This window comes from Rheinheimera tilapiae (genome assembly GCF_042432165.1).
Classification (GTDB): domain Bacteria; phylum Pseudomonadota; class Gammaproteobacteria; order Enterobacterales; family Alteromonadaceae; genus Pararheinheimera; species Pararheinheimera tilapiae.
On the sequence record NZ_JBHLXP010000001.1, the window covers coordinates 1,399,377 to 1,457,047 of the forward strand.

The 57,671-nt window shown below is 50.5% G+C and carries 49 protein-coding genes (1 of these 49 only partly in view); 32 read left to right on the forward strand and 17 right to left on the reverse strand.

The annotated features are described in order from the left end of the window. The coding region (locus tag ACFFJP_RS05945) for a hypothetical protein (RefSeq protein WP_377243382.1) at positions 1–203 on the reverse strand (203 nt) is incomplete at its 3' end. Positions 204–297: 94 nt separating this feature from the next. Here ACFFJP_RS05945 and radA point away from each other — a divergent pair. Continuing rightward, positions 298–1,662: a DNA repair protein RadA gene (radA, locus tag ACFFJP_RS05950; protein WP_377241430.1), complete on the forward strand. Its 1,365-nt coding sequence runs from the start codon at positions 298–300 to the stop codon at positions 1,660–1,662. Positions 1,663–1,722: 60 nt separating this feature from the next. Here radA and ACFFJP_RS05955 read toward each other — a convergent pair whose 3' ends face one another. Then, the gene (locus ACFFJP_RS05955; RefSeq protein ID WP_377241432.1) at positions 1,723–2,472 is read right to left on the reverse strand and encodes an outer membrane protein assembly factor BamD; all 750 of its coding nucleotides are present in this window, start codon (positions 2,470–2,472) and stop codon (positions 1,723–1,725) included. A gap of 125 nt (positions 2,473–2,597) precedes the next feature. On the opposite strand from ACFFJP_RS05955, the gene rluD reads away from it, so the two are divergent. From rluD to clpB, 3 genes are all read left to right on the forward strand, one after another. Further along, positions 2,598–3,572 (forward strand): 23S rRNA pseudouridine(1911/1915/1917) synthase RluD, encoded by a 975-nt coding sequence (gene rluD / locus ACFFJP_RS05960; protein ID WP_377241434.1) that lies wholly within the window; start codon positions 2,598–2,600, stop codon positions 3,570–3,572. After that, the gene (gene pgeF, locus ACFFJP_RS05965) at positions 3,572–4,348 is read left to right on the forward strand and encodes a peptidoglycan editing factor PgeF (protein ID WP_377241436.1); all 777 of its coding nucleotides are present in this window, start codon (positions 3,572–3,574) and stop codon (positions 4,346–4,348) included. Before rluD ends, pgeF begins: the two co-directional genes overlap by 1 nt. A 114-nt stretch (positions 4,349–4,462) precedes the next feature. After that, positions 4,463–7,048, forward strand: a complete 2,586-nt coding sequence (gene clpB / locus ACFFJP_RS05970; RefSeq protein ID WP_377241438.1) for an ATP-dependent chaperone ClpB — start codon at positions 4,463–4,465, stop codon at positions 7,046–7,048. A gap of 56 nt (positions 7,049–7,104) precedes the next feature. On the opposite strand, the gene ACFFJP_RS05975 is transcribed toward clpB, so the two are convergent. Beyond that, positions 7,105–7,572 carry a DUF4124 domain-containing protein gene (locus tag ACFFJP_RS05975; RefSeq protein WP_377241440.1) on the reverse strand — a complete coding sequence of 156 codons (468 nt, stop codon included), beginning with the start codon at positions 7,570–7,572 and terminating at the stop codon, positions 7,105–7,107. 156 nt (positions 7,573–7,728) lie between these two features. Between ACFFJP_RS05975 and ACFFJP_RS05980 the strand changes: the two genes are divergently transcribed. Next, positions 7,729–8,172, forward strand: a complete 444-nt coding sequence (locus ACFFJP_RS05980; RefSeq protein ID WP_377241442.1) for a CBS domain-containing protein — start codon at positions 7,729–7,731, stop codon at positions 8,170–8,172. Between the two features lie 114 nt (positions 8,173–8,286). After that, the gene (gshA, locus tag ACFFJP_RS05985; protein WP_377241444.1) at positions 8,287–9,882 is read left to right on the forward strand and encodes a glutamate--cysteine ligase; all 1,596 of its coding nucleotides are present in this window, start codon (positions 8,287–8,289) and stop codon (positions 9,880–9,882) included. 281 nt (positions 9,883–10,163) lie between these two features. On the opposite strand, the gene ACFFJP_RS05990 is transcribed toward gshA, so the two are convergent. Beyond that, the gene (locus ACFFJP_RS05990; protein ID WP_377241446.1) at positions 10,164–11,432 is read right to left on the reverse strand and encodes an HlyC/CorC family transporter; all 1,269 of its coding nucleotides are present in this window, start codon (positions 11,430–11,432) and stop codon (positions 10,164–10,166) included. A 69-nt stretch (positions 11,433–11,501) separates the two neighbouring features. Further along, positions 11,502–12,299: a cytochrome C assembly family protein gene (locus ACFFJP_RS05995; protein ID WP_377241448.1), complete on the reverse strand. Its 798-nt coding sequence runs from the start codon at positions 12,297–12,299 to the stop codon at positions 11,502–11,504. Between the two features lie 135 nt (positions 12,300–12,434). On the opposite strand from ACFFJP_RS05995, the gene ffh reads away from it, so the two are divergent. The 6 genes from ffh to ACFFJP_RS06025 all read left to right on the forward strand — a co-directional run bounded on the left by ffh (position 12,435) and on the right by ACFFJP_RS06025 (position 17,581). Continuing rightward, positions 12,435–13,805 carry a signal recognition particle protein gene (gene ffh, locus ACFFJP_RS06000; protein ID WP_208930707.1) on the forward strand — a complete coding sequence of 457 codons (1,371 nt, stop codon included), beginning with the start codon at positions 12,435–12,437 and terminating at the stop codon, positions 13,803–13,805. Positions 13,806–14,142: 337 nt separating this feature from the next. Then, positions 14,143–14,394, forward strand: a complete 252-nt coding sequence (gene rpsP / locus ACFFJP_RS06005) for a 30S ribosomal protein S16 (protein ID WP_208930708.1) — start codon at positions 14,143–14,145, stop codon at positions 14,392–14,394. Between the two features lie 28 nt (positions 14,395–14,422). Then, the gene (gene rimM, locus ACFFJP_RS06010; RefSeq protein ID WP_208930709.1) at positions 14,423–14,947 is read left to right on the forward strand and encodes a ribosome maturation factor RimM; all 525 of its coding nucleotides are present in this window, start codon (positions 14,423–14,425) and stop codon (positions 14,945–14,947) included. Positions 14,948–14,964: 17 nt separating this feature from the next. Further along, the gene (gene trmD, locus ACFFJP_RS06015; protein ID WP_377241451.1) at positions 14,965–15,717 is read left to right on the forward strand and encodes a tRNA (guanosine(37)-N1)-methyltransferase TrmD; all 753 of its coding nucleotides are present in this window, start codon (positions 14,965–14,967) and stop codon (positions 15,715–15,717) included. A 25-nt stretch (positions 15,718–15,742) separates the two neighbouring features. Continuing rightward, positions 15,743–16,102 carry a 50S ribosomal protein L19 gene (rplS, locus tag ACFFJP_RS06020; RefSeq protein WP_208930711.1) on the forward strand — a complete coding sequence of 120 codons (360 nt, stop codon included), beginning with the start codon at positions 15,743–15,745 and terminating at the stop codon, positions 16,100–16,102. A gap of 252 nt (positions 16,103–16,354) precedes the next feature. Beyond that, positions 16,355–17,581: a threonine/serine exporter family protein gene (locus tag ACFFJP_RS06025; protein ID WP_377241453.1), complete on the forward strand. Its 1,227-nt coding sequence runs from the start codon at positions 16,355–16,357 to the stop codon at positions 17,579–17,581. A 29-nt stretch (positions 17,582–17,610) separates the two neighbouring features. Here the strand turns inward: ACFFJP_RS06025 and ACFFJP_RS06030 are convergent, their stop codons facing one another. Then, complete coding sequence (locus ACFFJP_RS06030; RefSeq protein ID WP_377241455.1) at positions 17,611–18,369, reverse strand: substrate-binding periplasmic protein; 759 nt, start codon at positions 18,367–18,369, stop codon at positions 17,611–17,613. 365 nt (positions 18,370–18,734) lie between these two features. On the opposite strand from ACFFJP_RS06030, the gene ACFFJP_RS06035 reads away from it, so the two are divergent. From ACFFJP_RS06035 to ACFFJP_RS06055, 5 genes are all read left to right on the forward strand, one after another. Beyond that, positions 18,735–19,793, forward strand: coding sequence for a 3-deoxy-7-phosphoheptulonate synthase (locus tag ACFFJP_RS06035; protein WP_377241457.1), 1,059 nt, complete (start codon positions 18,735–18,737; stop codon positions 19,791–19,793). Positions 19,794–19,801: 8 nt separating this feature from the next. Beyond that, entirely contained in the window at positions 19,802–20,950 is a 1,149-nt protein-coding gene (gene tyrA / locus ACFFJP_RS06040; RefSeq protein WP_377241459.1) for a bifunctional chorismate mutase/prephenate dehydrogenase, read from the forward strand. Positions 20,951–21,007: 57 nt separating this feature from the next. Next, on the forward strand, positions 21,008–21,733 hold the full coding sequence (mtgA, locus tag ACFFJP_RS06045) for a monofunctional biosynthetic peptidoglycan transglycosylase (RefSeq protein ID WP_377241462.1): 726 nt from the start codon (positions 21,008–21,010) through the stop codon (positions 21,731–21,733). Between the two features lie 210 nt (positions 21,734–21,943). Next, positions 21,944–23,434, forward strand: coding sequence for an alanine/glycine:cation symporter family protein (locus ACFFJP_RS06050; RefSeq protein ID WP_377241464.1), 1,491 nt, complete (start codon positions 21,944–21,946; stop codon positions 23,432–23,434). Positions 23,435–23,501: 67 nt separating this feature from the next. Continuing rightward, positions 23,502–24,017 (forward strand): GNAT family N-acetyltransferase, encoded by a 516-nt coding sequence (locus ACFFJP_RS06055; protein ID WP_377241467.1) that lies wholly within the window; start codon positions 23,502–23,504, stop codon positions 24,015–24,017. Here ACFFJP_RS06055 and ACFFJP_RS06060 read toward each other — a convergent pair whose 3' ends face one another. After that, entirely contained in the window at positions 24,018–24,254 is a 237-nt protein-coding gene (locus ACFFJP_RS06060) for a hypothetical protein (protein ID WP_377241469.1), read from the reverse strand. It lies immediately after the preceding gene. Positions 24,255–24,410: 156 nt separating this feature from the next. Here ACFFJP_RS06060 and ACFFJP_RS06065 point away from each other — a divergent pair, with 156 nt between their 5' ends. Continuing rightward, on the forward strand, positions 24,411–25,415 hold the full coding sequence (locus tag ACFFJP_RS06065) for a M14 family zinc carboxypeptidase (protein ID WP_377241471.1): 1,005 nt from the start codon (positions 24,411–24,413) through the stop codon (positions 25,413–25,415). Beyond that, positions 25,400–26,137 carry an alpha/beta fold hydrolase gene (locus ACFFJP_RS06070; protein ID WP_377241473.1) on the forward strand — a complete coding sequence of 246 codons (738 nt, stop codon included), beginning with the start codon at positions 25,400–25,402 and terminating at the stop codon, positions 26,135–26,137. The genes ACFFJP_RS06065 and ACFFJP_RS06070 overlap by 16 nt, the downstream gene beginning before the upstream one ends. On the opposite strand, the gene ACFFJP_RS06075 is transcribed toward ACFFJP_RS06070, so the two are convergent. Continuing rightward, entirely contained in the window at positions 26,134–26,820 is a 687-nt protein-coding gene (locus tag ACFFJP_RS06075) for a tRNA-uridine aminocarboxypropyltransferase (protein ID WP_377241475.1), read from the reverse strand. The two genes, ACFFJP_RS06070 and ACFFJP_RS06075, sit on opposite strands and share 4 nt — an antisense overlap. 61 nt (positions 26,821–26,881) lie before the next feature. Continuing rightward, a complete protein-coding gene (gene aceK, locus ACFFJP_RS06080) occupies positions 26,882–28,630 on the reverse strand; it encodes a bifunctional isocitrate dehydrogenase kinase/phosphatase (RefSeq protein ID WP_377241477.1) in 1,749 nt (582 codons plus the stop codon). 198 nt (positions 28,631–28,828) lie between these two features. Between aceK and ACFFJP_RS06085 the strand changes: the two genes are divergently transcribed. Next, positions 28,829–29,122 carry a DUF1840 domain-containing protein gene (locus tag ACFFJP_RS06085; protein WP_377241479.1) on the forward strand — a complete coding sequence of 98 codons (294 nt, stop codon included), beginning with the start codon at positions 28,829–28,831 and terminating at the stop codon, positions 29,120–29,122. A gap of 43 nt (positions 29,123–29,165) precedes the next feature. On the opposite strand, the gene ACFFJP_RS06090 is transcribed toward ACFFJP_RS06085, so the two are convergent. Then, a complete protein-coding gene (locus ACFFJP_RS06090) occupies positions 29,166–30,695 on the reverse strand; it encodes an amidase (RefSeq protein WP_377241481.1) in 1,530 nt (509 codons plus the stop codon). Positions 30,696–31,004: 309 nt separating this feature from the next. Between ACFFJP_RS06090 and ACFFJP_RS06095 the strand changes: the two genes are divergently transcribed. After that, entirely contained in the window at positions 31,005–31,724 is a 720-nt protein-coding gene (locus tag ACFFJP_RS06095; RefSeq protein ID WP_377241483.1) for a hypothetical protein, read from the forward strand. Positions 31,725–31,784: 60 nt separating this feature from the next. On the opposite strand, the gene ACFFJP_RS06100 is transcribed toward ACFFJP_RS06095, so the two are convergent. The 3 genes from ACFFJP_RS06100 to folE2 form a co-directional block, all read right to left on the reverse strand. After that, positions 31,785–33,197, reverse strand: a complete 1,413-nt coding sequence (locus tag ACFFJP_RS06100) for a glutamate synthase small subunit GltD family protein (protein WP_377241485.1) — start codon at positions 33,195–33,197, stop codon at positions 31,785–31,787. A 10-nt stretch (positions 33,198–33,207) separates the two neighbouring features. Beyond that, positions 33,208–37,683 carry a glutamate synthase large subunit gene (gene gltB, locus ACFFJP_RS06105; RefSeq protein WP_377241487.1) on the reverse strand — a complete coding sequence of 1,492 codons (4,476 nt, stop codon included), beginning with the start codon at positions 37,681–37,683 and terminating at the stop codon, positions 33,208–33,210. 414 nt (positions 37,684–38,097) lie between these two features. Then, positions 38,098–39,024, reverse strand: coding sequence for a GTP cyclohydrolase FolE2 (gene folE2, locus ACFFJP_RS06110; RefSeq protein ID WP_377241489.1), 927 nt, complete (start codon positions 39,022–39,024; stop codon positions 38,098–38,100). A gap of 89 nt (positions 39,025–39,113) precedes the next feature. Here folE2 and ACFFJP_RS06115 point away from each other — a divergent pair, with 89 nt between their 5' ends. Together ACFFJP_RS06115 and ACFFJP_RS06120 are read left to right on the forward strand one after the other, a co-directional pair. Further along, positions 39,114–39,449 (forward strand): hypothetical protein, encoded by a 336-nt coding sequence (locus ACFFJP_RS06115; RefSeq protein ID WP_377241491.1) that lies wholly within the window; start codon positions 39,114–39,116, stop codon positions 39,447–39,449. Between the two features lie 93 nt (positions 39,450–39,542). Next, entirely contained in the window at positions 39,543–41,843 is a 2,301-nt protein-coding gene (locus ACFFJP_RS06120) for an ATP-binding protein (RefSeq protein ID WP_377241493.1), read from the forward strand. Between the two features lie 89 nt (positions 41,844–41,932). Here ACFFJP_RS06120 and arcA read toward each other — a convergent pair whose 3' ends face one another. Both arcA and ACFFJP_RS06130 read right to left on the reverse strand, forming a co-directional pair. After that, positions 41,933–42,640 carry a two-component system response regulator ArcA gene (gene arcA, locus ACFFJP_RS06125; RefSeq protein ID WP_208930728.1) on the reverse strand — a complete coding sequence of 236 codons (708 nt, stop codon included), beginning with the start codon at positions 42,638–42,640 and terminating at the stop codon, positions 41,933–41,935. A gap of 196 nt (positions 42,641–42,836) precedes the next feature. Further along, positions 42,837–44,474 (reverse strand): HAMP domain-containing sensor histidine kinase, encoded by a 1,638-nt coding sequence (locus tag ACFFJP_RS06130; protein ID WP_377241495.1) that lies wholly within the window; start codon positions 44,472–44,474, stop codon positions 42,837–42,839. A gap of 195 nt (positions 44,475–44,669) precedes the next feature. Here ACFFJP_RS06130 and ACFFJP_RS06135 point away from each other — a divergent pair, with 195 nt between their 5' ends. After that, positions 44,670–45,068 (forward strand): DUF3293 domain-containing protein, encoded by a 399-nt coding sequence (locus tag ACFFJP_RS06135; RefSeq protein WP_377241497.1) that lies wholly within the window; start codon positions 44,670–44,672, stop codon positions 45,066–45,068. A gap of 59 nt (positions 45,069–45,127) precedes the next feature. Here the strand turns inward: ACFFJP_RS06135 and ACFFJP_RS06140 are convergent, their stop codons facing one another. Beyond that, positions 45,128–46,153 (reverse strand): methyltransferase, encoded by a 1,026-nt coding sequence (locus tag ACFFJP_RS06140; protein ID WP_377241500.1) that lies wholly within the window; start codon positions 46,151–46,153, stop codon positions 45,128–45,130. Further along, positions 46,153–46,911 carry a tRNA (guanosine(46)-N7)-methyltransferase TrmB gene (gene trmB / locus ACFFJP_RS06145; protein WP_377241502.1) on the reverse strand — a complete coding sequence of 253 codons (759 nt, stop codon included), beginning with the start codon at positions 46,909–46,911 and terminating at the stop codon, positions 46,153–46,155. Before trmB ends, ACFFJP_RS06140 begins: the two co-directional genes overlap by 1 nt. A 139-nt stretch (positions 46,912–47,050) precedes the next feature. On the opposite strand from trmB, the gene mutY reads away from it, so the two are divergent. The 8 genes from mutY to ACFFJP_RS06185 form a co-directional block, all read left to right on the forward strand. Then, positions 47,051–48,088 carry an A/G-specific adenine glycosylase gene (mutY, locus tag ACFFJP_RS06150; protein ID WP_377243385.1) on the forward strand — a complete coding sequence of 346 codons (1,038 nt, stop codon included), beginning with the start codon at positions 47,051–47,053 and terminating at the stop codon, positions 48,086–48,088. A gap of 85 nt (positions 48,089–48,173) precedes the next feature. Continuing rightward, positions 48,174–48,449: an oxidative damage protection protein gene (locus ACFFJP_RS06155; RefSeq protein WP_208930733.1), complete on the forward strand. Its 276-nt coding sequence runs from the start codon at positions 48,174–48,176 to the stop codon at positions 48,447–48,449. Positions 48,450–48,463: 14 nt separating this feature from the next. Next, positions 48,464–49,405: a transcriptional regulator GcvA gene (locus ACFFJP_RS06160; RefSeq protein WP_208930734.1), complete on the forward strand. Its 942-nt coding sequence runs from the start codon at positions 48,464–48,466 to the stop codon at positions 49,403–49,405. 3 nt (positions 49,406–49,408) lie between these two features. Beyond that, a complete protein-coding gene (locus ACFFJP_RS06165) occupies positions 49,409–50,146 on the forward strand; it encodes an alpha/beta family hydrolase (RefSeq protein WP_377241504.1) in 738 nt (245 codons plus the stop codon). Positions 50,147–50,174: 28 nt separating this feature from the next. After that, positions 50,175–50,591 (forward strand): hypothetical protein, encoded by a 417-nt coding sequence (locus ACFFJP_RS06170; RefSeq protein WP_377241506.1) that lies wholly within the window; start codon positions 50,175–50,177, stop codon positions 50,589–50,591. Continuing rightward, the gene (rlmM, locus tag ACFFJP_RS06175) at positions 50,591–51,661 is read left to right on the forward strand and encodes a 23S rRNA (cytidine(2498)-2'-O)-methyltransferase RlmM (RefSeq protein WP_208930737.1); all 1,071 of its coding nucleotides are present in this window, start codon (positions 50,591–50,593) and stop codon (positions 51,659–51,661) included. Before ACFFJP_RS06170 ends, rlmM begins: the two co-directional genes overlap by 1 nt. Positions 51,662–52,026: 365 nt before the next feature. Beyond that, complete coding sequence (locus tag ACFFJP_RS06180) at positions 52,027–55,074, forward strand: chitobiase/beta-hexosaminidase C-terminal domain-containing protein (protein ID WP_377241508.1); 3,048 nt, start codon at positions 52,027–52,029, stop codon at positions 55,072–55,074. A gap of 79 nt (positions 55,075–55,153) precedes the next feature. Continuing rightward, positions 55,154–57,671 carry the 5' portion of a peptidoglycan DD-metalloendopeptidase family protein gene (locus ACFFJP_RS06185; protein WP_377241510.1) on the forward strand. It continues 1,562 nt past the right edge of the window, so 2,518 of the gene's 4,080 nt are visible here — the first part of the coding sequence; the start codon lies at positions 55,154–55,156; the stop codon falls past the right edge of the window.

The window sequence follows — 57,671 nt, forward strand, 5'->3', positions numbered from 1 at the left end:
TCGCCGTCGACCCGACCGCGTAAATCGATGTAGTAATTACAGGGCTGACCGAGCCGTTTCAGCTCCATTTTTAACAGGAATTGTTTGGGCTTCGGGATCTCCTGCGTCAAAATGGCGAAAACCTCGCTGAACTCATTGGAGTTCAGCAAGGGTTTTAATCGCTCAATAATGCCCTGATAAGGGAGGAGATCCTGTGTTGTCATTCTGCCCTGTAGTGCCGTCTGACTGCGACGGTCTGTGTTAATATCGATACAATAAAAGCAATTATTATGCCTATCAATCACTTTGAGGCCAAAGATGGCAAAAACTAAGACTGCTTATGTCTGTAACGAATGTGGCGCCGATTTTGTACGCTGGCAAGGCCAGTGTACAGAGTGTGGCGCCTGGAACACCATCAGTGAAGTAAGAATGACGGCGCCAGCCAAAGGCAGTCGCGGTAGCGCTGGTGGTTATGCCGGTGCAACTGTTGCCAAAGTGATTCGGCTCGATCAGGTAGATTTGCAGGAAGTGCCGCGCTTCAGCTCTGGTTTTGCCGAGTTTGATCGGGTGCTTGGCGGCGGTATCGTGCCTGGGTCGGCGATTTTGATCGGCGGTCATCCCGGCGCCGGTAAAAGTACTTTATTGCTACAGATCATGTGTTATCTGGCATCAACCGGGCCGGCGCTCTATGTCACCGGGGAAGAATCACTGCAGCAAGTCGCTATGCGGGCGAACCGGTTGGGACTGCCGACCAATCAGTTAAAAATGCTGGCTGAAACCCAGGTCGAGACCATTTGTGAGCTGGCATTGCAGGAGAAACCACGCATTATCGTCATCGATTCGATTCAGGTGATGCAAATGGCCGATATTCAGTCGGCGCCGGGCAGTGTGTCGCAGGTGCGTGAAAGTGCAGCGTACCTGACGCGCTTTGCCAAACAGCATCAAATTGCCGTCATTATGGTCGGGCATGTCACGAAAGATGGATCTTTAGCCGGGCCTAAAGTGCTGGAACATTGTATCGATTGTTCTGTGATGTTTGATGGGGATAGTGACAGCCGTTACCGCACGCTGCGCGGCAATAAAAATCGGTTTGGTGCAGTCAATGAACTGGGCGTGTTCGCGATGACCGGTCAGGGCATGAAAGAAGTGAAAAACCCGTCAGCAATTTTTTTAAGTCGGGGTAAAGAAGAAGCGCCGGGTTCGCTGGTGATGGTGTTATGGGAAGGCACCAGACCACTGTTGGTCGAAATTCAGGGCTTGGTGGACTATTCCCCGCTGAATAATCCACGCCGGGTGGCGGTGGGGATGGAGCAAAACCGGCTGTCGATGTTGCTGGCGGTGATGCACCGCCATGCCGGTATTCAGATGGCTGATCAGGATGTTTTTGTCAACGTAGTTGGTGGGGTCCGTGTCGGTGAAACTGGTGCGGACCTCGCCACTTTGCTGGCGCTGGTGTCCAGTTTTCGCAATAAACCGCTGCCAATGGATTTGGTGGTGTTCGGCGAAGTGGGGCTATCCGGTGAGATCCGGCCGGTGCCCAGTGGCCAGGAACGACTGCGTGAGGCGGCCAAACATGGTTTTCGCCGCGCCATAGTGCCACATAGCAACGTGCCAAAAGAGCCGTTGGAAGGCATGCAGGTGATTGGCGTGAATAAACTCAGCGATGCACTGGAAGCACTCTGAGGCTTTTTTACTTGCATAGCAAAAAGGCCACATGAGTGGCCTTTTTCAGCAAGAAGGTATTTAGCTTTGTTGGTTCGGGAAGTTCAGCTGCAACACCGCTTTGGCGTCGTCACGCAGTTTGGTCAGACCTAACTCATCATAACTTTTTACCATCAGTGCTAACGCCTGCGGCACCAGCGGAGAATCGCGATAAGTTTCCAGCACAAAACGTGCGCGGTTGGCAGCGGCTAAATGGGCGCCACGGCGGCTGTAATAATCGGCGATCAGCAGTTCGTGGCGAACCAGTTTTTCTTTGATCACAATCATCTGCGTTTTGGCAGCCGCAGCATATTTACTGTTCGGATAAGTACTGGTCAGGATTTTAAAATCGTCAAACGCCTGTTTCGTACTGGCGATGTCACGGTCAGCGCGGTCAATGCCAAAAAATTCCTGAAATGAGTTCTCATCGGACTGCAGATTGCTGACGCCGCGCATGTAATACACATAATCCAGGTCTGGATGGTTTGGATTGAGGCGAATAAAGCGATCAATACTGGCCAGCGACTGTTTTATATCGCCTGACTGGTTGTAGGCGAAAATCAGGTCCAATTGCACTTGGCGGGCCATCGGACCAAATGGATAGCGACTTTCCATCCCTTTGAGTAATTCGATAGCGCGACTGTAAAGTCCTGAATCTAATACAGCTTTTGCTTCATTATAAGATTGTTGGGCGGTTTGATTGGTGTTCACCAGCTCATCAGCTGGCTTGTTGCCGGCACAACCGGTCAGCAGTGCGGCGACTGCAAAAACTGCGAAAAATTTCACTTTCATTAAAAAACCCACTCAGACTGCAGCCTTTGGCTGTCTAGTCCTGCATAAAATCGTTAAAATAGGCAGAATAGTTTCGATTCTACCCCAGAGCGTGCAGTGATGCACAGAGGATAACCGGTTCCGACATGACAAAACAGATAAAACTTACAGAAACAGTACCTGATCATCTTTACGGTAAACGCTTGGATCAGGTTCTGGCCGAAATGTTCCCCGATTATTCGCGTTCGCGGATAAAAGAGTGGATCCTGGCCGGCTGGGTCAACGTCAACAACCGCCTGTGTGACACACCGCGGGAAAAATTACTCGGCGGCGAACATATTGTGATCAATGCCGAGATTGAAGAAGACGAGCGGTTTGAAGCCGAACCGATTGACCTGAATATCGTTTATGAAGATGAACATATTCTGGTGATCAACAAACCGGCGGGACTGGTGGTCCACCCGGGCGCCGGCAATCACGATGGTACGTTGCTAAATGCTTTATTACACCATTGCCCAGGCATCGGCGAAGTGCCACGCGCCGGTATTATTCACCGCCTCGACAAAGACACTACCGGCTTGATGGTGGTGGCGAAAACCATCCCGGCACAGACCCACTTAGTTGAGATGATGCAAAACCGCGAGATCACCCGCGAGTATGAAGCAATCGTGCATGGTTCGATGACTGCGGGCGGCATGGTAGATGAGCCGATTGGCCGTCATCCAACCAAACGCACGCACATGGCGGTTACCTCTAGTGGTAAACCAGCGGTCACCCATTACCGCGTGATGGAAAAGTTCCGTAATCACACCCGGTTGCGTCTGCGTCTGGAAACAGGGCGTACCCACCAAATTCGTGTCCACATGACATACATCAACTATCCGTTAGTTGGTGATCCGGTATACGCCGGCCGGCCGCGTCCGCCACGCAAAGCAGATGAAAGCTTATTAGTGGTGCTACGCGCATTCCGCCGCCAGGCGCTGCATGCCGCGATGTTACGCTTTGCGCATCCAATTACGCTTGAGTTGCTGGAATGGCATGCGCCGGTACCAGACGATATGGTTGAGCTGACGGTCGCTCTGCGGAACGACACCTTACTGCACGGCATGGACAACAGCTGATGCAGCGGTTAGACGCGCCGGATTTTCTGTTACCAGACTGGCCGGCGCCGGCACATGTTCGGGCGCTTTCAACCAATCGTGGATTGGCGGCGCAGTCTCAGTTTGGTAGCTCGGCCGGTATTTATGCCGGGCTGAATCTCGGTACGCATGTTGGTGATCTGGCGGATGCGGTATTAGCAAATCGCCAGTTGCTACAGCAATACTGTGATTTGCCCCAGCAACCAGCCTGGCTCAATCAAGTGCATGGCATCGCGGTGCTGGATTTAGATCTATGGCAAGGTCAGCTGACTGATGCGGATGCCAGTGTTACTTCTATACCTGGGCTTGCAGCCGTTGTGATGACGGCTGATTGTCTGCCGGTGTTGTTTTGTGACCGTCAAGGCAACAAAGTTGCAGCAGCGCATGCCGGCTGGCGTGGCCTGTGTGACGGTGTGCTGGAAGCGACACTTCAGCATTTTCCTAAGCCCGCCGAAGTGCTGGCTTGGCTTGGGCCTGCAATAGGCCCGACCAATTTTGAAGTCGGCAGCGAAGTACGTGCTGCGTTTGTGGCCAAAGATCCGCAAGCCGCAGCTGCTTTTGTGCCCTCAATCAACCCCGGTAAATATCTGGCAGACATTTATCTGCTGGCCAGACAGCGGCTGCAGGCTGCAGGTGTCAGCGCTATTTATGGCGGTGACTATTGTACTGTTGCTGATCCGCAGCGGTTTTACTCGTATCGACGTGACGGTCAGACCGGCCGCCAAGCCAGTTTGATTTGGTTAACCGCCGCTATTTGAGCCCATTCCCTATAGTTTTTTGACATAAGTCAATTTTTTGACGGCCAACGCTTGAAAAAGCAGCAGCCGTTCCCCATCTATGTCATAACAAGGTTTTAAGATGGGAGTATACCAATGCGTTTAGATCGCTTTACCAGCAAGTTTCAGGAGGCCATCGCAACAGCTCAGTCGCTGGCGCTTGGCCGCGACCATCAGTTTATTGAGCCTGTGCATCTGATGCACGCTTTGCTGAATCAGGAAGGCGGCTCAGTGCGTGATCTGCTAAGCAAAATGGGCGTCAATCTGCATGACCTGCGCTCAAAAATATCGCAGGCGATTGAACGGTTACCCAAAGTTGAAGGCACCGAAGGTAATCTGCAGCTTTCGGCTAGCATGATTAACTTATTGAATTTATGCGACAAACTGGCGCAAAAACGCAAAGACCAATTTATTTCCAGCGAATTGTTTGTGCTGGCGGCCTGTGATGACAAAGCTGAACTCGGTGCTTTATTAAAAAGCCTTGGCGTCAGTAAAGACGCGTTGGAAAAAGCTATCGAGCAAATGCGCGCTGGCCAGAAAGTCGATGATCCAAACGCTGAAGATACACGTCAGGCGCTGAATAAATACACCATTGACCTGACCGCCCGCGCCGAAGCCGGCAAACTCGACCCGGTGATTGGCCGGGACGAAGAGATCCGCCGTTGTATTCAAGTGCTGCAACGCCGCACCAAAAATAATCCGGTGCTGATCGGTGAACCCGGGGTAGGTAAGACCGCCATTGTTGAAGGGCTGGCGCTGCGCATTATCAATAAAGAAGTGCCGGAAGGTTTAAAAGACAAACGGGTGCTGTCGCTGGATTTGGGGGCGTTGCTGGCTGGCGCCAAATATCGCGGCGAGTTTGAAGAGCGGCTAAAAGCGGTACTGAGTGAACTGGCCAAAGAAGAAGGCCGTGTCATTCTGTTTATCGATGAAATTCATACCATGGTCGGCGCCGGTAAAGCCGATGGCGCAATGGATGCCGGCAATATGTTAAAACCGGCGTTAGCGCGCGGTGAACTGCACTGTTTAGGCGCAACCACGCTGGATGAATACCGCAAATACATCGAAAAAGACGCGGCGCTGGAGCGGCGTTTTCAAAAAGTACTGGTGGAAGAGCCATCGGTTGAGGACACCATCGCCATTTTACGTGGTCTGAAAGAGCGTTATGAGTTGCACCACGGTGTCGATATCACAGATCCGGCGATAGTTGCTGCGGCCATGTTGTCACATCGTTATGTGGCAGATCGGCAATTGCCCGACAAAGCCATTGATTTAATTGACGAAGCGGCTTCCAGCATCCGGATGCAGATGGATTCCAAACCCGAAGAGCTGGACCGGCTGGAGCGACGTATCATTCAGCTGAAGCTGGAAGACAATGCGCTGTCAAAAGAAACCGACGACGCCAGTAAAAAACGCCGTGATTTTATTCTGGAACAAATCCGTGAGCTGGACGCCAAATACAACGAATTGGACGAGGTCTGGAGCTCAGAAAAAGCTGCATTACAAGGCACGCAAAGTATCAAAGCCGATCTGGAACAGGCGCGGCTTGATATGGAAGTAGCGCGGCGTGCCGGTGATTTAAACCGGATGTCGCAACTGAAATATGAACGGATCCCAGCGTTGGAAAAACGGCTGGATTTGGCCGCGCAGGCTGAAATGCATGAAATGAAACTGCTGCGTAACAAAGTGACGGAGCAGGAAATTGCTGAAGTGCTGTCAAAAGCGACCGGCATCCCGGTCAGCAAAATGCTCGAAGGTGAGCGTGACAAACTTCTCAGAATGGAAGAAGCGCTGGCGCGCCGCGTCATCGGTCAAGTTGAAGCGGTGGCGGCAGTATCGAATGCTATTCGACGCTCTCGCGCCGGGTTGTCTGATCCGAATAAACCAATTGGGTCTTTCTTATTTTTGGGGCCAACCGGTGTGGGGAAAACCGAGCTGACCAAAGCACTGGCTAACTTCCTGTTTGACAGTGAAGATGCGCTGATCCGCATTGATATGTCTGAATTTATGGAGAAACACGCGGTGTCACGTCTGGTCGGTGCACCGCCGGGATATGTCGGTTATGAAGAAGGCGGTTATCTGACCGAAGCCGTTCGGCGCCGGCCTTATTCAGTGGTGTTATTGGATGAAGTGGAAAAAGCCCACCCGGATGTGTTTAACATCTTGTTGCAAGTGCTGGATGATGGCCGGCTGACCGATGGTCAGGGCCGTACCGTCGATTTTAAGAATACGGTCATCATTATGACGTCGAACCTTGGTTCTGATCTTATCCAGGAGCACTATGCCGAGCAAAGTTATGACCAGATGAAGAGCATGTTGATGCAGGTGCTGACACAGCAATTCAGACCCGAGTTTTTAAATCGGGTCGATGAAACCGTCGTGTTCCATCCGCTGGATCATGCACAGATCAAAAACATTGCTGGCATTCAGCTGAACCGGTTACGCCAACGACTGGCTGAACGGCAATATGGTCTGGAAGTGTCAGAAGCGGCGTTGGACCAAATCGCTGCTGTGGGGTTTGACCCGGTGTTTGGTGCAAGGCCGCTAAAACGGGCTGTGCAGCAATATGTCGAAAACGCGTTGGCGCAAAGTCTGTTGCGCGGTGATATCCCGCCAAACAGCTTAATCCGCATCGATGTTGCTGCAGATAAATTCATTATCAGCAGCCAGCCACTGAACTGAGTACTGCTCTGAACAAACACACCGCAGCGCACTAATCAGCGCGGCGGTGTGATGTGCTATTTTTTGCTAGGGGCCGGAGTGTCTGGCTGGCAAAATTCACGAATATGTTGTTCAGTGACCACCAATTGCTCTGCCCGCATTTCCGTTGTTAAAGCAACTTCTGCGCCTTCAGCATTGGTTATGGATACAGGTGCTTCTGCCGTCAGCCGTTGTTTATTCGTTCGTGCCTGCTGACAGTTTTGTTGCTTCAGTTGCTGATTGACCTGCTCAACCTGTTGGTTTAACGCTTTGATTTGTTTGGCATCCAGCGGTTTTGCTGGTGCTGCAACGGCTGTGGCTTTCACTTTTGTCACTGCTGATTTTGCTTGAGTATCGACAATTTCGTAGTCAATACCGGCAGACGGAGGCGTCTGACTGACATGTAGCTGGCCGCTATTGTCGTGCCAGCGATAATACTCTTGCGCGTTGACGGTGAACGTCAGCAGTGCAGCACACAGCAAGCGACAACCCAAAGCAACATTCATCGGGAACTCCTAGCCAAAATCTGTTCTTTCTCCCAGTGTACCTGAATTCCCAGCTGCTGCTAACGGGCAATTGTCGTTGACCTGATGCACTTTGCGATTCGACAGCTGCAAATGGTAGAGTAATGATTCATAAATGAAATTGACCGGAGGCGCGCAATGTCCATAGACGTCATTATGTCGAGAAAAGTGGTTGTGACACATACGGAAGCAACTCTGGCCAGCCTGCGCGGCATATTTACCGAAGCACATTACCAACATGTGCCTGTAGTCGACAGTATGCAACGGGTGGTTGGCATTGTGTCGGTCAAAGATTTTTATAAAGCGATGAGTCCGGTCGTCGATTCCGCCTCCGAACACACTGCAGAACTTTTTGCGCAAGGTCGGAAAGTGCGTTCGATCATGACAAGCCCAGTGGTCTGCATAGGGCCGGATACCTCGGTGATCCAGGCCGCAACTCTATTGATAGAACGCAACATCAGTTGTTTACTGGTGACAAATCAACAACATAAGCTGCTGGGTATTGTGTCCTGGAAAGATATTATGCGGTTAGTTGTTCAACGCCAGCAGTCCAGACGAAGACAACAGGAAGAAGAGGAATAGATAGAACTTCCCTTGTTTTTTGTGCTCGCCTCCCCAATGATAGGGATCCGGACCGCGCCTTGCTGCCGCGTTTTCACACTAAAGGGTGCTTTGATCACCCGATAAGGACTGCAATTGAGTCAGCTGTTTACCTCCCGTATCGCCGCATTGCGCACTGCGCCTTGGCGCAACGACATCACTGGTATTCGCCGCGGTATTGAACGCGAAACTTTACGGATCAAACCAGACGGAACCTTATCACAGCAGGATCACCCGCCGGCGCTGGGCTCGGCATTAACGCATCCGCTGATCACCACTGATTTTTCCGAATCCTTGCTGGAGTTTATTACGCCGGCAACGACCAGCATTGAAACAACACTAGCCCAGCTGACCGATATTCACCGTTTTGCCATGCGTCAATTAGGCGACGAGCGGCTCGGTGCCGGCAGTATGCCTTGTTATATTGCGCATCAGGACGAGATCCGGCTGGCCTATTATGGCGAATCAAATGTTGGCAAAATGAAAACGCTGTACCGCCAAGGCTTGAAGAACCGTTACGGCAGCATGATGCAGGCCATTAGCGGGGTGCATTTTAATTTCTCAATCCCAGAAGCCTTCTGGCAGCACTATCAGCAAATGCTGGGTGATACGCAACCGCTGCAGGAATTTATCTCTGCGCAGTACCTGCATCTGATCCGCAACTATAAGCGCTATGTTTGGCTGATTGTGTATCTGTTTGGTGCGTCACCTGCGATGTGTAAATCATTTCTGCAGGGTCGGCAAAGTAAATACAGTTTCCAGACATTAGGCAGTGGAACTTTGTATCTGCCATACGCCACCTCGCTGCGGATGAGTGATCTGGGTTATACCAACAGCGCACAGTCCAGTCTGGCCATTACCTATAACAATCTGCCGGAATACATCCGTGGGCTGCATCAGGCGATCACGACTCCGTCGGCTGAATATCAGGCAATAGGACAAGGAAATGCGGGCGAACACCAGCAACTAAATAGCAATATCCTGCAAATTGAAAACGAGTTCTATTCGACCATCCGGCCAAAACGGACAATCAAAAGCGGTGAGCGGCCAACTTGTGCTTTGGCCAAACGCGGCGTCGAATACATCGAAGTGCGTGCGCTGGATGTAAACCCGTTCAGTGCTGTCGGGATCACCGCAGAGCAGATGCGCTTTCTCGATTTATTTTTGTTGTACTGTCTGCTTGAAGAAAGCCCGGAACAAGATGCGCAGGCGCAGGCTGTCACGGAGCGGAATCTGAAAAAGGTCGTAACCGATGGCCGCCGACTGAATCTGGAACTAGATCAGGATGGCCAGCCGCGGCTGATGCAGGATTGGGCAGAAGAAATTTTTGCTGAGTTGTCACCAGTGGCGACATGGCTGGATGACGCTTATCAAAGCGCCGACGACCCGGCCCGATCTTACCAAGGTATTTTGAAGCAGTATTATCTGAGCTTATTGGATCCAGCGCGGACACCATCGGGCAAAATGCTGGCCATGTTACAGGCAAATCAACAGGATAACGGTAAGGTCAATCTGCAACTGGCCGATCTGTATCGTCAGCAGTTACTAGCTGGTGATTATCAACATTATCAGCAGGCAGAACTCCTGCAGATGGCAGCAGATTCACTAACAGAACAGCAACAGATTGAAGCTGCTGACACCGTAGGTTTTGATGAGTACCTGCAACAGTATTTCGCTGAGAAACCCTGTTAGCCGGCGTCATGTTTCATTGAAGTGCCCTGAGCCTGCAGAGATGCGGGCTTTTTATCGTCTGGTTGTCCGCATGGGCTTGCTCCGCACGATGCTACAGGCAAAAAAAACGGCCACATCAGTGGCCGTAAAACTAAGGATAGGGAGAATCCAGGGATGAAAACAAAAACTTGGCAGAATCCTTTCAAATAGTCAGACGAAGTCGGTAAAAGAAAGTTCAGAAAAATTTGTGATTTTTTTAATTAATTTACAAGCCTTTGCTTTTTCAGAATTTTTTAACTGGTTTAATCTTGTTTCAGGTGCGGATAAAGTCGAACCAGTTTAATCATATTATCCTGCACTTCGACGATCTCCAACGGATAGCCCAGCAATTTCAAACTGAGGTTTGATTGCGGGATGTCTTCCAGATATTCCAGCACCAGCCCGTTAAAGGTTTTAGGACCGTCAGTGGGAAAGTTCAGATGTAACTCGCGGTTCAGATCGCGCAAGTTGATACTGCCTTCGACCAGAAAAGAGCCATCTGGTTGCGGTCGGATCTCTTCACTGTTTGCTTCTGCGATATCAGTGGTGAATTCGCCAACAACTTCTTCCAGAATATCTTCCAGCGTGACCAGTCCTTGTATATCGCCGAATTCATCGACCACTAAGCCGATGCGCTCTTTCGAGTGCTGGAACTTCACCAACTGGGTGTTCAGACTGGTACCCTCGGGAATGAAGTAGATATCATGCACGGCACGTAGCAAGCTGGCTTTATTCAGCTGCTCTTTCAGCACCAGGCGCATAATGTCTCGCGTGTGTAAAAAACCGAGGGCATCGTCGACACTGTCCCGGTATAGCAAAATACGGCTATGCTGGGTGATGGACAGCTGGTGCAGGATATCTTTCCATTCGTCGTTGATATCGATGCCAACCAGTTCGTTGCGCGGCACCATGATGTCTTCGACAGTGGCTTTCTCAAGGTCTAGTACACCAACCAGCATGCTCTGGTGCTGTCCTGGTAATATGGCACTGGCTTCATGGACTACTGTCCGTAGTTCTTCACTACTCAGACTATGTCCCTTATGTTGTTCCGCACTGACGCCAAACCAGCCTAAAATACCGTTACAGATCCGATTCATTAGCCAGACCACCGGATATAGCACTTTCATCAGTGGTTTCAGAAGCAAACTACTGGGAAAAGCCACGCGTTCCGGGTGCAATGCTCCCAGCGTTTTTGGCGTAACTTCACCGAAAATCAGAATAATGAGAGTCAGTGCCGCGGTGGCGATGGCAATGCCATAGTCGCCGTACAGGCGCATACCGATCACCGTACCTATTGCGGACGCGGCGATATTCACCAGATTATTACCCACCAGAATCAGGCCAATTAGGCGATCTCGCCGTTGCAATAAGGCATGCGTGCGCTGTGCGCCAGGGTGGTTTTCGTTTAATAAATGCTTCAGCCGGTAGGGGTTTACCGACATCATCGCAGTTTCAGTTGCGGAGAAATAAGCAGAGCAGAGCACCAGAAACGCCAGAATTAGAAGCAGCGTGCCGGTAGAGATTGCGTCCAAGTCGGAATATGCCTGTGTTGCCGTTCAGCTTCAATTAATATGCGAAATCAGACACAGCGTCAAGTCAGACTACAGCAGCACTTCGCGCACAAAGCGGCTGCCAAAGTAGGCCAAAGTCAGTAACAAGCTACCGGTCATCGTGAGGCCGTTGGCGATCCGACCGCGCCAACCTGCTAGCCGATGACCTGCTAACAACACGCCAAAGACGATAAATCCAAGTGTACTCAGTACGTTTTTATGAATGTTATGGCGGGCAAACCAATCTTGGCCAAATACCGCACCACTGAACACAGTAATGCCCAGCAGAACAGTGCCTAATAAAATCAGCCGGAACAGAAGTTGTTCGGCCTGCATCAAAGGCGGAAGGACGGTACCACTTGGCAGCGGAGTTCGCTGCTTCAGCCGTTGACTGATCAGACTGACCTGAAATGAATACAAGGTCGCCATAATCAGGATTACGTAGGCAATAAACGCCACCATAATGTGAGTAAGCAACCATGGGCTATGTTCAAAATGCTGTATTTGCACGGCATCGGGCAGCAGAATGACAGCCAGCTGCACCATAGCGGCGAAGCCGTAAACGATAGGTAACAATAATAAAATTGGGGTACGCAACGCGGTGACTGTAAAAGCTGCGGTGATGAGCCAGCACACTAGTGAACTGACATTCAGCAGGCTGAAATTTTGGCCTTCGGCGGTGAACAAACTCTGGCTTAGCCCCAGCATATGCATGACAACACCGGCAATGGCGACTGAAAACAGCAGTTTCAGGCGTGGCCCATCAGCGTGATAAAGCCGCTGCGACACAATCACAGCAGCAACCAGGTAACAAAGCAGGGCGAGTACAGGCAAGAATGCGGCCGACATGCAAATAATTCCAATTTGAATGCATATTTTTCTGCATTGTATGGGAAGAGGCGACAGAATGACAGAGCCTGAGGCTGACGCCTTGCCCCTGCTTTGTTATAATCGCCGTCATTTTTGACAGAACCGGATTTGACCATGTTTGAGAATTTGTCGGATCGCTTGACCCGAACGCTGAAAAACATCAGTGGCCGTGGCCGCCTGACCGAAGACAACATCAAGGAAACCTTGCGTGAAGTACGCATGGCACTGCTGGAAGCAGACGTGGCGTTGCCAGTCGTGCGTGATTTCGTCAATCAGGTGAAAGAGCGCTCGGTAGGCCTTGAAGTCAGTAAAAGTCTGACACCTGGTCAGGAATTTCTCAAAATCGTCAAAAAGGCGCTGGAAGAGGCGATGGGGGAAGCCAATGAAGAGCTGACCCTGAATACGCAACCACCTGCTGTAGTATTGATGGCAGGCCTACAGGGCGCAGGTAAAACCACTTCAGTGGCGAAACTGGCCAAGTTCTTAAAAGAACGTAAAAAGAAAAAAGTTATGGTGGTATCGGCGGACGTATATCGCCCTGCGGCCATCAAACAGCTGGAAACGCTGGCAAAAGATGTTGGGGTTGAATTTTTCCCCAGTGACATTTCGCAAAAACCGGTGGATATCGCCAATGCGGCTATCAGCGCGGCTAAATTAGGTTTCTACGACATCCTTTTGGTCGACACCGCGGGCCGTCTGCACGTCGACAGTGAAATGATGGATGAGATCAAAGCGTTACACGCGGCGATCAAACCAATTGAAACGCTGTTTGTTGTCGATGCGATGACCGGTCAGGATGCTGCGAACACTGCGAAAGCCTTTAACGAAGCGTTGCCTCTGACCGGTGTGATCCTGACCAAAGCTGACGGTGATGCCCGCGGTGGTGCAGCTTTATCAATCCGTCACATCACTGGTAAGCCGATTAAGTTTATCGGTATGGGCGAAAAAACCGATGCCTTGGAGCCATTCCATCCGGATCGGATCGCATCGCGAATTCTTGGCATGGGCGATGTGCTCAGTTTGATTGAAGAGCTCGAGCAAAAAGTTGACCGTGATCAGGCTGCTAAAGTCGCGGCGAAGATGATGAAGGGGCAGGGTTTCAGTCTGGAAGATTTCCGTGACCAGTTGGTACAAATGCGCAGTATGGGCGGTATGATGTCGATGCTGGACAAATTACCAGGAATGAAGAATCTGCCGGCTGGTGCTAAAGATCAGATCAATAATAAAAGCTTCAATAAAATGGAAGCCATCATTAACTCGATGACGCCAAAAGAACGCCAGTTCCCGGATTTAATCAAAGGCTCGCGGAAAAAACGTATCGCGGCCGGATCTGGCACCCTAGTGCAGGACGTCAATCAGTTGCTGAAGCAATTCACTCAGATGCAAAAAATGATGAAACAAATGAGTGGCAAAGGCGGCATGATGAAAATGATGCGGGCGATGGGCGGCAAATTACCGCCAGGTTTACCGGGCGGCGGACGTTAATCTGCTGACAGACTTGTTCAGGAGGCCATTGCATCGCAGTGGCTTTTTTACAATTACAGCCTTTGCAATTACGGTGTCGCTTTAGTAAACGCCTGACTTCAGCAGCGAATTTCACGCAGGATCCTTGCGAACCGCACAGTATCCTCAGCGCTTGTCCCAACAGCTTGTCAAGAGCTTATCCACAGAGTAATCCACCGGTAATGCTGGCCTGATAACCCGCTGCAAAGCCTGAAATTCCTTGCATTACAATGAAAAGCGAGTACAATTCGGCGTCCCTGCGGCCTGACCGCGGGGATTTTGATTTACAAAAACCTGAACGATTGAAATAGAGGACGGTATGGTAACTATTCGTTTACAACGTGGTGGCGCGAAAAAGCGTCCATTTTACCAAGTTGTGGTCGCTGACAGCCGTTTTGCTCGTGATGGCCGCTTCATTGAGCGCGTGGGTTTCTTTAACCCAATCGCTGGCGGTTCTGAAGAGAAAGCGCGCATCGACCTGGACCGCGTTGATCACTGGGTTGCACAAGGTGCATCTCTGAGCGATCGCGTTGCGTCACTGGTAAAAGCTGCTAAAAAAGCTGCTGCTTAATTAGCAAACTGGGTAGGAATTGACCTTGATGGGTAAAGATTTAGTTGTCTTAGGTAAGTTTGGCGCCGTTTACGGCATCAACGGGTGGCTAAAAGTAATTTCCTACACAGATATCCCGGAAGGGATTTTTGATTACACACCCTGGCAGATCCAATCTCAGGGCAAATGGCAGCCAGTGCAAATCTCCAGTTGGAAACGCCATAGCAATGGCTTAATCGTCAAACTGGAAGGTGTCAGTGACCGGGATCAGGCACAAGTTTTCGTGAATGCGGAAATCGCTGTGACTCAGACTAGTCTGCCCGCGCTTGATGACGGTGACTTTTACTGGAAAGACCTGATGGGTCTGACCGTGGTAAACGAAGCCGGTTATGACTTAGGCGTAGTGGATGACATCATGGAAACGGGCTCAAACGACGTTCTCGTCGTGAAGGCAAACCGGACCGATGCATTTGGTAAGAAAGAGCGTTTGATTCCATTTTTGACTGATTCTGTCATCAAAACTGTGGATAAAGCGCAAGGACGAATCATCGTCGACTGGGACCCAGATTTTTAATGTCCGGACAGTACAACATGTGGTTTGGGGTGATTACCCTGTTTCCGCAGATGTTCGAGGCAATCACAAAATATGGTGTGACCAGCCGGGCAGTCAAAAATGGCCTGATTGATTTACAGTGCTGGAATCCGCGGGATTTTACCTCGGATAGACATAACACTGTGGACGACAGACCTTTTGGTGGCGGTCCAGGTATGTTGATGATGGTGCAGCCGTTGTCCGACGCAATTCGCGCCGCCAAAGCTGCCGCAGGGGAAGGGGTCCATACCATCTACTTATCGCCGCAAGGTCGTAAGTTAGATCAGGCAGGGGTCGCTGAACTGGCGAAACGTCCGAAGCTGTTGCTGGTAGCAGGTCGCTACGAAGGGATTGATGAACGCGTAATAGAGTCGGAAATTGACGAAGAATGGTCAATCGGCGATTACGTGCTGAGTGGGGGCGAATTGCCTGCGATGACGCTGATTGATGCGGTATCGCGACTAGTACCTGGCGTACTGGGGCATGACATGTCAGCAGTTGAGGATTCGTTTGCCTCCGGATTGCTGGATTGTCCGCACTATACCAGACCAGAAGTGTTAGACGGCAAACAGGTTCCCGCTGTACTACTCAGCGGACACCATGAAAACATCAGACGCTGGCGTTTGAAGCAGTCTCTCGGGAGAACATGGCTTCGGCGTCCGGAATTGTTAAATGTCCTGGCTCTGACTAAGGAGCAACGCAAACTTCTGGAAGAGTTCCAATCGGAACACCAGGCGTTGCAGCAACGATAGTTTATCCAGGTAAAGTGAGATTGTTATGAGCAAAGTTAGCCAAAACATCATCAAAGAACTTGAAAACGAACAGCTGAAAACAGACGTTCCAGCTTTCGGTCCAGGTGACACTGTGATTGTTCAAGTTAAAGTTAAAGAAGGCGATAAAACTCGTCTGCAGGCTTACGAAGGCGTTGTTATTGCCAAACGTAACCGTGGTTTACACTCAGCGTTCACAGTTCGTAAAATTTCGAACGGTGAAGGTGTTGAGCGTGTATTCCAAACGCACAGCCCAATGATTGACAGCATCACGCTGAAACGTCGTGGTGCAGTACGCCGTGCCAAGCTTTACTTCTTACGCGATCGTTCAGGTAAATCAGCGCGTATCCGCGAAAAGCTTAACTAAGCACTTGAAGGCTGCCCCCGGGCAGCCTTTTTTTATGCCTCATCACGCCCTGTGATGTCCTAGGTAGTTGTCCCAAATGAATTCCTGAGCTGCTTGGCTCTTCATTGTCCGTTTTACCGAAAATTCAAGCTAGCGACTAAAAGTACAGCAATTAAATCATCGCCTTAGTCTAATCCCTTGTTTTGTCACTCTGCACTGTTAGTATGGAATGAACAAACTGTATGCCAGTAGCCGTGCCACAAGGACAATCCAGTGCAATCTTCTGATTTCAATGAAAAAAGAAAGTTTATCGTCAAGCTTGGCAAGATGCTGCATAAGTTCGGCACACCAGCATACAGACTTGAAGCGCACCTGCAGGACGTGGCCAAAGATCTCAATATTGGTGCTTCTTTTGCGATTACCCCAACGGTGCTTACATTTGTTATTTGGGTTCCGGGTGAAGATAACGAATACACTCATGTTGCCCGGGTGATGCCTGGCGATCTGGATTTAGGCTCTTTGTCGCGCGCAGACGAAGTAGTGGATGCTGTACTGAAGCATCAGATGACTTTGCAGGAAGCGACTGAGCGCCTGAATACTATTGCGGTGATGCCGAACCCATACTCACGTTGGGCGACTTTTTTCGCTTATGGTGCCGCTGGTGGTGCTTTTGCCATGCTGATGCGCGCCAGCTGGCTCGATGTGGCTTATGCCACTGGTCTGAGCTTAATCGTCTATTTATTTGTACTTTGGGCTGAAAAAAGCCGCCGGGTTACGCACATGCTGGAGCCTCTGGTGGCGATGAGTTCGGCCTTAGGCGCCACAGCACTTGCTGCCTATATCGACCCACGAATTAACATTCCCATCGTCGTGTTATCGGCGATTATCGTGTTTATTCCCGGGCTTGCACTGACACTTGGTTTTGCTGAAACCGCTGCCCGGCATTTGGTGTCCGGCACGGCCAGGATCATGGATGCCGTCATGATCCTGTTTAAATTGTATTTTGGCGCCTTTCTCGGCATGGCCCTGGGCGAACGCCTGTTTGGTAAAGTCGATTATGTGCCGACGCAGGCGGTTGAAGCCTGGACGGCATGGCTTGCGGTTGCCATTTTGTGTGGATCCCTGGTGATCGTTTTTCGCGCCCGGCGCAAACATATCAGCTGGGGCCTGATGTCTGGCTTTATCGCTTATGGTGCCAGTCAGCTTGGTGGGATCTATCTTGATTTAGCATTGGGCGCTTTTGTCGGTGCTTTTGCCGTTGGCGTGTATGGCAATTTGTTTACCCGATTGATGAACGCGCCTGCCAGTATCGTATCGTTGCAAGGCATGATCGTACTGGTGCCAGGCAGTAAAACTTATATTGGCCTCAATAGTTTTATCTCGGGTGAACATATGGTGCCAACCGACCATATCGGCCAACAAACATTTTTGATTTTCATGTCTTTAGTTGCAGGTTTTATCTTTGCAAATGTGGCCTTGCCACCGAAGAAAAGCTTGTAGACGTTCTGCCTTTGTACAGACGTTCTAACTTAGTGCAGACGTTCTGACCAGCCGGTCACGATTTTATCAAAACGGCCATCCGTTTTAATGCCCTGCAGGCTGCTGCGCAATCGCGCCACGATCGCTGCTGGTGTTTTCAGACTGCAGGCCAGATGAAAATCCAGCGGCAAATCAGGTAATACCAGCAGTTTACGAAACTCAGCTGGCGTCAGGCCAGATTCAATCGCACGATACTTCAGAATGGTTTCATTAATGATGACAAGATCGATGCCCTGACGTCGGCTGGTCAGCACATTCAACATGCTCGAGACATTCTCCAGAACGTACAGGTTTTTCCCTTCTTCAAAACCGTGCTGCAATAAATAGTGATGGGTGACATCGTCCCGTGTTACCGCAATGACATAGCTCTTAGCCTGCTCCAGTGACTTCAGTACGATGTCCGTGCGACTCGTCAGGCCGTATATTGCGGTTGTGTTATACGACAGCTCGCCAATCCACTGAAACAGCGCTTGTCGTTCTTTGCTTTTAGAAATAGAGAAAATACAAGTGTTGGGGTCACGCAAAGCCAATTGGTAAGCACGGCTCCAAGACTGAAACTCAATCTGATAAGAAATCCCGGCATCCTTGAATGTTTGTCTTACTACATCCGTTGCAAAGCCAGTCGCAGCGCCTGCTGAATCAATCTGAAAAGGTGGCAGATGTTCTGTCAATACCCGGATCTCTGCACCAGACACCGGGGCCAGCATCAGTAGCAAAGTAATACTGCTGCAGATTCGTATTTTACGCACGCGGCTGCTACACCTTTGAAGTTCTGGGATCCTAACTGTAAACAGCTCGTGCGGGTCAGGCAAGCATTGGTTGGAAAATGTTCGCTGGGCAGGTTAGATCCTGAGAATGGTAGTGTCTCTAGCCATATGATCGATCTCAGTGACTTAGTGTGTAATTAAATGTGTACAAATAGCCTTTAGCTTGAAGTGTTGTTGTGATGGCCATATTTGTTGACTTTTCCCATTGACATCAACTCATGTGCTTTTTAATATGTCGGCAATTTGTAATTATTAAAATACGGAGTGTATATATAAATGTACACTGTAAGTTCAAGCCAGCTCAGTCGCATTGACTTGAACTTCGGCAGAGTAAAGGAGCGAGCACGATGAGCAAAATAGTTGACGATCTACGTATTCTGGCGGAAAAGCCATTGAGTCCACCGTTGGTGCTGAAAAAAGCGCTGCCATTATCAGAACAAGGGGCATTGTTTGTTCAGCAATCGCGCCGGGAGATCGCCGATATTGTGCACGGTCGGGATAAACGATTGTTGGTGATCACCGGGCCCTGTTCGATCCATGATCCGGTTGCGGCGATTGATTACGCCGAAAGACTGAAAGCCCTGCAGTTGCAGTACGCCGACAGTCTGTACATCGTGATGCGAGTCTATTTTGAAAAACCACGTACAACTGTTGGCTGGAAAGGTTATATCAATGATCCGCATTTAAATGACTCATTTGATCTTGAAACCGGGCTGACCCGCGGGCGCGAGTTATTGCTGAAATTAGTCGATATGCAATTGCCAACAGCGACTGAGGCATTGGACCCGATTAGCCCGCAATACCTGTCGGATTTAGTCTCATGGGCCGCAATTGGCGCCAGAACTGTGGAAAGTCAAACCCATCGCGAAATGGCCAGTGGTCTATCGATGCCGGTTGGATTTAAAAATGGCACTGACGGCAATTTAAACATCGCGTTAAATGCGCTGCAGTCTGCTGCCAGTCCGCACAGTTTCATCGGCATCAATCAGCGTGGCGAAGTCGCCTTAGTACAGACTGCCGGCAATCCGGACGGACATATCATTCTGCGTGGCGGTAGCAAACCAAACTATGATGCGGACAGCATCAATGCTGCAGTTGCTGTGCTCGACAAACATCAGTTACCGCGTGGGATTGTGGTTGACTGCAGTCATGGTAACTCGAACAAAGACCATAACCGCCAGCCACTGGTCGCTGAAGCTGTGGTGGCGCAGCGCGTAATGGGGAATGACGCCATTATTGGTCTGATGCTGGAAAGTAATATTTGTGGTGGTAAGCAGAATATCGAGAATGGCAAAGCAGAGCTTTATGGTGTGTCAGTCACTGATGCCTGTATCGACTGGGCCACAACGGCACAACTGCTTGCGGGTCTGCACCATCAAATGTTAGGTGTTTGTCAGGCTGCCTGAGGCTACTTATGACCATTTCAACTTCAGCCCAAGCGGCATCAGCGGCAGAACTGGCGCCGCTGCGACAACAAATAGATGCGATTGACACACAGCTGGTGCAACTTTTGGCTGCTCGGGCCAAAGTCACGGCGCAGGTCGGTCAGGTCAAGCAACAATATGCTTTACCTCTGTATGTGCCGGAGCGGGAAAAAGCACTGCTGGAAGCGCGTCGTGCGCAAGCCGAAACGCTGGGCGTATCACCAGAGCTGGTGGAAGACGTGCTGCGCCGGGTAATGCGTGAGTCTTATTCTACGCAGGAAACTGGCTTTGTCTGCTGTCGTGAAGGCGGTGGTAAAGTCGTTATAGTCGGTGGTCGCGGTGCACTGGGTCGGCGCTTTGTTAGTTTGTTTCAACGCTCAGGTTTTGCTGTGTCTGTGCTGGAACAAACTGACTGGCCGCAAGCGGCAGAGATTTGTGCTGACGCTGCGCTGGTATTACTGGCGGTGCCTATCGCCGTCACGGATCAAGTCATTGCGATGCTGCCAAAGCTACCCGCTGATTGTGTACTTGCCGATATTACCAGTATCAAAGCCGCCCCATTAGCTGCCATGTTGCAGCAGCACTCAGGTCCTGTGATTGGCTTGCATCCAATGTTTGGCCCGGACATCAGTAATATCGTAAAACAAGTGGTTGTCGTATGTCATGGTCGCGGGACAGAGCAATATCAATGGCTGTTACAGCAGTTCAGTGTTTGGGGCGCCGTACTCACTGAGAAAGATGCCCGGCAACATGATGAACTGATGCAGTTAATTCAGGCCATGCGCCATTTTAGTTCGCTGGTTTATGGTGTGCATCTGGCAGAAGAGCATGCTGATTTGCCGCAACTGTTAGAACTGAGTTCGCCAATTTACCGCTTGGAATTGGCGATGGTGGGGCGGCTGTTTGCACAAAATGCCGAACTCTATGCCGACATTATGCTGAGCTCAGTTGCTGTTACCGGCCTATTGCAGCGTTATCAGCATAGGTTCAATCAGTTATCGCATTTATTGGCGGCGCGCGACAAAGCCGGGTTGATGGCGGAATTTGCCAAAGGTCAGGAATTTTTTGGACCGCTTGCCAGCCAGTTCTTGCAGGAAAGCCGGCGTTTGCTGCAAAAGGCTGCGGATGAGCGCAGTTAAGCCTGCGCTGTTGTAACTGGTCAAGATTGGGCGGCCGCGTTAGACTGGCCGCCATTTTTGTTAAATGTATACGCACACTTGCTGAAATTCTCCGTTCACCGTCTATTTCAAGCGCTGCTGTCAGTGCTGCGTTACTGCATCCTGGGCGTATTGACTCTGGTGTTGTTGTTTGCGCACTTGCCTGTACCTTATACCGGTGTGATGCTGGAGCGTCAGCTCAGTGCTTGGTTTGCAGGTAAAGACCAGTATCAGCCCCAGCACCAATGGCGCCCTTTAGCGCAGATCTCACCAAATCTATTGCAAGCGGTGGTTGCGGCAGAAGATCAGAAATTTTTGCAGCATAGTGGTTTTGATTTACAAGCCATTGAAAAAGCGTTGGTTTACAACAGCAAAGGCCGCAAAATACGTGGCGCATCTACCATTAGTCAGCAAACGGCAAAAAATGTATTTTTATGGACAGGCCGTAGCTGGGTGCGCAAAGGTCTGGAGAGTGGTTTTACCCTGTTGCTTGAAGGTGCCTGGGGCAAAGGCCGCATTCTGGAAGTCTATTTAAACAGCGTCGAATTTGGCCCAGGCGTCTTTGGTGCCGAAGCGGCGGCGCAGCGTTACTTCGGCATTTCGGCGGCAAAGTTGTCCCGGCAACAAGCCGCGTTATTGGCGGCGGTGCTGCCGAATCCGCATCGGTTTTTGGTACAAGCTCCATCGCCTTATCTACGTAAACGCCAGCAGTGGATCCAGAAACAAATGCAGCAGCTCGCGCCTGTGCACCGGCAACTGCAATAAAACTACTCCTACCTCTCGGTATTTTGCCGCTTTTCCCAGCAGAACTGCCTTACATTAGCGAAATAATACTGGGCGCATCCGACTTTAGTCGTTATCTTATGACGCTGATCTGCCGTGGGCTTTTGGACATCTTACTGACCTTGCCAGACTCTTGTCAGACAACGGTGCAGCAATAGCACCGCACTATAACAATCTCCGAGGAATCTACTAATGAATGAATTTGTTGCTGTGGTGAACGGCATCATCTGGAGCAAAGCGTTAATCGCACTTTGTCTCGGGGTGGGCCTGTATTTCTCCATACGCTCACGTTTCCTGCAATTACGTCATGTGCGCGAAATGATTCGATTGATGTTTGATGGCAAAAGCTCTGATAGCGGTGTGTCATCATTTCAGGCATTAACCATGACGCTGGCCGGGCGGGTTGGCACAGGCAACATCGCCGGTGTTGCTACCGCTATCACTTTTGGTGGTCCAGGAGCGGTGTTCTGGATGTGGATGGTGGCATTTTTAGGCGCCAGTTCTGCGTTTGTCGAATCGACTCTAGGCCAGGTTTATAAAGAGAAAATCAATGGTCAGTACCGTGGTGGCCCAGCTTTTTATATTGAAAAAGGACTAGGCATGAAATGGTATGCATGGATTTTTGCCATTGCGACTATTTTTGCTACAGGTTTGTTGTTACCAGGCGTACAGGCGAACTCGATCGCTTCTAGTCTGGAAACTGCCGTCGGTATTTCGCCGAATGTTACTGCTGGTGTTTTGGCCATTGTTTTAGGCTTTATTATTTTTGGTGGCGTGAAGCGAATCGCAACTTTTGCTGAAATCGTGGTGCCATTTATGGCACTTGGCTACATTATCGTGGCTTGTGTGGTGATTGCGCTGAACATCGAGCAGCTGCCCGTAGTACTGAAATTGATTATCAACAGTGCTTTTGGCTCTGAAGCCGCTTATGGCGCAATTTTAGGCTTGGCGATCGAATGGGGTGTCAAACGCGGCGTCTATTCAAACGAAGCAGGTCAGGGCACAGGTCCGCATGCGTCTTCAGCTGCAGCGGTTTCCCATCCGGCCAAGCAAGGCCTGGTACAGGGCTTCTCTGTGTATGTAGATACCCTGTTTGTCTGCTCCGCGACTGCATTTATGTTGTTAATCACGGGCCAATATAATGTGCAGGCTGCCGATGGTCAGGCCATTTATACCGGTGTGGCTGGTGTAGCGGCGGGTCCAGGTTATGTCCAAACAGCCCTGGAAAACGTCATGCCTGGCTTCGGCTCTATCTTTGTTGCGGTAGCACTATTGTTTTTCGCCTTTACCACTATTGTTGCGTACTACTACATTGCTGAAACCAATATTGCCTATATCAACCGCACAGTATCGCGGCCTTGGCTTGGCTTTGTGCTGAAAATCGGCATCATGGCTGCAGTTGTTTATGGCACAGTAAAAACTGCAGATATGGCTTGGGCCTTGGGTGACATTGGGGTGGGGCTGATGGCTTGGTTGAATATCATTGCGATTATTCTGCTGCACAAAACCGCCTTTAAGTGTCTGCGCGACTATGAAGCACAAAAAGCGGAAGGCAAAGATCCAGTATTCCATCCGGAAAAACTTGGTATTAAGAATGCCCACTACTGGGAAGGTAAAACCGACGAAGAATTGTTAAGTTCCAGTCTGACTAAGCTGGCAGAACAAGACCAAAAACGCGTTTAACCGCATCGTAAACAAAGCCAGTCTGAGACTGGCTTTGTTTTATTCAGCTCTTTTGGGAGATAAGTCGATGCCAACAGTCCTGACCACCGGCCGATTGCGCTTACGTCACGCAGAATTAAAAGATGCGCCGGCTATGCTGCTGTTAGTTAATGAACCCGAGTTTCTGCAGAATATCGGCGATAAACAAGTGCGGAATCTAGAGCAGGCGGAGCAATATCTGCTTAACGGCGCAATCGCCAGTTATCAGCAATATGGTTTTGGCTTGTATCTGGTCGAGCGGTTATCAGATAACGCTACATTAGGCTTATGCGGACTGGTGCAACGTGATTATCTGCAGCACCCTGATGTCGGCTACGCATTGTTCCGCCAATATAGCGGACAAGGCTATACCTCAGAGGCGGCGCTAGCCGTGGTCGCTTATGCGCGTGACACGCTGGGATTGAATACACTCTGTGGCATCGTGGCTCCGGATAACCTAGCGTCCAAGCGCATCCTTGAAAAAACCGGCATGCGAGCTGCCGGGCAAAAAACAGTGCTTGGCTCAGACAAACTAGTCGATTTTTATCTGCTGGACCAAGTCTAATCAGTTTTCAGCGTCACTGCGTTGGCGCTGAAATTTATCGTATTTTTTCAACGAAACATCCTTCAGGCAGCTTTCTGACAACGGTGACGGCAATAGCCGGCACTGCGCCCGTTGTTCGTCACGCATCTTATTGAACCAATATTCTTCGCTGCCGCGTTGCGGGTTCTGACAGGCAACCAGCGCTGGCAGTACCAGGCTTAGCAATAACAGCGTTTTGCACGACATGGTGTAGTCCATTCCATAATTCCTTTCGGTACTATGCCACAGCCGGACTATGGTCCGCTACTGGCGATAAGGCCAGCAGTGGCTTGCGGTAAAATTTCACCAAACTGCCATAAAACTGCGGCTGTGGTGCCTTATGCTGAGTTTTTATCCACCATTGCCGGAGTGGCTTTGCAAGATTCTCTGCCAGAGCTGCATCAGCTGGAATTGCTACTACGCCATGCGCCTGCGCCCGTTAGTGCGCAGGTTCTGGCAATGGTCAGCGCTGCTGACCAACAATTTCCGCTTTACGCTATTTCTGTCGGCAATGCAGCGCCGGACAAGCCAGTGTTGTTACTCACGGGTGGCATTCATGGGCTGGAACGGATTGGTACTCAGGTATTGTTGGCTTATCTGGAAAGTTTGTGCAGTAGGTTACGTTGGGACCAGCAATTTGCTGCGCTGTTCGATAGGGTCCAGCTTTATATTTTGCCGTTGCTGAATCCGGGTGGCATGGCGCGGGGTTGGCGCTCTAATGCGCGGCATGTGGATTTAATGCGCAATGCCCCACAAGACTGCGTAGAAGGTGCGGCGTTTTTAGTTGGTGGCCAACGTTACAGTAAATTTATACCTTGGTTCCGTGGCGCTGCCGACCAGCTGGAAACGGAAAGCCGGGTCTTGTGCGATTTCGTGCAGCAACGTTTGTTCAGTGCGCCTTTTTCACTGGTATTGGATTGCCATTCCGGTTTTGGTCAGACCGACCGCTTGTGGTTCCCGTATGCGAAATCCAGCACTCAGCCGATTGCACATTTAGCGCAAATGCACCGGCTCCGGGAGCTATTGTTTCAAACCTATCCACATCAGAACTACATCTTTGAACCACAGTGCCGGCATTATTTATGTCACGGTGATTTGTGGGATCACTTGTTTGATCAATCCTTGTTACATCAGCATCTGATGCTGCCGCTGACACTAGAAATGGGTTCTTGGAATTGGGTGCGGAAAAACCCGTTTCAGCTGTTCAAAAGTCATGGTTTGTTCCATCCGGTGAAACCACACCGGGTGAAACGGGTGTTACGCAGTCATCTGATTTTATTTGAATTTTTGCTACAGGCAACTGCAGCTTCGGCACATTGGCTGCCCACAGTGGATAGTCGCAATGCAGTGGAGGCAAATGACTTATGGTACAGCCGGTAGTACTGTTGCGTGGCCTGGCTCGTGAGCAGGCGCATTGGGGGGATTTCCCGGCAAGACTGGCGCAGCAGAGCGCACGGCCGGTGTGGTGCCAGGATCTGCCAGGAATGGGGCAGTTTCATCAGGAGCAGAGCCCGGCTGATATGGCACGTCTGGCCGAATTAATGTTACCGAGACTGCGCCGTCAGCATCCGGGACCCTGGCATTTGGTTGCGATGTCACTCGGAGCCATGTTGGCGGTGCAACTGGCAGCCTTAGCGCCGCAACAAATTGCATCATTGGTATTGATCAATACCAGTGCCGGAACTCTCACGCCGTTCTATCAACGTTTACGCTGGCAGCAGTATCCAAAAGTGCTGAGTGCTTTTTTCGCCCCCGTATCACAGCGCGAACGGCTGATCCTGCAATTGACCAGTCATCGTTGGCAGCCACAGCAACTGCTTCAGGCCGTCGATATCGCACGGCATAGGCCGGTCCAGCGGCTGAACGTGCTGCGACAACTGATGGCGGCCAGCCGGTTTAGTTTGCCGGCAAAACCACAGTGTCCGTTGTTATTGTTAAGTGGCGGCGCAGACCTGCTGGTTAATCCAATCTGTAGTCATCGGCTGGCAGAATACTGGCAAGTGCAGCACCAGCAGCATCCACACGCCGGGCATGACTTGGTGCTGGATGCTCCGGACTGGTTGCTTGGTCAGCTATTGCAGTTTTATGCGAATGCGGATTAGCTCTCGTCAAAATGCAGATGTGGTTTACCAACCATATACTGGCGGCGAAAGTGCAGGAAATAACCAGCAAGATCTTTCGATGCCTGATGATCTCCGGCCAATTGCAGCACTTCAATGCCGACTTCCGCGGTGCAAAGCTGATGCAAATGCGCGGCTTCACGCAGAACATAACCAGATGCAACGGTCGGATTGATGCCGAGAACTGGAAAGCCATCCAGATACGGACTTTTACTGAACATCTTTTTTGCTTCGCGCCAGGTGCCATCCAGCATGATAAACAGCGGCTTTTTACTGCCGGTTTGAACTTCGAGTGGAACTGAGCTGATACAGCGCTCAGCTGCGGCGTATTCATGCGGGAATACTACAACAGGGGCGTATTCCGGCTGCTGCAGCAACTGTAATAATGCCGGGTCAGGATTGGTGCGGTCCCAGACATAGGCGTAGCTGTCTGCGGCCACATCCGCAATGAGCCTACCTGTATTGCTGGGTTTGTAGCATTCACCGGTATACATCAGAAACAAAAACGCACTGCGGGCCGAAGGTGCCGGGATCGCTGCGCAGATACAGTCAGCTTTTGGCAGCAGGCAACCGTCGCAGCGGATCACTTTGCTGCCACGGGCATTAAAAGGTTTGGTGGTTTTTGCGAGCTCGCGCAGGCGCAGCTCCAACACGACATTGGCCAATATAAAATCCCGGCAGCTGAAAAGGCCGGCATTTTAGCGCAGTTGCGCGTTGAAGTCCGATCTAACTTTTTGGCCTGAACTCCTGCGGATATAAACTGATAAAGCGCTGCTGCTGCGGATAGGCAAATACATCCTCTACGATGCCATTGCGGATCCGTTGCTGTTTTTGTTGCCAATAGCCGGCATCGAGTAACTCGGGATGCAGTTCTTGCAATAATTCACGCAATTCAGGCTGAGCTGTAACAAAAGTGGCGATCTGCTCCGGGAACACATCGCCAGGGTGAATGGGGTACCAGGGCTCTGCACTGAGCATGTCGTCCCAGTTCTCCGGCTGTGGAATGGCGCGGAAAGTCATATCAAGTAAGTACTGCACTTCGTCGTAGTCGTAGAACACCACACGGCCATGACGGGTGACACCGAAGTTTTTCAGTAACATGTCGCCCGGGAAAATATTGGCTGCAATCATATCTTTCAGCGCCTGACCATAATCTTGCATCAGCCGGCGTTTTTCCGCCGGACCGGCTTGTTCCAGCGCCAGATTCAGCGGCAACATCCGTCGCTCGATGTACAAGTGTTTAATCACCACCAGCTCATCTTCGACCACCAGCGAGCTGGCGATGCTCTGTTGCAGCTCAGCCAGTAGTTCGGCTGAAAAGCGGCTTTTCGGCAAAGCGACATCGGAGTATTCCAGCGTATCGGCCATTCGGCCGACCCGGTCATGAGTTTTAACCAGATGATATCGGCGTTTGACAGTGTCGCGACCAAACGGCTTGGTATCGGCAAAGCGGTCACGGATCACTTTGAACACATAAGGAAATGATGGCAGCGTAAAGACCATCATCACCATGCCGCGAATGCCAGGGGCCGCAACAAAAGCATCGCGGCTTTGCGCCAGATGTTGCAGTAACTCGCGGTAAAATTCGGTTTTGCCCTGTTTGTGCAGGCCAACCGAGGCATAGAGTTCCGCCAAGGTTTTATGCGGCAGTAATTCTTTTAAAAAATGCACCAAAGCTGAGGGGACTGGTACATCGACCATAAAGTAGGCGCGTGAAAAGCCGAAGATGATGGTCATTTGCTGGGTGTCGGTGATCAGGCTATCGACATAAAGCCCCCGGCTGCGCTGATGTAATAGCGGCATGATAAACGGCTGCTGGCCGTCCGGGCTGACCACCCGGCCCACCACGTACGCGGCTTTGTTGCGGTAAAACACCGATTTAAGAATATCAAAGCGGATTTGATGCACCGGATGGCGGCCGTGGCTGGATTGCGCAACAAAAGTTTTGACGATTAAGCGGATATCACGGTCCAGATCTTCAAATGGCACACCCAAGCTAAATCCGCCGAGAATACGGCGCAAACATTGCCGCAGGCCGTCCTGTGCCGGAAAGTAGCTGTCATAGACCGAGGCCACCGGCGCCGGCAATTGCTGTTTGCTTAAGGTTGATTCGACAAAAATATTCTGATTATGGAAATATTGCCGATCAAACAGCTGACAAAATACCGAGTTGTAGAAGGTTTCAGCCAGTTCCGCCTGCGGGTGGAATTGCAGATAAACCAGATAATGCTGTTTTACCTGCTGCCACAAAGCTTCATCGAGGCAATGCACCGGCAATTCCTGCTGCAGTGCAGCAATAGTTTCGCTGACTCTGGCATCGTAATAGGAGATCCGCTCGGCATTATCGGTGAGAAATCCGCTCCAGTCTGCCGCTGCGAATCGTTGCTGGGCATTGGCGGTAATTTGCTGAAATAGCCGGAAATGGCGGCGAAAACCTCGCATGATGATGTCGGCGATATGCTGAGCTTGTGGCATAGAATATTTAGAGTTAATGCTCAATTTATTGGTTATACCTTGTTCGATAAGCGCTGTAAATCGGACTTTAGTTCTTCGTCCGGAACTGCATGCAGAAGGCAAGGCAGAGATGCTTGAGCTGTGCAGCCGGAGCGGAGTATAGTGACAGCTCCGCTCGTTTCGTTGTTTGAACTGTCAGTGTCAGAGGAGTGCAAACAAATGTTAGTTACTTTTCACAGCAAAGATCATTACCCTATCACCATGTTTGGTGACCCTGCATTGCAGCTGATTCAGCTGATGGGCGCACAACCGAAAGTTCCGGGCGCATTTTATGCAGATGACGTACCGCAAGCGTTGTGGCAGCTGCAGGAAGCACTGGCTGATGTGACTGATACTGCCATGTCTCAACAACCGGGCGAAGAGCCGGTCGTCGGTTTGAAACAAAGGGCAGTGCCTTTGCTAGATATGCTCAAAGCTGCAGTAAAAGCGCAGCATAGTATTCATTGGGACTAATTCTTGTTAAAAGCCCGCCATGCAATGGCGGGCTTTTTCGCACTTACAGACTGCGCTTAAACGTCGGCGCCGCAGTCGGCCCCCGTTGTTGCTCCAGCGCATGCGCCAAACCGATCATGTGCGCTTCTTGCCAGGGTTTACCGATAATACTGACGCCGAGCGGCAGATGACCATCAAAGCCGGCCGGTAAGGTTAAAGATGGATAGCCGGAAATGGCCGCTGCACTGGCTGAACCAAAGTTATATTGATCGCCTTTTACGTGGTCAATGGCCCAAGCGGGACCTGTTGCCGGCACAATCACCAAAGTCCCATTAACCAAATCTTCATCCAGCAACGCAGCAGCCATCTGTTGAGACCGTTGACGGGCCAGTAGATAGGCTGCTTTTTGTTTCTCAAGATCAGTCGCTGCAGCCTGTTCTAAATACTGCTGACCAAAAAATGCCAAAGCGTTTTTGCCTTGTTGTTGGTTAAAGGCAATGACGCTATTGATATCTTTGGCTGCAGCCGGTGCTTTGAAATCTTGCAGCCACTGGTTTAAATCTCTCTTGTATTCATAGACTAAGACGGTAAATTCATCCTGGTAAACGGAATCGGCCAACTGCCATGTCTGCCGTTCTTTTACTGTTACTCCTAACGAAGTCAGTTGTTTTTTCAGCTGATCGAGCATTTTGCCGATCGCAGGGAAGTCTTTGTCGTATTGCCGCACCAAGACTACCTGTCTAACCGGTTGCTGTGCGACGGATGCATTGAGGTCGCCATATTTTTGCTGTGCCTCTGGTGTGGCGATAGCCTGTAACAGCGCGGCTGCATCTGCGACATTTCGCGTCATTGGGCCTGCTGTATCTTGTGAACTGGCGATTGGAATAATGCCGTGGCCAGAAACAGCGCCATGGGTTGGCTTAATACCAACAATATTATTGATTGCGGCAGGGCAGGTAATAGAGCCGTCGGTTTCAGTACCTACAGCCAATAAAGTTAAATCGGCGGCTACTGCTACACCTGAACCTGAACTGGAACCACATGGGCTTTGGCTCAAGACATAAGGGTTTTTGGTTTGGCCGCCAAGTGCTGACCAGCCGCTGGCCGAGCCTTCACCGCGAAAATTCGCCCATTCGGATAAATTGGTTTTGCCGAGAATCACCGCACCGGCTTTACGCAATTGGGCGACTAGCTCCGCATCGACACTGGTTTTAAAATCTTTCAGCACCAAAGCACCCGCAGTAGTAGGCATCTGGTCGGCAGTAGCGATATTGGCTTTCAGTACAATCGGGATACCATGTAGCGGGCCGCGAACCTTACCGCTACGCCGTTCGCTATCCAGTTGTTTCGCCTGACTTAGTGCGTCAGGGTTGATATCTGTCACTGCATGCAGAGTGGGGCCTTGGTCATCCAGCTGTGTTATACGTGCCATATAATATTCGGTCAGCTCCTGTGAACTGAGCTGACCTTGATGCTGTAGGTTTTGCGCTTGATAAAGAGATAAGCGGGACAGGTCTGCGCCAGTCGGATTTTTCGCTAAAGCCGCTGCAGGGGAAATAACTAATAGTAAATACGATAAACGAAACAAAGACATATCATGCTCCTTTTTTATATAGGCACCCTAGCATGCGGGATGGTTTTTAACAAATAACTTACAGACTGCGGCTGTCGCAGAATCACTTCCTTCTGTCGAAAGATAACAATTGCATATCTCCGGTTACGGGAAAGAGCATTTGCTCTATTTTCTTTACAAATGCATGACTATTGTCTATCTACTTTACAAGTACCTAAAATAGCACATCAGGTTATTTATTAAGTGCTTGAATTGTATGGGAAATGTTCTATGGCACACTTCCTGCTATGTTGCGGTTGTTCTAACCTCAAATAACAAGGAACTTTAATCGTGAAAATTAAGTTATTCGCAGCTGCATTGCTGTTAGCCGCTTCTTCTGCACAAGCAACTATCGCAACTGTGTTTGAAGGGATCCCAACTGGTTCAGCTAAATTCAACACCACAGTTATCAATGCCGGTGGCACTGTTAAAACTGACATTTGGACTGACCTGATGGGTGGGACAGTTGTTGACCGCGGCGACTACAGTATCTCCCGCACCGATGGCGGTTCGGTATGGTTTGGTAGCTATGGCACTATGTCTGGTGACGTCATGAGTATCGACCCGTATGGTTCATCTCGCGATGCGTTAGGTTCAAAAGTAAGTGGCATCACTTTCAGTTTTGACAATCCAATTAATTCTTTCGGTTTTGAAGTAGGTGACTGGGCGACTTGCTGTCACTCACCAACTACTGATCTATACATCTCTTTTGATAACGGCGCGCCAATTCTGGTCGCTTCAGCTTCTCAATATGGCGAAGGTCTGTTTAAAAATAGATTCGGCAATTTAGTCCATGAGATCTTTGTTGCTGCTTTTGATGACAGTGGTACTTTCTCAAAAGTACAATTCTGGGGTAACGGTTTCGGTGAAGTGCTGGTCGCTGGCGGCATGGTGAAATATGCTCTGATTGACGAAGGCAGCTTGCCACCGACTCCAGGTGTTCCGGCGCCAGCTTCTGCTGTGCTGCTGGGCTTAGGTTTACTGGCTCTGCGTTTACGCAAACGTGCTTAATTTGCACAGCTAAGAAAAAACCCGGCTTGCCGGGTTTTTTTATTTCGAGACGACAGCCTTTTACACTGCCAGATAATCCAGAATACCTTCGGCGGCTTTACGGCCTTGTGCAATAGCGGTGACTACTAAGTCAGAGCCCCGCACCATGTCACCACCTGCGAAAATCTTCTGTTGACTGGTTTGCAGCGGGAACAGACTGTCTTCCGCGGCCACAACCCGGCCTTTGCTATCGAGCGCAACGCCCTGATCAGCCAGCCATTTTGGTGGGCTTGGCTGGAAACCAAAGGCGACGATCACCGCATCAGCGTCAAGTACCTGCTCTGAGCCTGCAACTGGCTCTGGCGAGCGGCGGCCTTTGGCATCCGGCGCGCCTAAAGCGGTTGTGACCACTTTAACGCCGACAGCTTCGCCTTCTCCATTCACTTCAATCCCAAGCGGCTGCAGGTTAAACATGAACTCGACGCCTTCTTCGCGCGCATTTTGCACTTCGCGGCGCGAACCCGGCATGTTGGCTTCATCACGACGATAAGCACAAATCACTTTGCTGGCGCCCTGGCGAATCGCCGTGCGCACACAGTCCATCGCAGTATCACCACCACCGAGTACCACGACTTTTTTGCCTTTTAAGTCGACAAACGGATGTTCAGTGGTCCAGTTGTGCAGATTGTTCACGTTGCCGATTAAATACGGCAGTGCTTCATACACACCAGGTGCATTTTCATTGGCAAGGCCACCTTGCATCGGTGTGTAAGTACCCAGCGCCAGGAACACCGCATCGTACTGTTCCAATAAGCTGTCGAAGCTGACGTCGACTCCGACTGTGGTATTGAGGCGGAACTCAATGCCCATTTCAGTGAAGATCTCGCGGCGCAGTTTCAGTACGTCTTTTTCCAGTTTAAATGGCGGAATACCAAAGGTCAGCAGGCCGCCGATTTCCGGATATTTATCAAATACCACTGGAGTCACGCCGTTACGGACCAGTACGTCGGCACAAGCCAAACCGGCCGGGCCTGCGCCAATCACCGCGACTTTTTTATCGGTTTTCACCACGGCGGATAAATCCGGCCGCCAGCCCATCTGGAAGGCTTTGTCGGTGATGTACTTTTCAATAGAGCCGATAGTGACAGCGCCAAACCCTTCGTTGAGCGTACAGGCGCCTTCACAAAGCCGGTCCTGCGGACAAACCCGGCCACAGACTTCCGGCAGCGAGTTGGTTTTGTGTGCCAGCTCAGCCGCTTCCACAATACGACCGTCATTGGCCAGTTTCAGCCACTGCGGAATGTAGTTGTGCACCGGGCATTTCCATTCACAATATGGATTGCCACAATCCAGACAACGGTCTGCCTGACCTGCCGCCTGGGTGTCGGTCATCGGCTGATAAATTTCAACAAACTCAATAGTGCGGGCATCCAGCGATTTTTTCGGTGGGTCGACCCGCTTTACATCGATAAACTGATAAACGTTCTGAGCCATAGGTTCCTCCTTACATCGCCTGAACCCGCAGCTCGGCGGACGAGCGGGCACGGTGGCCCAGCAGGGTATTAACGTCGCTGGTTTTTGGTTTCACCAGCTTAAATTTACTTAAACAGCTCTGGAACGACGACAAGATTTGATGCGCGCGTTCGGAGCCCGTGGCTTCAAAATGTTGATGGATCAGGCTACGCAAATGTTCCTGCAAAATCGGTGTACTGATGTCGAGTGTTTCAACCAGTTCGCCATTCACACGCAGGTCGAGGTCATTTTGCTCGTCATACAGATAAGCGAAACCACCGGTCATGCCTGCGCCAAAGTTGACGCCGGTCTGACCCAGCACTACCACGACTCCGCCAGTCATGTATTCGCAGCAGTTGTCACCAGTGCCTTCAATCACCGCAATGGCGCCCGAGTTACGCACAGCGAAACGCTCACCGGCGCGGCCCGCCGCATACAAACGTCCGCCAGTGGCACCGTACAAACAAGTGTTGCCGACGATAGTGGCGTTGTCTTTGGCGAAGCTGCAGCCTTTTGGTGGGTACACCGCGAGCTGTCCGCCGGTCATGCCTTTACCGACATAGTCGTTGGCATCACCTTGCAGTGACAGGTGCAGGCCACCGGCGTTCCACACGCCAAAGCTCTGGCCTGCGGTACCGGTAAACTGCACTTCAACAGGCTCCGTCGCCATCCCCTGATTACCGTGAGTGCGGGCAATCAAACCGGATAACTTGGCACCAACCGAACGGTCGGTGTTGCGAATAGCCAGATTGAGCCGGCCACCAGTTTTAAACTTGACCATTTCAGCACAGCGTTCCACTAACAACTGGTTCAGTGGCCCATTGTCGAACGGGTCGTTGTTTTGCATACAGTGCAGTGGTTTATCCGAAGTGACACCGCTTGCTTGCAGGATTGGTGTTAAATCAAGCTTGGCCTGACGGGTGGTTTCACCCGGTTTTACACTGAGTAAATCAGTGCGGCCGATGAGGTCGGTCAATTGGGTGACGCCCAGTTCCGCCATCAGTTCACGCACTTCCTGCGAGATAAACTTAAAGTAGTTCATCACCATTTCCGGTAACCCGTTGAAATGGTCACGGCGCAGCGTTGCATCTTGTGTCGCGACGCCAGTCGCACAGTTATTCAGGTGGCAAATCCGCAGGAATTTACAGCCAAGCGCCACCATAGGGCCTGTGCCAAAACCAAAGCTTTCGGCGCCTAAGATAGCGGCTTTCACTACATCAAGACCGGTTTTCAGACCGCCGTCGACCTGCAAACGCACGCGGTCACGCAGGCCGTTTTCAACCAGCGCCTGATGCACTTCGGCGAGGCCAAGCTCCCACGGGCTACCAGCATATTTGACCGACGTCAGTGGGCTTGCGCCGGTACCGCCGTCATAACCGGACACAGTAATCAGGTCGGCATAAGCTTTGGCAACACCAGTGGCGATAGTGCCGACGCCCGGCTCTGACACTAGCTTGACCGAGATCAGCGCCTGTGGATTGACTTGTTTTAAGTCAAAAATCAGCTGCGATAAGTCTTCAATTGAATAAATATCGTGATGCGGCGGAGGCGAAATCAGCGTGACACCAGGCACCGAATAGCGCAGGCGCGCAATTTCAGCCGTGACTTTCTCGCCCGGTAACTGACCACCTTCACCCGGTTTTGCACCTTGTGCCACTTTAATCTGGATCACTTCAGCATTGACCAGGTAATGCGGTGTCACACCGAAGCGACCTGAGGCCACTTGTTTGATTTTACTGTTCTTTTCCGTGCCAAACCGACGTGGGTCTTCACCACCTTCACCGGAGTTGGAACGACCGCCCAGCCGGTTCATCGCAATCGCTAAAGCTTCATGCGCTTCAGGGCTTAAGGCACCAATCGACATCGCAGCACTGTCAAAGCGCGGATACAGCTGTTCGGCTGGCGCGACTTTATCCAGGGCGACCGGGGTGGCATTGGTTTTGTTTAATGCAAACAAATCACGGATATGCGCCACAGGACGAGTGTTGACCACATCGCGATAGGCTTTGTAGTCCTCGTAATCGCCACTTCGTACGGCTTTTTGTAAGGTCTGCACCACATCCGGGTTATAGGCGTGGTATTCGCCATCATGCACATACTTCAACAAACCGCCGTGTGTCAGCGGCTTACGTTTCAGCCATGCAGTGTTGGCACGAACCAGTACATCGGCTTCGAAATCAGTGAAATCAGCACCGCCTAAACGCGAAGGCACGTCCGGGAAGCACAGCTGCATCACATTTTTATTGATCCCGACCGCTTCAAACAGGTTCGAACAGCGGTAGCTAGCCACTGTGGAGATACCCATTTTCGACATGATCTTGTAAAGACCTTTGTTGATGCCTTTGCGGTAATTCAGCACGGCCTGACGTGCGGTCAGGTTGATATTGCCTTTTTCGACCAGCTGTTCGATGGTCTCATAGGCCAGGAACGGATAAATCCCGGTGGCGCCTAAACCGACCAACACCGCAAAGTGGTGCGGGTCGCGGGCGCCGGCCGTTTCGATAATGATGTTTGAATCACAGCGCAGCTGGTTGTCGACGAGGGCATGATGCACCGCGCCAACGCCCATAGCGGCTGGCACCGGCACAAAACCTTGCTGGATCTTGCGATCGGTTAGGATCACCAGTACCACATTGTCTTCACGCACCACTTGCACGGCTTCAGCAGCAATGCGGCGCAGCGCATTTTCCAGACCTTCTTCCGGTGCATAGTTGAGCGAGATAATGTGATGTTTGTAGAAATTCTGATCAGCGGTTTTCAGCTGTTTCAGGTCGGAATACATCATCACCGGCGATTCAAATTGAATACGACGGGCATAACCAGCGGTTTCGCTGAACACGTTATGTTCGCGGCCGATACTGGTCGCCAGCGACATCACATGCGCTTCACGCAATGGATCTATTGGCGGGTTGGTAACCTGAGCAAACTGCTGGCGGAAATAGTCGTAGAAAGTGCGTGGTTTACGCGACAGCACCGCCATCGGCGTATCGTCGCCCATAGAACCAACCGCTTCCTGACCGTCTTTGGCCAGCACTGTGATGACCTGGTCAATTTCTTCATAGCTGTAGTTAAACAGCTTATGCAGCACCAGCATTTCGTCATCAGAGAACACGCGTTTGCCGATGAGGTCAGTTTCAAACTTCTCATATGGCACCAGACGCTGCACGTTCTGGTTCAGCCAATGCCGGTAAGGGTGACGGGCTTTTAAGTCGGCGTCGATTTCGTCGGAGCGCCAGATGGTACCGGTTTGAGTATCGATCGCCAGCATCTCGCCCGGGCCCACGCGGCCTTTTTCCAGCACTTCATCTGCAGTGTAATCCCAGATCCCGACTTCAGAAGCCAGCGTAATTAACTTGTCTTTAGTGATAACAAAACGGGCAGGGCGCAAGCCGTTGCGGTCCAGATTACAGGCAACATGCTGACCATTGGTCAAGACTATACCGGCCGGACCATCCCACGGCTCCATATGCATCGAGTTGAATTCATAAAAGGCTTTTAAGTCGTCGTCCATTACCTTATTGCCTTGCCATGCCGGCGGCACCAGCAAGCGCATGGCGCGGAACAAGTCCATGCCACCGGCTAAAAACAGCTCCAGCATGTTATCCAGCGAGCTGGAGTCTGAGCCTTTAGTGCCAACATAAGGTGCTGCCTGCGACATATCCGGAATGAGCGGCGAGGCAAATTTGTATTGCCGCGCCCGTGCCCACTGCCGGTTGCCGGTGATGGTATTGATTTCACCGTTGTGTGCGAGGAAACGGAATGGCTGAGCTAAGGCCCAACGTGGCATGGTATTAGTGGAGAAACGCTGGTGGAACACGCAAATCGCGGTTTCCATGCGGATATCCGCCAGATCCAGATAAAATCCCGGCAGGTCAGCCGGCATCATCAGACCTTTAAATACGGTGACCAGACTGGAAAAGCTCGGAATATAAAAATCGCTGTCATCCGGCATTTGCTCGGCGACCAGCTTTTCGGCGCGACGACGCAGCATATATAAGCGGCGTTCCAGGTCGTGGTCACCCCAGCCTGGCTGGGCACTGACAAACACCTGCATAATTTTCGGCATTGAACTGACCGCAATAGGACCCAGCACTGAGGCATCCGTAGGCACTTCGCGCCAGCCAACCAGTGTTAAAGTCTCGCGGGTAATTTCAGCTTCAATAATTGATTTGGCAAGTTCTGCTCTGACCGGGTCCTGACTTAAAAAAATCATCCCAACGCCATATTTCTTGCCCAGCACCCAGTTATTTTCTGCGGCTATTGCGCGGAAAAAACTATCAGGTTTCTGCATCAGCAGACCGCAACCGTCACCGGTTTTGCCGTCTGCTGAAATGCCACCGCGATGCTGCATCCGGGCCAGACCGCTAATTGCAGTTCTGACGATCCGGTGACTTGCCACCCCTTCAAGATGGGTGATCAGACCAAAGCCACAGTTTTCTCTGGCCTGGCTGTGGTGATACAACGCCATGACACACTCCCTCCAACCTGTCCTGCATAAATAAAAATGTAAAAATAGTGAATTTATATTCTTTTAATTTTGGTTTTTACGTGTGAAAGAAAATAACGGTCGTACTTTCAAGGGTCAATGGCTGTTAGAGTTTTTATTCTAGTGGGGTCTGGACGTCTGAACGTAAAGACCTGCTATCAGATATACCGATTTTTGCTGGAAATTGCAAGATGACTTTTGGCGGAACGCCGGTACTTCATCGCATCTGCGTTGGTCGTGTAAATGTAATAAAATTACAGAAATAGACGTTTTTAGCCGGTTAGTGCTTGGCTTCAGATGAAAAAAAAGCTGCCCATGGCAGCTTTTTGTTTGTTTTTAGTCTTGGATATATGCGGTAAATATGCGCGCTATTCAGCTCAGTGATAACGCACTCGCTCAGGCGCGGTAGCCGCCTTGTAAACCCTTGACTGTGACGGCAACTGCGTCATGCGCATGCAGGGATTCATAATGATTCACCCGCAGCCAGAAGTCTTCAAACTCTGTCAGGCCGTTTAATGTATGTTTCAGTCGGCGCGCGGCGTCTTCACAGAACATCAGGTTTTGACCGTTTAAGCGGGCAAATTCCTGCTCGTCGGCACGTTTTACCGCTGCCTGCACTGGCGTTTTCAGCGCATCTTCAATCGCATCGATCAGCGCCACAATCGGAAATTCAGTCACATTGTGCTGCAGTTTCACTTTGACTTCAGCAACAGAGCGTTGGCTGTGCGGGGTAGCGACAATGCCTTGCGTCGTACCGAGCCAATCGACCACGAGCTCACTGCTGATTTGCTGCTGACCCGCAAAACGGGTGACAAAAGCTTCCTGTATAAGCTGGCGTGCTAACGCGGCAGAACAAGGACAAGTTGATGAATAAGGCACATTGACCTTCAGCTCAACCTGCAACTGTTTTTCTACCACCTGACCGGTGATAGTCACCGGATAAGCTTTCCAGCCTTGTTTCTCGGTAATGAGTGCTTTGCGGCGTAAATGCAGATCAAAATCAAACTTCACGAAAGCTTGATCGCTTAAATCTTCATGGGTAGTAATAAAAGTGTCGAGCAGGTTACACAAGGTGGCATGGCTCAGGCTGGACTCACGGGACAATTCGTCCAGCGCCAGGTACAGCCGCGACATGTGAATGCCTTTAGCTTTCGGGTCGGCCAGGTTGACGAATGCTTCGACTTTGGCACTAACCTGACGCGGGGCTTCACCGTGTAACGCCAGCATCAACGGCACTTCAATATGGCTCATGCCAACCCAGTCTAAAGTGCCCTCAGTGGTGGCACATGATTGGTTGGCTACATCTGGCATCGCTATCGGCATGAAATCTCCGGGACTGTCTGTTGCGACTACTTCAGCACGCTTTGTCTGTAAAAAGGCCGGCATTCTATCAAGCTTCACACATTTGTCTTATGAAAAATTTGCAAAGGTGCCATCCATTTTTTCGTTCGATCGGCGTACCGGATTTGGCTTTACTCTGTCATAAGCTGCTATGTGGGGGCGGCTTTGGCAGAAACAAGAATAAATACCTGATAAAATTAGTCAGGTATTTTACTCCTTTCCTTTACGCACTGACAAGCAAGCCGGATCAGGCGGTTCTATGCTTGATATGGTTTAAAGGGCATGTTGATGGCGCCATTTACGGTGCATTAATCGGCCAACGCTATGATCTGCAATTGGCAAAGATGTCAGGACAAGATAATCTAACCGGTACAAAACAGGCCCGAATGCTTGATCATTCGGGTTGAATGAATACCGCTTTTTTATCGGTCAGAGGCTGTACGATTTGACTGAACCTGTTGCGATTTAGTCCTGCAGTTGCAGGTAGAGGTACAAACTGCATGAGTCAATACCGGATCCATCCCTGGGTCAGTCAGCTGGCGCTGGTGCTGAAGCAGTGGGGCTGGTTGCAGTTATTCAGTCTGACAACTCTGCTCATCATCGTCGCGTCAGGCCTGATTGCTTTAGCGTTCAGTCTGACGCTACATAATCGGGTTGACTGGGAATTTATTAGCGGCGCTGTATTATTCGCTGTAGTAGCAGCACCGCCGTTAGTCGCTGCCTGCCTATATCTGATTAAACACCTCGATGCCACTTTGTTTTATCTGCAGGACTCTGCCCGGCAGGAAAAACGCCTGAACGAAAATCTGCAGGAAAATATTCGCCAACTGAACTTCGAAATTGAAGAGCGGAAAAAAGCTTTTCAGGCCAAACGCCAGGCCGTCGATGAACTGCGCAAAGAGATCACCGAGCGGAAAAAGACCCAGCTATTAGTCGAAGAACAAAGCTTATTGATGAAGTCGATCGTCGACAGCTCGCCGGACTTGTTCTATTACCGCGACGAAACCGGCCGATTTGCCAGCTGTAATAAAATGTTCGAACGGATGATAGGCAAAAGCTCGAGCGAATTGATCGGCCATTACCCGTCAGAGATTTACGCGCCGGATATGGCGCCTGCAGCAATACTGACCGACCACGAAGTGTCGGTGAATCAGGCCGAGCTGACCCTGGACGTGGAATATAGTACGCCAGATGGTCAGTTAATGTGGTTTGAAATGCGCAAAGTGCCATTTTTTGATCGGCAGGGCCGCTACATCGGTCTGCTCGGCTTCGGCCGTGATATTACGTCACGTAAGATGGCGGAGCAGGCGCTGGAGCGGGCTTATCAGGATAAGGGTAAGTTCATTGCGACGCTGAGCCATGAATTACGCACACCATTAAACGGCATCGTTGGTTTGACCCGGCGCTTGCTGGAAACCCGTTTAACGGACGAGCAACGCAGCTGGGCCAATACCATTTTCAGCAGTGCCGAAACACTTGGCAATATTTTTAATGACATCATCGACTTAGACAAAATCGACCGGCAGGATTTGGATATCCTGTATCAAAGTACTGATATTGCGCAGTTTATTCTGGATATTGCCAATTTCGCTGAACTGATTTGTCAGCAAAAAGGCTTGTCATTTAAATTGCAGCAGGTTGGCGAGCTGCATGATTATCTGAAGCTGGATCCCACCCGGGTCCGCCAGGTGTTATGGAACTTACTCAGCAATGCGGTGAAGTTCACTGCGCGTGGTGAAATCAGTTTGTATGCTGAATTGTGCGAGCAAGAGCTGATTTTTGTCGTCAGTGATACCGGCATCGGTATTTCGTTACACGAGCAGCAGCGTATCTTTGATATGTACTACAAATCCAGCGATGGCCGACGTTTGAGTATTGTCGGCTCTGGCATCGGATTATCGGTGTCAAAGGCGCTGGTGGAAGCCATGGGCGGCACCGTGACAGTCCAAAGCCAAATGAATCAGGGCAGTCATTTTACTGTGCGTTTGCCAACAGCAGTGCTGCAGGCTCCGACGCTCAATCAGCCGCTGGTTTGCCCTGAACTCACGATTTTGTTGGTAGAAGATGTGCCGCTCAATGCAGAAATTGCCACCAACCTGCTAGAACAACGCGGTCATAGCGTCGTACACGCGGAAACTGGTGAAGATGCGCTGGCGCTGTTGGAAACTGAGGATGATATCGATTTGGTGCTGCTCGATATGCAATTGCCGGATATGAACGGCGACCAAATCGCCCGTTTTATGCAACAAGAACCGCATCTGGCACAAATTCCGATCGTAGTCTTGAGCGCCAATGTGCGCAAAGCCGAGCAGCAACTGGAAGGCATCAATATCGCTGGCGCTTTGGCCAAACCAATCAATACCAATAAGCTGGACCAGGTGCTGGCCAGGTTATTCTCGCCAAGTGCGGCGCGACAATATCAGACGCCGGAGAGCGACGACAAAGAACCGCAAGATACGGTCTTGGACACAAATACCTTGCAGGATTATTTGCAATCGCTGGGCAAAGGCTCGATGCAGCGCAGCATGCAACTGTTTCAGCAATTAGTGCCGGGTTATGTCAATAAAATGGTTGAAGCGGCCACTATGCAACACCTGCAGGAATTTCAGGAGGCGGCACACAAGCTTAAAGGCGCTGCGGCATCTGTTGGTTTATTGTGGGTGCAGCAACAGGCGAAGCAACTAGAGCAACTAGAGCAACCAAACTGGACTGCCGTCCAACGTCAGTTAATTGAGTTCCACTTGACCATTGATACGCACTTGCAGCTGTTACAAGAATATCTGGCAGCATATGAGGGCTAGGCGTTAAAGCCTATGCTGGACCGCGATGCATTAGCGCGGAAAAGAAAAACGGCGACCAAAGTCGCCGTTTTTTGTTTTTGCAGACTGAATTATTTTTCAATCTTGCCGACGAAGCGGTAGCCTTCGCCGTGGATAGTGCTGATCAGTTCCGGGCTATCGATGTCCGATTCGAAATGCTTACGAATGCGGCGGATAGTCACGTCCACGGTGCGGTCGTTTGGACGCAGATCACGACCGGTCATGTGGCGGATTAACTGTTCACGGGTGAAGATTTTACCCGGTGTATCCAGCATCAGACGCAGTGCGCGGTATTCACCTTTAGGCAAACGACGTGACACTCCTTTTGGAGAGGTCAGGTTGCGGCTGTTTTCGTCCAGCGTCCAGCCATTAAACTTCACGACGCTCTTATGCTCTTCGACCACAGGCTGAGCCACAGTGCGGCTCAACAGATTGCGGGCGCGGATAGTCAGTTCACGTGGGTTAAATGGTTTGGTCAGGTAGTCATCGGCACCAATTTCCAGACCCAGAATGCGATCAACTTCACTATCGCGGCCGGTCAGGAAAATTAAACCGATATTTTCTTTCTGACGTAATTCACGCGCCAGAATTAAGCCATTTTTCCCTGGCAGATTAATGTCCATAACGATCAGATTGACAGCATTGTCGGTCAGTTGCTGATGCATCTCTTCACCATTAATGGCTTCGAGGACATCATAGCCTTCGCCTTCGAACAACTGGACCAGATTTAAACGGGTTACTTCCTCGTCTTCAACGATCAAAATCACCGGCGTCTGCATGGAGATAAACCTTATGTTAACTATGTTGGATTTTCGCGCGAGTCGAAACTGGTCAAATGACAAGCAGTTGTCATTTTTTTTGCAATTATAGCTTTGGGTCCAATTGTTAACAAGTGATTTTGTTAACAATTAGAATTTGCTTAAATATATGGAGCTTTGTTAGATGGATTCTTTTAAAAACAGTCACTTATGAATACTAAAGCGTCGATGCAGCGCTGCTTTTTACGATAACCGGAAAATCAAACAGGATATCGACACCTTCGCCCAACGAACTTTCTAAGCTTATTTTACCGTTGAGTGCCTGGGTCACCAGGTTATACACCAGATGCATGCCAAGACCGCTGCCGCCTTCACCACGTTTTGTTGTGACGAAGGGGTCGAAGATGCGTTTTTTGATATGTTCAGGCACACCAGAACCATTGTCTTTATAGCGGATCTGACAACGGTTTTGCTCAACTTTTACCGTGATGTTGATGGTGCCGTGATCGGTGTGTTCAAAGGCATGGATCAAGCTGTTCATGATCAGATTGATCAGGATCTGATTGATTGGCCCAGGCTTGCTGTCGATTTCCAGCTGAGGATCACATTCAACCAGAATCTGGTGCTGGGTCTTTTTCAAGTTCGGGCGCAGCGACAACAAGACTTCATTCATCAGCTGCAACATATTAAATTGTCTGCGGTTTTCGTTCGACTGATCCACTGCAACCTGTTTAAAGCTACGGATCAAACTGGCTGCGCGCTCCAGATTACGATAAATGATACCGAGGTTTTCTTTGCTTTCACTTAAGAATTTTGACAGCTGATTTGAGGTCAGTTTTTTATCGTCGAAGGCTTTTTGGATGTCAGTCAATTTGTCCTGCATCAGCGTCGAGGCTGTTACACCGAGGCCAATCGGTGTATTTACCTCATGCGCAACACCGGCCACCATCTGGCCAAGACTGGCCATTTTTTCAGTTTCAACAATCTGATTCTGGTACTGATGTAGTGTCTCGAGAGTGTTTAACAGATCCTGGTTCGAACTTTTCAGTGCGACAGTCCGTTCATTGATTTTTGCTTCAAGCCCTTGGTTTAAATGCCGAATTTCTTGCTCAGCCTGCTGCAATTTATTAATTTGCTGTTCAATGCGTTCGAGCATGTTGTTGACGGCGCGACCAAGCATCTGCAGCTCTTCGATGTCGGTGACCGGCATTCTGACCGAGTAGTTCTTTTCTTTGGTTACTTTTTGCACAGTTGTTAGCAGTGTTTCAATCGGCGCGGTAAAGCGGCGTTGTAGCATGCGGCTGATAAAATAGGCGCACAGCAATGCAATCACTGCGATCAATAAATCAAACAGGATGCGGCTTTGCACATACTTGCCAAGCTCAGCCATGCTGGCCCGAATATAAATATACCCGAGTTTTTTCCCTTCAAACTCAACAACTTTGCTGATCTCGACTATGTCACCTTCAAACTGCGGCTGCTGTAGTGTTTCGACTTTGCTGAATTGTGTCGGGTGGGGGCCAACGTCACGTCTGTTATAACTGGAAAAAAAACTAAGCTCGCCGGTTTCAGCTGTTAATTTGTAGATATGAATGTTGTGCAAAATATCAACAGCGGCAAAAGATTTCAGCCGGTTTTCTTCGATCTCCGGATCGTCATACAAAATGCCGGCAACAGAGTTAAAAGCGATGATATTGGCGTAGGCGTGCAGCTGATCTATCAGTTTCTTCTTTTGAAAACTAATATCCTGCAGCGTTGAAATAGTCAGCGATGCCAGCAAGGTGACGCTGCAGATCAGCATCACAACCCAGCTTAGCGCTGCTTTGATCGATGTCGTACGTAATAAGGAATTCATGTATCCGTTCACAGCCCCTTACAACATTCCCACCAGGCATTGCTCCGACATCTGATTGATTTGGCGGAGACTTTCGCGTTTGAGATAGCGCTGACTGATGTTATGCACTTTCAGGTAATTAAGCAAACGACCTGACAAAATTCTTTGGCTGAGTTATAGTCAGCGCCGACATGCAATTGCTGACAGGAGCCTTTGATGGATCTGTGGGAAAGCTATAAAACCAGCGTGTTTTTGTGTCACCAGCCTTTGGGCGACCAAATCAATTTCGCCATCATCAGCGCGCAAAATCCACATGGTGATGTCAAGCATCATCAGCTGAATCTGACCTTAGACTGTCAGTTTGAAACCCGTTTAAATGCTGCACATTTACCCCATCGCCGACTCATCGGCGCTTCACCGGATTTATCATTTCAGGAACATAGCTGGGCGGTGTTGTGTGACAAAGCCACAGCAGTTGAACTGGCGCGGAAATTTTGTCAGAACGCCATTTATTGGGTCGAAGCCGGCGAGCTGTATCTGGTGCCGGCTTTGTTTAAAAATCACGAAGAATACCTGGGAACCTACCAAAGCCGGCAGATCTATCTGGCCGACTGATTTTAAACAGTAAAAAAGGCGCCTGAGGCGCCTTTTTCTGTTAATCCGTAGCTGGTAAATCAGCCGGCGAATTTGCTGTGATACACGACAAACCCCTGTTGGCGCGCCAGTTCTTTGACATTGCCAAAAGCTTGTTGCAGCCACTGTGCATAAGGCAGATGGGCGTTAGCGACCAGCGTCAGCGTGCCGCCCGAGGTTAAATGTTGCTTACACTGGCTGATGAATAACTCTGCTACCGACAAATCGGTTTTTAGACCGGTATGAAATGGTGGGTTACTGACAATGTGCTGAAACTTCGGCAAGTTCGCAGTCAGGCCGTCCTGACACAAAGTGGTGCCCTGCAATTTATTCAGCTGCAGCGTAGCTTGTGCCGATGCGACAGCGAGAGCGCAAATGTCAGTGGCATAGAGCTCCAGAGCCGGCTGTTGCAGCTTCAGCAAGGCGCCGATGATGCCAGCGCCGCAGGCAAAATCCAGTACCTTACCCGCCTGCACATGACCAAGCTGTTTTAATAACAGTGCAGTGCCAGCATCCAGCTTACCGTGATTAAACACGCCGGGAAGCGAGCAAAACTGCAGCTGTTGGCTGTTGGTGCCAACCTGCGCTGTCAGGGTGAACCGGCCAAAATCCTGTTTTGGCAACGGCTTATCAAACAGCCCGTTTAATACAAACCACAGACAATGTTTAGCATTATCAAGCTTGTGCGCATGTAACCCGAGCTTTTCGGCATGGGCGACCAGGCTTTTAATCCCACCTTTGTTATCTCCAACCAGATACACCAGCGTGTCTGCATTGATCACAGGCGCCAATTCGGCCAGCGTAAACGCCAGTTGCTCTTTGCTTTTTGGATAAAACAACACCACAGTGTCGAATTGCTCCTGGCAGTTCAGCCGGGCAGAAAAAAAGCAGTTGCGGGCACGGTCAAAAGCTTTAGCGACTGCCGCGTCGGTGCAATAGACGCTGAAATCGACGGCAGCGGCTTGAAGTTCCTGCGCCAGATCATCAGCCATAGGCTCGACCAGCAGAACTTTGCCCTGTAAATCATTGCGGTTGCGCAGCACCAGCTGGCTTTGTGGGAACAACATCAGGATTGCCGCTCAAACATCAGATCCCATACGCCATGGCCAAGTTTCACGCCACGGTTTTCGAATTTAGTTAAAGGCCGGTGATCAGGTCTTGGTACGTACTGCTGATCCTCCGCCTGATTGCGGTAACCATCGGCAGCCATCATCACTTCCAGCATATGTTCAGCGTAGTTTTCCCAATCGGTCGCCAGATGGAATACTCCGCCGATCTTCAGTTTTTGCCGCAGCATCTGGACAAAATCCGGCTGCACAATACGGCGCTTATGGTGACGTTTTTTATGCCACGGGTCCGGGAAGAATAATTGAATAGTGTCTAATGATGCGTCCGGAATACAGTCACGCAGCACTTCTACTGCATCATGTTCGAATAAACGCAGATTTTGCACCGCTTCAGTTTCGGCTTCGCCCAAACAGGCGCCGACGCCTGGTTTGTGCACTTCGATACCGATGAAATCCATCTGTGGCGCCGCTTTGGCCATCGCCACCAGCGATTTACCCATACCAAAACCGATCTCCAGCACTAATGGTGCTTTACGACCAAAAACCTGTTCTAAATCATAGAGCTCTGCCTGATATTCCAGCCCCATCGTTGGCCAGAACAGTTCAAGGCTGCGTTGCTGACCTTTGGTCAAGCGGCCTTCACGCAGGACAAAACTGCGGATCCGACGCAGATATTTCGGCTCTTCAGCCGATGTTGCTGCATCCGGCAGATCCGGTTGCGCTAAAACTGACTGGTCGGGATTGGCTTGCTGACTCATCGGGAACTCCGCTTAAAAAAGGCCGCATATTATGCCGCCTGTGGCCGCAATGCTCAACCTGCATCTGTTGGCAGTTGGCGCCGGGACGTTTAGACTGCGGGCCAGAGTAGTTGGTTGCCGGGATAAAAGTTTGAGCAGTATGCGAAATAAAGACACAACGCCAGGTGCGGGCAGTGCCGAACTTGCTGTGATTAGTGCAAAGGTTATTGAGTGGCAGCGCAGTCATGGTCGTCATCAGTTACCCTGGCAACAGGATGTCACGCCATACAAAGTGCTGGTGTCTGAGTTAATGCTGCAACAGACTCAGGTTGCGACGGTGATCCCGTATTTTAATCGCTGGATGCAGGTCTTTCCAAACGCCGAAGCGCTGGCAGCTGCCGCTGAAGATGAAGTGATGCGGTTGTGGCAGGGCCTTGGTTATTATGCCCGGGCACGTAATTTACAAAAAGCCGCCCGTTATATCGCTGAGCTCGGCGAGTTTCCGGCAACGCTTGATGCTTTATTGCAGGTGCCGGGCGTGGGCCGTTATACCGCAGGCGCTATCATGTCGTTTGCTTATCAGCAATATGGGCCTATCGTTGACGGTAATGTCCGGCGCCTGTATTGCCGCTTGTTTGCCCTTGACGGTATCCCGAATACGCCGGCGCTGGAAAAACAACTCTGGGCGAAAGCCGAGTTGCTGACGCCCAATCATCAACAAGCACACGCGGATTGCCGGTCTTTTGCCCAGGGTTTGCTGGATTTGGGCGCAACTGTCTGTAAACCGCGCCAGCCTTTGTGTGAGTTGTGTCCGCTGGCCGCGCATTGCCAGGCGTTAGCGCAAAATCGGATTGCTTCACTGCCCAATGCCAAACCGAAAAAAACCGTACCGGTCAAAGACGGCCATTTTTTGCTGATCCGGCAACAACAAAAAGTCTTGCTGGTAAAAAGACCAGGCGCCGGCATTTGGCCAGCGCTCTGGTGTTTGCCGCAACCTGAACATGCACCAGAAGATGCTGAACTTGCTGGCGAATTCAGTCATCAGTTCACCCATTACAAATTGCAGGCAAAAGTCTGGATAGCCGAACTAACGCTGCAAAACGCCGAGCAAGCCTGGGTTGATCTGAGTTGTCTGGATGATTTTGGCTTACCGGCGCCGGTGCGGCTTTACCTGCAATCAATCCTAAAAGCTGGCTAGCGCGGTAACGGCATTTGCGAAAAACGCCTGCAGCCAAACTAAAATGCATTACAATAGCGCCACTTGTGCTATTCGGAGATATTAAATGGCCCGCGATGTATATTGTGTATTCCTGAAAAAAACCGCCCCAGGTCTGGATTTCCAGCTGTATCCGGGCGAGCTTGGCAAAAAAATCTTCGACAACATCAGCAAAGAAGCGTTTTCGCAGTGGCAAAGTAAACAGACCATGCTGATCAATGAGAAAAAACTCAACATGATGAACCTCGAACATCGCAAACTGCTGGAAGAGCAGATGCAGAAGTTTTTGTTTGAAGGCGAAGCTGTTGATATTGAAGGCTATGTGCCACAAGCTAAATCTTAAGCCGGAACTGACCTATGGCCCGTCGCCTGCCGCCGCTAAACGCATTAAAAGCCTTTGAAACGGCCGCCCGCCATTTAAGCTTTACCAAAGCGGCAGAGGAAATGTTCGTCACTCAGGCGGCGATCAGCCATCAGATTAAGGCGCTGGAAGACCATCTTGGCCTTAAGTTGTTTATGCGGAAAAACCGCTCTTTATTGCTGACTGAAGAAGGCCAGGGTTATTTCCTCGATATCAAAGAAATTTTCCTGCAATTGCACGAAGCCACCGAAAAACTGCTGGCTCGTGGCGCCAAAGGCTCGTTGACGGTCAGTCTGCCGCCTAGTTTTGCCATCCAGTGGTTGGTGCCACGGTTAAGCCTGTTCAGTGAACTAAATCCGGACATTGATGTGCGTATTCGCGCCGTCGACTACGAAGAAGGGTCGCTGACCGACGATGTCGACGTGGCAATTTATTATGGCCGCGGCAGCTGGCGGAATTTGCATGCTGACAAGCTGCATACCGAATATCTGGTGCCGGTTTGTTCACCGATGTTGTTAAACCGCGCCAAACCTTTAAACGAACCGGCGGATTTACGTTTTCATACGCTGTTGCACGATGGCACCCGTGAAGCCTGGAAAGCCTGGTTTACCAGCCAGGGCTTTAAGCATTTTAATGTCAATCAGGGGCCGATTTTCAGCCATACCGCGATGGTGTTACAAGCCGCTATTCATGGGCAGGGCGTGGCGCTGGCGCACAATATTCTGGCGCGACCGGACATTACCTCTGGCCGCTTGATTGTGCCTTTTAATCACGTGTTGCAAAGTAAAGATGCTTATTATCTGGTGTGCCGCGACAATCAGATTGAACTTGGCAAAATTGCCGCGTTTCGCGATTGGATGAATAAACTAGTGGCGCAGGAGCAAGAAGCGTTTAACGAGCAGCAGTTTAATATTGCGCTGGTCTCTGAGCAGGATTAAACCATGACTATATTGGTTTATCCGGCGGCGACCCAGCCAACGCTGGCGCGGTTATTGTTGCTGCATGGTGCTGGGGCATCAGTACAGTCGGCTTTTTTTCAGCAGTTGATCCCACTGTTAACCGCAGTCGGCATTGAAGTGCACGCTGCAAATTTTGCTTATATGGCAAAAACTATGGCTGGCCAGCGCCAAGTGGCGCCCAAAGCGGAAAAGCTGGTGGCAGAGCTGGAAGCGATGATTCAGAGCTTAAGCCAGACCGAAAACGGCGCTGCACTGGCGGCAGAACAAGTACCGCTGTGGCTTGCTGGTAAAAGTTTAGGCGGTCGGGTCGTCAGCCTGTATCTGGCGGGCGCGGAAGTAGCACCGCAGGTCGCAGGCGGGCTGGTATTTGGTTATCCGCTGTGTCCACCGGCCAAGGCGAAAGATCCGGTCAAAGCTGCGCAAGTGACTTTATTACGCAGCAGTTTTCTGCAGCAGTTACAAAGACCACTGCTGATTTGTCAGGGCAGCCGGGATGCTTTTGGCTCAGCTGCTGATCTGCAAAAAGCCGGTGTTGGCCAAGCTGCGCCTGATTCATCACTGGATTTTGTACCGGCAACGGTGTTGGAACTGGCGCTGGCAGATCACGATTTTACTCTGCCGAAAAGCCAGGCGCGGCAAACTGCGACAGCGCCGCATGCGGCATTTTTGCAGGCAGTAACAGCGGCGGCGGAATTTATCCGCAGCCAGCACGCAGTTTAGGCGCCTCTAATAACCAAGGAGTAACCACATGCAATGGATCTGGAAACTGAGTTTGAGTCTGTGCGGTTTATACGGTGCTGCGGTTGTTGGCATGAGCGCTGCAATTTCGCATCATTTTCAGTTTGTGATGGTCACAGAAGAATTTAGCCGGCTGGTCTCCAGTACCGGCGTACTGGCGTTTCAGGCGATTGCGCTACTGGTGCTGTCGCTGTATTGCCTGCCGCGCAATAGCGGCTGGCGTGACGAATTCAACCGGCCGCAGCAAGCGCTGCTTGGCATGGTGATGTTGGGTTTTCATCTGGGCTTGTGGTGTTTTGTCTACACTGTTTGGGCCGGATTATTTGAGTTACCGCTGTATTGGCGCCAGTTGGCACCCATTGGCGGTCAGATGCTGATTTTTTGCTGGGTAGGCGTAATGTTGCTGCCCTGGCTTCGGAAGAACTAATGAAACAATTGTTGATGTATTGCCGCTCAGGTTTTGAAAAAGAATGTGCGGCAGAAATTCAGGACAAAGCCGGCCAACATGGTGTGTTTGGCTTTTGTAAGCTCAAAGCCAATGATGCTTTTGTCATTTTTGAAGCCTATGACGGCGACGCGCTGGACCGGTTTTTAATTGATTTTCCGTTTTCTAAACTGATTTTTATCCGCCAGTGGGCCTTAGTGATTGGCGACTGGCTGGAGTTGCCTTCAACCGATCGCATCGCGCCAGTTCTGGAAACGCTGCTCGGCGCCGAAGTCAGCGGCATTGGTGAGCTGCGGATTGAATATCCGGACACCAACGACGGCAAAGAGCTGTCGACGCTGGCACGTAAATTAACAGTGCCGCTGCGCCAAAGCCTGCGTCAGGCCGGCGTGATGCTGAAAAAAGAAAATTTACGCGCACCGGTATTGCACCTGTTTATGCAAAGCGGCCAAAAAGCCTTGCTGGCAATGTCATACCCTGAGAACAACAACTCGCTGGAAAACGGTATCCGCCGGCTGAAGTTCCCGTCAGAAGCACCAAGCCGCAGCACGCTGAAACTGGAAGAAGCTTTCCTCGAATTTATCCCGCGTGATGAGTGGGACACCCGGCTGGCATCCGGGATGCGCGCAGTCGACTTAGGCGCTTGCCCAGGCGGCTGGACTTATCAGCTGGTAAAACGCTCGATGATGGTCGTGGCGATCGACAACGGCGCAATGGCCGAAAGCCTGATGAATACCGGCCAGGTTAAACATTTTATGGTTGACGGTTTTAAGTACAAACCAGAAAAATTTAACGTGTACTGGCTGGTCTGCGACATGATTGAAAAACCGCAGCGGGTCGGCCAGCTGATCTGCGACTGGCTGATCAACGGCTGGTGTCAGGAAAGTATCTTTAACCTGAAACTGCCGATGAAAAAACGTTATGAAACAGTGCAGGAAGTACTGGCAGAAATGCAGCAACGTTTTGACGAAGCCGGCTTGAAAGTGAAATTCCAGGTTCGCCACCTGTTTCACGACCGCGAAGAAGTGACAGTGCATTTGTGTAAGGCCTGAGCCGTAGTTATGGCAGCAAGTAGCCTGAAACCTTAAATATCTGCCAGAGTCACGACCTGAGTGGCTCTGGCAGATTTACGCCGTAAGACCTTATTCGCAGTGTTTTGTCACTTTAGTCCCTCCACACTTTCCCATGATTTAATCGTTATGCAGCCGGGCGCTATATCTGTATTTTCATGCATTTAAATATTTGATTTTTAATAGCTATATTTGAATTTCGCAACGAGGTGCTGATAGTAGTGACGCTGTTTGTTTATCTAAGTACAGTTACAAAAAAGTTATATATTTGTGATATTTAATTGTCCTACTGATTTCCTTGTAGATGCTGACTACTTTCTAGTTTTCAACACAAGGAAGTTACAGATATGCAACATTTTGCTAGGTGGCGTTCCAGCTGTTCCTCTATCCGCTGGCTTAAGCGTCTGAGCATAGCCGCGGTCGCAGCCATTGCATTCAACACTAGTGCTGCCGAGCCGGCCAGCTTCAGTTGGACAACGGATTCTCATCAAGTTCTTTATGCTGATTTGACCCAGGACGGTGTCATCGACTTGTTATTGCAGGCAAAAAATGCCGGGCATCCGCATTTTTTACTGGCTGGTACGGGGCGCGAAAGCCAACCTTTTGACGTGCGTCAGCGCATTGAACTGCCAGCAACTATCCAGGGTCGTACCTGGTACGCTGGTGAAACAGCGTTGGTCGCGATAAAAAACCAACAACAACGCGGCGCCAAATTGCTGCTAATCAGCAGCAAAACTGCAAGCGCTTTTTTGTTTGAAACTTTGGGCAAGGCAGCAGATTTGTCCAAGCCCAGTCGGCAATATCAGGCGAAGCAGCATCCATGGTTGCTTGAGGCTGACAAGGCGCGCTTTTATGCCGGCGACTTTGACGGCGACGGTCAGCAAGATTTGCTGTTACTGCACACCGAAACCGGCGCTCATCAAGTACTACCTTTTGATAAAAACAATCAATTCAAAACTGCACGGGTTGTTGCCCGGAATTCGTCGTGGGGCAAGACAGAGCGCATCATCATTCGTGACTTTAATCAGGATGGCACAGACGATGTGTTTGCTTTATCAAAAGATGGTCACACGTCCAATTATCTGGTGTACGGCGATAAACAAAACGGCTTTAAGCAAGCTGCTGGTAAGGCGATCCATGCGCTGCATGCCAATCTGAGCTGGGCCGACAATAAGGCCGGGATCAGACCTGTGCTACGTAAATCTACCCGCCAGCCTCTACTGTTTCGGGCCTACAACGCTTATGAGCAGTCGAGCGCCAATTCCCACTGTCTGGGGTGGCTGTACGATACCGAAACCGACCAGACTCAAGAGCTTTGTAATGTTCCCGGCAAGGTCAAGGTCAACGTAGTTGAAAAGGAAGTGCTACTGACAAGCGAAGTGATGGAAGAATGCCCGATTGAGCAAGTAGTGCCCGGTCGTAGTTTATTGTTACAGGATTGCAATCCGGGAGCAGGGCTACCTCGCACACCGTGGGTGTCGCCTCAAGTGAGTGATGGCAGTGTGACAGCCGGCAGTATTTTTAGCGTGACTGTTGCCAATACCAATGATGTTATTGCGGTCGAATACAATGTTTGGGCAAAAGATCAGTCCGACGGTTATGAACATATTGGTGGAGTCGCGGCTTTAGAATATGGCAGCGGCATAGAGTATGTGACCACCAACGCGCGGATCTCGCGGGCTGGAACATTCAATGTATTATATCGGGTCTGCAACTGGAATGGCTGTTCGGGATTTAGCCCAGCTTCAACCACCGTCAATGTTCAAGCTGCTCCGGTTATCCACCGCGTCACTGCCAGTGCAGGAGGAAACGGCAGTATTAGTCCGGCATTTCGCGATGTGCTGCATGGACAGACCACCACATTTATCGTCACGCCTAGTTCCGGGTATACCGCAGCTGCTTCCGGCTGCGCGGGACAACTGGTTGGTACTACATATACGACAGGGCCGATTGTGGCACCTTGTAATGTTAGTGCCAGTTTTACCGCAATCCCGCTGCAACAGGTAAGTAACGTGGAGATATCGCCCAGCGGCGGCACCTATTCTGGTTCTGTATCGGTCAGCTTGTCGTCAGCAACAGCTGGTGCAACCATTCGTTACAGTACAAATGGTGCCGACATCAACGTCAGCTCACCAGTTTACTCAACACCTTTTACCTTATCTGCCAACACTACCGTTAAAGCCAGAGCTTTTAAAGCTGGCATGACCGATAGCAGCCAGACTGCAGCAAGTTTTGTGGTGAATCCGCGGCCACAGGTCAGCAACGTGGCAATATCTCCCAATGGAGGCTCGCATTCAGGTTCCGTCTCTGTGAGCCTGAGTTCGGCAACCGCGGGCGCGACCATTCGTTACAGCATCGATGGAACCGATATCAGCACTAGCTCACTTGTCTATACCTCGCCTTTTACTCTATCTGCAAGTGCGACAGTCAAAGCCAGAGCTTTTAAAAGCGGTATGGCTGACAGTGCGCAGACGTCAGCAAGTTTTGTGGTGAACCCGTTGCCGCAAGTCAGTAGTCCACAGATGTCGCCAAATGGCGGTACATACACTGGATCTGTATCGGTAAGTCTAAGCTCTGCCACAGCCGGTGCGACCATCCGTTACAGCACTGATGGTTCGGATATTAGCGCAAGCTCCCCAGTTTACTCGGCACCTTTTACCTTGTCTGCCAGCACCACGGTCAAAGCCCGGGCTTTTAAAGCCAACATGGCCGATAGTGCGCAGGCGGCAGCAAGTTTTGTGGTGAATCCAATTCCAAGAGTTGGTAACCCGGTGATTTCGCCAAACGGTGGCACGCATGCCGGAGCTGTATTGGTGAGTCTCAGCTCAGCAACTGCCGGTGCGACCATCCGTTACAGCACAAATGGCGCGGATATCAGCGCGAGTTCACCGGTGTATGCCGCACCTTTTACTCTGACTGCCAGTGCGACAGTCAAAGCCAGAGCTTTTAAAGCTGGAATGACTGATAGCGGGCAAGCTGCAGCAAACTTCAATTTTACTACTACAGATAAAACCAGCAGCTTCAGTTATGACGCCAGAGGACGTCTTGTAGGCGCTACTGACAATAACGACCTCACCATGCAGCAGCTACTCGATGATGGCCATAACCGCACGACGGTTGAAGTCCGCACTATTTCTGCAAATCTTCCACGTATCACGTTGTTTTCTGCACCAGACAAAGTGAGTGCTGTTGGCGCCACAGTTCAGGTGCAATGGGCATCGCAAAATGCCAGCAAATGCGCACTACAACTGCTTGGCAGCTACAACCAACAACTGAACTTGCCGGTTTCGGGCAGTACCAATATTCAGGTACAGCAAGCTACAGCAATGATGCTGCAATGCAGCAACGGACAATCAACTGATGTTGAAGGGAAAATAATCAGAATTGGCAATTAAAAGCTTGATGAAATCAGCGTTCATGAAGCATTAGCTTCGCAGTTGGACAAGGACGAACCTGACAAGAGAAGCGGCAAAAATGAAACTCATAGAAAAAACTTTAATTGGCCTCTGCGTTTTTTTAACAAGTATCCAGCTGGTTGTGGCCAATGACCTGCAACCGATAAAACCGCTGCAACTGGCAGCAGATCTGAATTCAGTTGACCTGATGTCCGGCAAATATTACCCACAATTGCCGGTACTGCAGATCGCTGCTGCGCCGAATTTGTCGTTGCAAAGTATGCAGCAATTCGATTCAAAAATCACAGGAGTGTTATACAGCGCCGCTACCCCACAGGGATTTGCCATTGGCCCACGCAATGAAAGTTATACCCTGACGTTTGGCGGTAAAACTTCGGAGTTTTTTAACTGCAATCCGGAATGTGTGGCGGCCGATGGCACGGGTTCGAAATTGCTGGGCACTATGGACGCGTCATCCCGGCAATTTACCTATAAACAGGGTAAAACTGGGCTCTTAATTCGATACACATTGTTGTCTTCGTTTCAGGATTTCAGCAGTGATCCTCTGCGCAAAAAGACCTATGAAGGCACCTGGTTTGCCAGTGAGGTTTATTTTCCAGATGGAGAGAAACTTAGTTATCAGTACGACACTGCCATATCAGGCTTGGTAAAACATCACAGGCCCAGAACGGTCTCAACCAATCTGGGTTATCAGTTAATACTGACTTACAAATCGAATGACATTACGACCGGGACTTTTGCCTGGAGCTCGGTAGCCAGTGCCCGTATTGTCAAAACCGACACACCGGCGACTGATTTGGCTCGTTTCACTTATAGCGGACAAGGTGCATACACTCAAAGCGATTTGCTGGGTAATACATGGAGTTACAGCGGCGCTGAAAATGCACTGGGTGCCAGTGATTTTACCTCGACGTTTTCGCTGAAATTACCGGACAACAGCGTGAACACAATGCAGGTCAGCAGTGCAACGCTGAATTATGGTGGGATCAATCACAACTTGTTTGTTACTGATATTGTGAATCAGGGGCTCGTTTATAAATACAACTATACCGCGGCGACAGGCACGGGTTTTGACCCTTCTAAACAGTTTTCAAGGATCCAAATCACCGGACCGGCCGGCTATCAGCGAACCGTTCAGCTCAGTGTGTACCCTGCACCAGAGCAGCGCCAACTGATCACGTCCGATACCGATAGTCTTGGACGTCAGACCCGCTATACCTACACCAGCAACAAACTGATGGAATCCGTGACCTTTCCTGAGGGCAATAAAGAAATTTATAGTTACGATGCCCTTGGGAATCTGATTAAAAAACAACAAATTGCCAAGGCAGGATCGGGCCTGAACGACCTCATCACTGAAGCTGGGTACGACATTTTAAACTGTGATGTCCATCTGACCCTGTTGTGTTACCGGCCGACTTATACACTAGATGCTAAAGGAAATCGCACAGACTACAGTTTTGACCCGGACCACGGTGGCCTGCTGACTAAACTTGAGCCCGCTGATGCCAGTGGTGTCAGGCGTCTGACGACTAACACCTACGAGCGCCTGAACGGATTCTACCGTCTGACAAAATCCTCTGTATGCGGCTATGGCCAATGTAGTGGCAAATTGGAGCAAATTACCGAGTATAAGTATTGGAACAACACCAGCCTGCCAAGAGAAGTGAGCAAGACCAATGGCAGCCGCAGCAAAACCGAAACCACCATATTTGATTATGATGCTGCAGGCCGGTTGACGATGGAGAACGGGCCATTAACTGGTTCGGCCGATGCGAAATATTACCGATACGATGCCATAGGTCGTAAAACCTGGGAGATTGGGCCGGTTAATCAACAAGGAAAACGTCCCGCCACCCGCTTTAGTTACCGCAACCAGGATGGCCAGGTGCGGATGACTGAGCAAGGGGTCATCAATTCCCCAACCGATGTGAATTTGCAGCTCGAATTAACCACCACACATCAATTTGATGCCAAAGGCCTGAAGCTGAGAACAGAAGTCAGTTCTCCCCAGCAAATCGAGTCTTTGACACAATTCAGTTACGACAGCAGCAATAGACAGTTTTGTGTTGCACAGCGGATGGATCCCAGCCAGTTTGCAGCGACACCGGCCGACGCCTGTGTGCTATGCAGTAAAGGCGACTATGGCGATGATCGTATCAGTCAGCATAGCTACGACACCAATTCACGTTTGCTGAAAACCATCTCAGGCCTCGGCACCGCAGCCGAAGGCATTGATATCGAGATGACCTACACGGCCAACGGCCAGATTGACACACGCAAAGATGGCAACGGCAATACCACAGTTTATGGTTATGACGGTTTTGACCGGCTAAAACGCACGACTTTCCCAGACGGTAGCTTTGAGGAAAATGGTTTTGATGCCAACAATAACCTTTCGAGCTTACGTAAACGTGATGGTGTCACGCTAATACACAATTTTGACAACGCCAACCGGCTTACTAACACCGCTGTGCCAGGCGAGAGCAGTATTGTGTTTGGTTACGACAGCCTTGGCCGGGAAACCTCGGTGACACGTGGTGCTCAGACGGTCACGTCCACCTATGAAGACTTAG

Coding starts and splice junctions, on each gene's coding strand:
- ACFFJP_RS06050 (WP_377241464.1), top strand. CDS start 21,944: ATGAATGAATTTGTTGCTGTGGTGAACGGCATCATCTGGAGCAAAGCG.
- ACFFJP_RS06140 (WP_377241500.1), bottom strand. CDS start 46,153: ATGTTGTTCCCACAAAGCCAGCTGGTGCTGCGCAACCGCAATGATTTA.
- rpsP (WP_208930708.1), top strand. CDS start 14,143: ATGGTAACTATTCGTTTACAACGTGGTGGCGCGAAAAAGCGTCCATTT.
- ACFFJP_RS06070 (WP_377241473.1), top strand. CDS start 25,400: ATGGTACAGCCGGTAGTACTGTTGCGTGGCCTGGCTCGTGAGCAGGCG.
- ACFFJP_RS05955 (WP_377241432.1), bottom strand. CDS start 2,472: ATGAAAGTGAAATTTTTCGCAGTTTTTGCAGTCGCCGCACTGCTGACC.
- rimM (WP_208930709.1), top strand. CDS start 14,423: ATGGGTAAAGATTTAGTTGTCTTAGGTAAGTTTGGCGCCGTTTACGGC.
- ACFFJP_RS06115 (WP_377241491.1), top strand. CDS start 39,114: ATGAAAAATTTGCAAAGGTGCCATCCATTTTTTCGTTCGATCGGCGTA.
- ACFFJP_RS05995 (WP_377241448.1), bottom strand. CDS start 12,299: ATGTCGGCCGCATTCTTGCCTGTACTCGCCCTGCTTTGTTACCTGGTT.
- mutY (WP_377243385.1), top strand. CDS start 47,051: ATGCGAAATAAAGACACAACGCCAGGTGCGGGCAGTGCCGAACTTGCT.
- ACFFJP_RS06035 (WP_377241457.1), top strand. CDS start 18,735: ATGAGCAAAATAGTTGACGATCTACGTATTCTGGCGGAAAAGCCATTG.
- rplS (WP_208930711.1), top strand. CDS start 15,743: ATGAGCAAAGTTAGCCAAAACATCATCAAAGAACTTGAAAACGAACAG.
- ACFFJP_RS06100 (WP_377241485.1), bottom strand. CDS start 33,197: ATGGCTCAGAACGTTTATCAGTTTATCGATGTAAAGCGGGTCGACCCA.
- ACFFJP_RS06060 (WP_377241469.1), bottom strand. CDS start 24,254: ATGGACTACACCATGTCGTGCAAAACGCTGTTATTGCTAAGCCTGGTA.
- ACFFJP_RS06130 (WP_377241495.1), bottom strand. CDS start 44,474: ATGAATTCCTTATTACGTACGACATCGATCAAAGCAGCGCTAAGCTGG.
- rlmM (WP_208930737.1), top strand. CDS start 50,591: ATGAAACAATTGTTGATGTATTGCCGCTCAGGTTTTGAAAAAGAATGT.
- trmD (WP_377241451.1), top strand. CDS start 14,965: ATGTGGTTTGGGGTGATTACCCTGTTTCCGCAGATGTTCGAGGCAATC.
- pgeF (WP_377241436.1), top strand. CDS start 3,572: ATGCAGCGGTTAGACGCGCCGGATTTTCTGTTACCAGACTGGCCGGCG.
- ACFFJP_RS06170 (WP_377241506.1), top strand. CDS start 50,175: ATGCAATGGATCTGGAAACTGAGTTTGAGTCTGTGCGGTTTATACGGT.
- ACFFJP_RS06155 (WP_208930733.1), top strand. CDS start 48,174: ATGGCCCGCGATGTATATTGTGTATTCCTGAAAAAAACCGCCCCAGGT.
- aceK (WP_377241477.1), bottom strand. CDS start 28,630: ATGCCACAAGCTCAGCATATCGCCGACATCATCATGCGAGGTTTTCGC.
- ffh (WP_208930707.1), top strand. CDS start 12,435: ATGTTTGAGAATTTGTCGGATCGCTTGACCCGAACGCTGAAAAACATC.
- ACFFJP_RS05975 (WP_377241440.1), bottom strand. CDS start 7,572: ATGAATGTTGCTTTGGGTTGTCGCTTGCTGTGTGCTGCACTGCTGACG.
- ACFFJP_RS06135 (WP_377241497.1), top strand. CDS start 44,670: ATGGATCTGTGGGAAAGCTATAAAACCAGCGTGTTTTTGTGTCACCAG.
- ACFFJP_RS06085 (WP_377241479.1), top strand. CDS start 28,829: ATGTTAGTTACTTTTCACAGCAAAGATCATTACCCTATCACCATGTTT.
- rluD (WP_377241434.1), top strand. CDS start 2,598: ATGACAAAACAGATAAAACTTACAGAAACAGTACCTGATCATCTTTAC.
- trmB (WP_377241502.1), bottom strand. CDS start 46,911: ATGAGTCAGCAAGCCAATCCCGACCAGTCAGTTTTAGCGCAACCGGAT.
- arcA (WP_208930728.1), bottom strand. CDS start 42,640: ATGCAGACGCCGGTGATTTTGATCGTTGAAGACGAGGAAGTAACCCGT.
- ACFFJP_RS06180 (WP_377241508.1), top strand. CDS start 52,027: ATGCAACATTTTGCTAGGTGGCGTTCCAGCTGTTCCTCTATCCGCTGG.
- ACFFJP_RS06090 (WP_377241481.1), bottom strand. CDS start 30,695: ATGTCTTTGTTTCGTTTATCGTATTTACTATTAGTTATTTCCCCTGCA.
- ACFFJP_RS06055 (WP_377241467.1), top strand. CDS start 23,502: ATGCCAACAGTCCTGACCACCGGCCGATTGCGCTTACGTCACGCAGAA.
- radA (WP_377241430.1), top strand. CDS start 298: ATGGCAAAAACTAAGACTGCTTATGTCTGTAACGAATGTGGCGCCGAT.
- clpB (WP_377241438.1), top strand. CDS start 4,463: ATGCGTTTAGATCGCTTTACCAGCAAGTTTCAGGAGGCCATCGCAACA.
- ACFFJP_RS05980 (WP_377241442.1), top strand. CDS start 7,729: ATGTCCATAGACGTCATTATGTCGAGAAAAGTGGTTGTGACACATACG.
- ACFFJP_RS06160 (WP_208930734.1), top strand. CDS start 48,464: ATGGCCCGTCGCCTGCCGCCGCTAAACGCATTAAAAGCCTTTGAAACG.
- ACFFJP_RS06165 (WP_377241504.1), top strand. CDS start 49,409: ATGACTATATTGGTTTATCCGGCGGCGACCCAGCCAACGCTGGCGCGG.
- gltB (WP_377241487.1), bottom strand. CDS start 37,683: ATGGCGTTGTATCACCACAGCCAGGCCAGAGAAAACTGTGGCTTTGGT.
- ACFFJP_RS06120 (WP_377241493.1), top strand. CDS start 39,543: ATGAGTCAATACCGGATCCATCCCTGGGTCAGTCAGCTGGCGCTGGTG.
- folE2 (WP_377241489.1), bottom strand. CDS start 39,024: ATGCCGATAGCGATGCCAGATGTAGCCAACCAATCATGTGCCACCACT.
- tyrA (WP_377241459.1), top strand. CDS start 19,802: ATGACCATTTCAACTTCAGCCCAAGCGGCATCAGCGGCAGAACTGGCG.